The 57,671-nt window shown below is 67.3% G+C and carries 51 protein-coding genes (2 of these 51 running past the window's edge); 14 read left to right on the top strand and 37 right to left on the bottom strand.

Annotation, left to right across the window (positions count from 1 at the left end; genetic code table 11):
* Window positions 1–673, top strand: partial view of a TetR-type transcription factor C-terminal domain-containing protein gene (locus tag K7711_RS12305; protein ID WP_235747020.1) — the 3' portion only. The gene continues 176 nt to the left of window position 1, outside the view; only the last 673 of its 849 coding nucleotides appear in the window; its start codon lies beyond the left edge, outside the window; the stop codon is at window positions 671–673.
* 67 nt (window positions 674–740) lie between these two features.
* On the top strand, window positions 741–1,958 hold the full coding sequence (locus tag K7711_RS12300; RefSeq protein WP_222968693.1) for an acyl-CoA dehydrogenase family protein: 1,218 nt from the start codon (window positions 741–743) through the stop codon (window positions 1,956–1,958).
* 6 nt (window positions 1,959–1,964) lie between these two features.
* Here K7711_RS12300 and K7711_RS12295 read toward each other — a convergent pair whose 3' ends face one another.
* Entirely contained in the window at window positions 1,965–3,014 is a 1,050-nt protein-coding gene (locus K7711_RS12295) for a 2,3-butanediol dehydrogenase (RefSeq protein WP_222968691.1), read from the bottom strand.
* Between the two features lie 87 nt (window positions 3,015–3,101).
* Window positions 3,102–4,688, bottom strand: a complete 1,587-nt coding sequence (locus K7711_RS12290) for a fatty acyl-CoA synthetase (RefSeq protein ID WP_222968689.1) — start codon at window positions 4,686–4,688, stop codon at window positions 3,102–3,104.
* A gap of 60 nt (window positions 4,689–4,748) precedes the next feature.
* Here K7711_RS12290 and K7711_RS12285 point away from each other — a divergent pair, with 60 nt between their 5' ends.
* A complete protein-coding gene (locus K7711_RS12285) occupies window positions 4,749–5,543 on the top strand; it encodes a helix-turn-helix transcriptional regulator (protein ID WP_308014661.1) in 795 nt (264 codons plus the stop codon).
* On the opposite strand, the gene K7711_RS12280 is transcribed toward K7711_RS12285, so the two are convergent.
* The 15 genes from K7711_RS12280 to K7711_RS12210 all read right to left on the bottom strand — a co-directional run bounded on the left by K7711_RS12280 (window position 5,522) and on the right by K7711_RS12210 (window position 20,599).
* Entirely contained in the window at window positions 5,522–5,893 is a 372-nt protein-coding gene (locus K7711_RS12280) for a hypothetical protein (RefSeq protein ID WP_222968687.1), read from the bottom strand. The two genes, K7711_RS12285 and K7711_RS12280, sit on opposite strands and share 22 nt — an antisense overlap.
* Complete coding sequence (gene ribA / locus K7711_RS12275) at window positions 5,890–7,134, bottom strand: GTP cyclohydrolase II (RefSeq protein WP_308014660.1); 1,245 nt, start codon at window positions 7,132–7,134, stop codon at window positions 5,890–5,892. The genes K7711_RS12280 and ribA overlap by 4 nt, the downstream gene beginning before the upstream one ends.
* Entirely contained in the window at window positions 7,131–7,667 is a 537-nt protein-coding gene (locus K7711_RS12270; protein ID WP_308014658.1) for a flavin reductase family protein, read from the bottom strand. Before K7711_RS12270 ends, ribA begins: the two co-directional genes overlap by 4 nt.
* Window positions 7,668–7,755: 88 nt before the next feature.
* On the bottom strand, window positions 7,756–8,169 hold the full coding sequence (locus K7711_RS12265) for an SRPBCC family protein (RefSeq protein ID WP_222968683.1): 414 nt from the start codon (window positions 8,167–8,169) through the stop codon (window positions 7,756–7,758).
* A 6-nt stretch (window positions 8,170–8,175) separates the two neighbouring features.
* Complete coding sequence (locus K7711_RS12260) at window positions 8,176–9,345, bottom strand: LLM class flavin-dependent oxidoreductase (protein WP_222968681.1); 1,170 nt, start codon at window positions 9,343–9,345, stop codon at window positions 8,176–8,178.
* Window positions 9,346–9,477: 132 nt separating this feature from the next.
* Window positions 9,478–10,614 (bottom strand): thiolase family protein, encoded by a 1,137-nt coding sequence (locus K7711_RS12255; RefSeq protein ID WP_222968679.1) that lies wholly within the window; start codon window positions 10,612–10,614, stop codon window positions 9,478–9,480.
* On the bottom strand, window positions 10,611–11,048 hold the full coding sequence (locus K7711_RS12250) for a PhlB family protein (RefSeq protein ID WP_222968677.1): 438 nt from the start codon (window positions 11,046–11,048) through the stop codon (window positions 10,611–10,613). Before K7711_RS12250 ends, K7711_RS12255 begins: the two co-directional genes overlap by 4 nt.
* The gene (locus K7711_RS12245; protein WP_222968675.1) at window positions 11,048–12,547 is read right to left on the bottom strand and encodes a hydroxymethylglutaryl-CoA lyase-like TIM-barrel protein; all 1,500 of its coding nucleotides are present in this window, start codon (window positions 12,545–12,547) and stop codon (window positions 11,048–11,050) included. Before K7711_RS12245 ends, K7711_RS12250 begins: the two co-directional genes overlap by 1 nt.
* On the bottom strand, window positions 12,544–13,983 hold the full coding sequence (locus K7711_RS12240) for an acetyl-CoA carboxylase biotin carboxylase subunit (RefSeq protein WP_222968673.1): 1,440 nt from the start codon (window positions 13,981–13,983) through the stop codon (window positions 12,544–12,546). The genes K7711_RS12245 and K7711_RS12240 overlap by 4 nt, the downstream gene beginning before the upstream one ends.
* On the bottom strand, window positions 13,976–14,527 hold the full coding sequence (locus K7711_RS12235; RefSeq protein ID WP_222968671.1) for an acetyl-CoA carboxylase biotin carboxyl carrier protein: 552 nt from the start codon (window positions 14,525–14,527) through the stop codon (window positions 13,976–13,978). Before K7711_RS12235 ends, K7711_RS12240 begins: the two co-directional genes overlap by 8 nt.
* A complete protein-coding gene (locus K7711_RS12230; RefSeq protein WP_222968669.1) occupies window positions 14,524–16,269 on the bottom strand; it encodes a pyruvate, phosphate dikinase in 1,746 nt (581 codons plus the stop codon). The genes K7711_RS12235 and K7711_RS12230 overlap by 4 nt, the downstream gene beginning before the upstream one ends.
* Window positions 16,266–16,874, bottom strand: coding sequence for a hypothetical protein (locus K7711_RS12225; RefSeq protein WP_222968667.1), 609 nt, complete (start codon window positions 16,872–16,874; stop codon window positions 16,266–16,268). Before K7711_RS12225 ends, K7711_RS12230 begins: the two co-directional genes overlap by 4 nt.
* A complete protein-coding gene (locus K7711_RS12220) occupies window positions 16,867–18,366 on the bottom strand; it encodes a class I adenylate-forming enzyme family protein (RefSeq protein ID WP_222968665.1) in 1,500 nt (499 codons plus the stop codon). The genes K7711_RS12225 and K7711_RS12220 overlap by 8 nt, the downstream gene beginning before the upstream one ends.
* Window positions 18,363–19,874 (bottom strand): hypothetical protein, encoded by a 1,512-nt coding sequence (locus K7711_RS12215; protein WP_222968663.1) that lies wholly within the window; start codon window positions 19,872–19,874, stop codon window positions 18,363–18,365. Before K7711_RS12215 ends, K7711_RS12220 begins: the two co-directional genes overlap by 4 nt.
* Before the next feature lie 14 nt (window positions 19,875–19,888).
* Window positions 19,889–20,599 (bottom strand): PEP-utilizing enzyme, encoded by a 711-nt coding sequence (locus K7711_RS12210; protein ID WP_222968662.1) that lies wholly within the window; start codon window positions 20,597–20,599, stop codon window positions 19,889–19,891.
* A 191-nt stretch (window positions 20,600–20,790) separates the two neighbouring features.
* On the opposite strand from K7711_RS12210, the gene K7711_RS12205 reads away from it, so the two are divergent.
* The 5 genes from K7711_RS12205 to K7711_RS12185 all read left to right on the top strand — a co-directional run bounded on the left by K7711_RS12205 (window position 20,791) and on the right by K7711_RS12185 (window position 26,199).
* Window positions 20,791–21,570 carry a helix-turn-helix transcriptional regulator gene (locus tag K7711_RS12205; protein ID WP_222968660.1) on the top strand — a complete coding sequence of 260 codons (780 nt, stop codon included), beginning with the start codon at window positions 20,791–20,793 and terminating at the stop codon, window positions 21,568–21,570.
* A 117-nt stretch (window positions 21,571–21,687) separates the two neighbouring features.
* Entirely contained in the window at window positions 21,688–22,062 is a 375-nt protein-coding gene (locus K7711_RS12200) for a PEP-utilizing enzyme (protein ID WP_222968658.1), read from the top strand.
* Window positions 22,059–23,258, top strand: a complete 1,200-nt coding sequence (locus K7711_RS12195; RefSeq protein ID WP_222968656.1) for a hypothetical protein — start codon at window positions 22,059–22,061, stop codon at window positions 23,256–23,258. Before K7711_RS12200 ends, K7711_RS12195 begins: the two co-directional genes overlap by 4 nt.
* Window positions 23,255–24,982, top strand: a complete 1,728-nt coding sequence (locus K7711_RS12190) for a PEP-utilizing enzyme (protein ID WP_222968654.1) — start codon at window positions 23,255–23,257, stop codon at window positions 24,980–24,982. The genes K7711_RS12195 and K7711_RS12190 overlap by 4 nt, the downstream gene beginning before the upstream one ends.
* Before the next feature lie 68 nt (window positions 24,983–25,050).
* Entirely contained in the window at window positions 25,051–26,199 is a 1,149-nt protein-coding gene (locus K7711_RS12185; protein ID WP_222968652.1) for an Rv3169 family protein, read from the top strand.
* A 72-nt stretch (window positions 26,200–26,271) separates the two neighbouring features.
* Here the strand turns inward: K7711_RS12185 and K7711_RS12180 are convergent, their stop codons facing one another.
* Genes K7711_RS12180 through K7711_RS12165 form a run of 4 tightly spaced genes read right to left on the bottom strand, consistent with a single transcriptional unit; the run spans window position 26,272 to window position 29,418 of the window.
* Window positions 26,272–27,840 (bottom strand): fatty acyl-CoA synthetase, encoded by a 1,569-nt coding sequence (locus K7711_RS12180; protein ID WP_222968650.1) that lies wholly within the window; start codon window positions 27,838–27,840, stop codon window positions 26,272–26,274.
* A 16-nt stretch (window positions 27,841–27,856) separates the two neighbouring features.
* On the bottom strand, window positions 27,857–28,357 hold the full coding sequence (locus tag K7711_RS12175; protein ID WP_235747019.1) for a flavin reductase family protein: 501 nt from the start codon (window positions 28,355–28,357) through the stop codon (window positions 27,857–27,859).
* A 40-nt stretch (window positions 28,358–28,397) separates the two neighbouring features.
* The gene (locus K7711_RS12170; protein WP_222968648.1) at window positions 28,398–29,009 is read right to left on the bottom strand and encodes a 3,4-dihydroxy-2-butanone-4-phosphate synthase; all 612 of its coding nucleotides are present in this window, start codon (window positions 29,007–29,009) and stop codon (window positions 28,398–28,400) included.
* Between the two features lie 13 nt (window positions 29,010–29,022).
* The gene (locus K7711_RS12165) at window positions 29,023–29,418 is read right to left on the bottom strand and encodes a nuclear transport factor 2-like protein (RefSeq protein WP_222968646.1); all 396 of its coding nucleotides are present in this window, start codon (window positions 29,416–29,418) and stop codon (window positions 29,023–29,025) included.
* A gap of 267 nt (window positions 29,419–29,685) precedes the next feature.
* On the opposite strand from K7711_RS12165, the gene K7711_RS12160 reads away from it, so the two are divergent.
* The gene (locus K7711_RS12160; protein WP_222968644.1) at window positions 29,686–32,325 is read left to right on the top strand and encodes an ATP-binding protein; all 2,640 of its coding nucleotides are present in this window, start codon (window positions 29,686–29,688) and stop codon (window positions 32,323–32,325) included.
* 60 nt (window positions 32,326–32,385) lie between these two features.
* Here the strand turns inward: K7711_RS12160 and K7711_RS12155 are convergent, their stop codons facing one another.
* Window positions 32,386–33,222, bottom strand: a complete 837-nt coding sequence (locus K7711_RS12155; RefSeq protein ID WP_222968642.1) for a mycofactocin-coupled SDR family oxidoreductase — start codon at window positions 33,220–33,222, stop codon at window positions 32,386–32,388.
* Between the two features lie 52 nt (window positions 33,223–33,274).
* The gene (locus K7711_RS12150) at window positions 33,275–34,468 is read right to left on the bottom strand and encodes an acyl-CoA dehydrogenase family protein (protein ID WP_222968640.1); all 1,194 of its coding nucleotides are present in this window, start codon (window positions 34,466–34,468) and stop codon (window positions 33,275–33,277) included.
* Window positions 34,469–34,661: 193 nt separating this feature from the next.
* On the opposite strand from K7711_RS12150, the gene K7711_RS12145 reads away from it, so the two are divergent.
* Window positions 34,662–34,910 (top strand): hypothetical protein, encoded by a 249-nt coding sequence (locus K7711_RS12145; protein ID WP_222968638.1) that lies wholly within the window; start codon window positions 34,662–34,664, stop codon window positions 34,908–34,910.
* A gap of 141 nt (window positions 34,911–35,051) precedes the next feature.
* A complete protein-coding gene (locus tag K7711_RS12140; RefSeq protein WP_222968636.1) occupies window positions 35,052–36,578 on the top strand; it encodes an acyl-CoA synthetase in 1,527 nt (508 codons plus the stop codon).
* Window positions 36,579–36,616: 38 nt separating this feature from the next.
* Here the strand turns inward: K7711_RS12140 and K7711_RS12135 are convergent, their stop codons facing one another.
* From K7711_RS12135 to K7711_RS12115, 5 genes are all read right to left on the bottom strand, one after another.
* Window positions 36,617–37,837 (bottom strand): cytochrome P450, encoded by a 1,221-nt coding sequence (locus K7711_RS12135; RefSeq protein WP_222968634.1) that lies wholly within the window; start codon window positions 37,835–37,837, stop codon window positions 36,617–36,619.
* 97 nt (window positions 37,838–37,934) lie between these two features.
* Complete coding sequence (locus K7711_RS48900) at window positions 37,935–38,558, bottom strand: TetR/AcrR family transcriptional regulator (RefSeq protein ID WP_222968632.1); 624 nt, start codon at window positions 38,556–38,558, stop codon at window positions 37,935–37,937.
* Window positions 38,559–38,631: 73 nt separating this feature from the next.
* Window positions 38,632–40,785, bottom strand: coding sequence for an acyl-CoA dehydrogenase family protein (locus K7711_RS12125; RefSeq protein WP_222968630.1), 2,154 nt, complete (start codon window positions 40,783–40,785; stop codon window positions 38,632–38,634).
* A 177-nt stretch (window positions 40,786–40,962) separates the two neighbouring features.
* Window positions 40,963–41,880 (bottom strand): universal stress protein, encoded by a 918-nt coding sequence (locus tag K7711_RS12120; RefSeq protein ID WP_222968628.1) that lies wholly within the window; start codon window positions 41,878–41,880, stop codon window positions 40,963–40,965.
* Between the two features lie 113 nt (window positions 41,881–41,993).
* A complete protein-coding gene (locus K7711_RS12115; RefSeq protein WP_222968626.1) occupies window positions 41,994–42,938 on the bottom strand; it encodes an endonuclease/exonuclease/phosphatase family protein in 945 nt (314 codons plus the stop codon).
* A 183-nt stretch (window positions 42,939–43,121) separates the two neighbouring features.
* Here K7711_RS12115 and K7711_RS12110 point away from each other — a divergent pair, with 183 nt between their 5' ends.
* From K7711_RS12110 to K7711_RS47535, 3 genes are all read left to right on the top strand, one after another.
* Window positions 43,122–44,033 carry a cutinase family protein gene (locus tag K7711_RS12110; protein WP_222968623.1) on the top strand — a complete coding sequence of 304 codons (912 nt, stop codon included), beginning with the start codon at window positions 43,122–43,124 and terminating at the stop codon, window positions 44,031–44,033.
* 146 nt (window positions 44,034–44,179) lie between these two features.
* Window positions 44,180–45,295, top strand: a complete 1,116-nt coding sequence (locus K7711_RS47540) for an acyltransferase family protein (protein WP_235747018.1) — start codon at window positions 44,180–44,182, stop codon at window positions 45,293–45,295.
* 125 nt (window positions 45,296–45,420) lie between these two features.
* Entirely contained in the window at window positions 45,421–45,942 is a 522-nt protein-coding gene (locus K7711_RS47535; protein WP_308014655.1) for a nucleoside deaminase, read from the top strand.
* A gap of 150 nt (window positions 45,943–46,092) precedes the next feature.
* Here K7711_RS47535 and K7711_RS12100 read toward each other — a convergent pair whose 3' ends face one another.
* The 9 genes from K7711_RS12100 to K7711_RS12060 form a co-directional block, all read right to left on the bottom strand.
* Window positions 46,093–47,694, bottom strand: a complete 1,602-nt coding sequence (locus K7711_RS12100; RefSeq protein WP_222968619.1) for a rhodanese-like domain-containing protein — start codon at window positions 47,692–47,694, stop codon at window positions 46,093–46,095.
* Between the two features lie 268 nt (window positions 47,695–47,962).
* Window positions 47,963–49,570 carry a fatty-acid--CoA ligase FadD5 gene (gene fadD5, locus K7711_RS12095; RefSeq protein ID WP_222968616.1) on the bottom strand — a complete coding sequence of 536 codons (1,608 nt, stop codon included), beginning with the start codon at window positions 49,568–49,570 and terminating at the stop codon, window positions 47,963–47,965.
* 167 nt (window positions 49,571–49,737) lie between these two features.
* Window positions 49,738–50,790: an aminotransferase class I/II-fold pyridoxal phosphate-dependent enzyme gene (locus tag K7711_RS12090; protein WP_308014654.1), complete on the bottom strand. Its 1,053-nt coding sequence runs from the start codon at window positions 50,788–50,790 to the stop codon at window positions 49,738–49,740.
* Between the two features lie 86 nt (window positions 50,791–50,876).
* Entirely contained in the window at window positions 50,877–52,448 is a 1,572-nt protein-coding gene (gene hutH, locus K7711_RS12085) for a histidine ammonia-lyase (RefSeq protein ID WP_222968612.1), read from the bottom strand.
* An 87-nt stretch (window positions 52,449–52,535) separates the two neighbouring features.
* Window positions 52,536–53,753 carry an alpha-hydroxy acid oxidase gene (locus tag K7711_RS12080; protein ID WP_222968610.1) on the bottom strand — a complete coding sequence of 406 codons (1,218 nt, stop codon included), beginning with the start codon at window positions 53,751–53,753 and terminating at the stop codon, window positions 52,536–52,538.
* Window positions 53,750–55,183 carry a purine-cytosine permease family protein gene (locus tag K7711_RS12075; RefSeq protein ID WP_222968608.1) on the bottom strand — a complete coding sequence of 478 codons (1,434 nt, stop codon included), beginning with the start codon at window positions 55,181–55,183 and terminating at the stop codon, window positions 53,750–53,752. Before K7711_RS12075 ends, K7711_RS12080 begins: the two co-directional genes overlap by 4 nt.
* 118 nt (window positions 55,184–55,301) lie before the next feature.
* Window positions 55,302–56,636: a histidinol dehydrogenase gene (gene hisD, locus K7711_RS12070; protein ID WP_222968606.1), complete on the bottom strand. Its 1,335-nt coding sequence runs from the start codon at window positions 56,634–56,636 to the stop codon at window positions 55,302–55,304.
* A gap of 186 nt (window positions 56,637–56,822) precedes the next feature.
* A complete protein-coding gene (locus K7711_RS12065; protein WP_222968604.1) occupies window positions 56,823–57,551 on the bottom strand; it encodes an SDR family NAD(P)-dependent oxidoreductase in 729 nt (242 codons plus the stop codon).
* Window positions 57,548–57,671 carry the final stretch of a zinc-dependent alcohol dehydrogenase gene (locus K7711_RS12060; RefSeq protein WP_222968602.1) on the bottom strand. The gene runs 857 nt beyond the window's last position, so 124 of the gene's 981 nt are visible here — the last part of the coding sequence; the start codon falls outside the window, past its right edge; the stop codon is at window positions 57,548–57,550. The genes K7711_RS12065 and K7711_RS12060 overlap by 4 nt, the downstream gene beginning before the upstream one ends.

Genomic DNA, 57,671 nt, shown 5'->3' with positions numbered 1-57,671 from the left:
GGACCGGCTCACCGGCGCGGCGCGCCTGTTCGACACCGATCCCGCCGACCTGCGCGGAGCGCCGCTGCCGGACGAGAGCGATCGCCGGTGGCGGGATTTCCCGCCACTACAGCTTCCCGCCCCCATCACCGGCGCGCTGAACGCCTTCGTCGAACTCGGCTACCACGGCGCGACGATCCGCGAAATCGCCAACCGGGCAGAGCTTTCGGTCGCCGGGGTGTATCACCACTGGCCGACCAAACAGCATCTGCTCGTCGCACTCCTGGACCTGACGATGGACGATCTGCGCGAACGATGCCGCGCGGCGCGCGCCGAGGGCGACGGTCCGGTCGAGCGGCTCGAGCGACTGGTCGAATGCCTCGCCCTGTTCCACACCCATCGACGCGAACTCGGCTTCATCGGCGCCAGCGAGATGCGCAGCCTGGACGAGCCGCATCGCACCCGAATCGCGACGGCCCGGCGGGACGTGCAGCAGATGGTCGAGGACGAGGTCGTCGAAGGTTGCCGCCGGGGCGCGATGCTCACCCCACTGCCGCGCGAGGCCGCCCGCGCGGTGGTGACCCTGTGCACCGCACTGCCGCAGTGGTGGTCGCCCGCGGGCGAGCTCACTCCCGACGCGGTCGCCCGGCAGTACATCGAGTTCGCCCGCGATATCGTCCGCGTTCCTCGTTGACGCCCTGCCCTGAGCCACCCTATAGTTCAGTACCGATCATTTGATCGGTCTTGTTCAGGAGGTGTTCATGACCGGATACGAACTCCCCGCGCCCTCGCCGCGGGCGTCGGAACTGCACGAGCGCATGGCTCGATTCATGCGTGAGCGCGTGTTGCCGGCCGAAGCCGACTACCTGACGTGGCGTCGCGCGGCCGGACCGGACGACCACGTCGTGCCGCCGATCGTCGAAGAGTTGAAGCAGTACGCCAAGACCGAGGGTCTGTGGAACCTGTTCCTGCCCGCGGCTTCCGGCCTGACCCAGCTCGAGTACGCACCGATCGCCGAACTGTCCGGGTGGAGCCTGGAGATCGCGCCGGAAGCGATCAACGGACAGGCCCCCGACACCGGCAATATGGAACTGCTGCACCTGCTGGGTAGTGAACAGCAGAAGCAGGATTGGCTCGAGCCGCTGCTCGCGGGCGATATCCGATCCGCGTTCGCCATGACCGAGCCCGATGTCGCCAGCAGCGACGCGACGAATATCGCGACTCGGATCGAACGCGACGGCGACGACTACGTGATCAACGGACGCAAATGGTGGACCAGTGGCGCGATGGACCCACGCTGCGCCTTCTTCATCCTGATGGGCAAGACCGACCCCACCGCACCGGTCCACCGGCAGCAGACGATGGTGCTGATACCGCGAAACACCAAGGGCGTGCAGGTGATTCGCGACTACCCCGTGATGGGCCACCACGACCAGCACGGCCACGCGGAAGTCCTGTTCACCGATGTGCGCGTCCCGGTCGAGAACGTCATCGGCGAGGAGGGTGGCGGTTTCGCCGCCGCACAGGCCCGGCTCGGGCCGGGCCGCATCCACCACTGCATGCGCGCCCTCGGCGCGGCGGAACGCGCGCTCTCGTTGCTCGTGGCACGTGCGAAAGAGCGTGTCGCCTTTGGTAAGTCGCTGGCGGAGCAGGGTGTCGTGCGTGAGCAGATCGCCGAATCGCGCATCGAGATCGACCAGGCGAGGCTGCTGTGCCATCACACGGCCCATGTCATCGACACCAGCGGCAACAAGGCGGCCAAGGATCTGGTCGCCATGGCGAAGGTCGCGGTTCCGCGCACCGCGCTGCGCGTCATCGACCGGGCCATCCAGGTACACGGCGGCGCCGGAGTCACCGATACGACTCCGCTCGCCGCCATGTATGCCTGGCATCGCGCGATGCGCCTGTTCGACGGCCCGGACGAGGTGCACATCCAGGCGATCGCGAAGAGCGAACTCCGGCGCGATCCGCTGCTCTGAGGCGGATCAGACCCGGATCAGCACCTTCGTGCCCGCACCCTCGTGCAACCGATGGAACGTAGCCACCACATCGTCCATGGCGGCTTCCTCGACCCAGCCCGCCGGGTCGTAGGAGCCCGCCGCCATGGCCGCGATCACCGCATCGAAATCGGCGGGCAGGTAGGCCAGCGAGCCGGTGATCGACCGTTCGGAGAACACCAGCCGCGTCGTGTCGAAGTCGAGATCCTTCCCGTGCACCGCGACCACGACCAGACGGCCGCCGGGCCCGAGCGCATCCAGGGCCTGGGTGAGCGCACTCCCGGTTCCGGCCGCGTCGAACGCGACATCGGCACCGGCCCCCGCGGTCAGCTCGGCGCACACCGCGACGAGGTCGGTCGCGGTCGGGTCGATCACATGCGGGACGCCCAGCTGTTCGGCGACCTGTCGCCGACCCGTATTCGGATCGGACACAACGATATTCGTAATTCCCCGAGCACGCAGCGCGAACCACAGTCCGAGGCCGATCGCGCCCGCCCCGGCGATCACGGCCGCCTGTCCCTGCTGCACACCGCTGTGCTCGACGGCGTGCCACGCGACCGCCATCGGCTCGACGAGCGCGCCGAGTTTCAGATCGACGGTCTCGGGCAGGCGGTGCACCATCGACCGCGCGACCGTCGTGTATTCCGCCAGCCCGCCGCCGTGGCTGGTGAGCCCGTGAAATCCGAAGGATCGGCAGATGTTCACCATTCCCGCGCGGCACGCCGCGCAGTCGCCGCAGTAGTAGACCGGCCAGACCGCGACGCGGTCGCCGACCGCGATATCGTCCACCCCGTCACCCAGTTCGACCACGGTGCCGGAGAATTCGTGCCCCAGGATCTGCGGAGGCATCGACCCGGTCACCGGATGCGGTTTCGAGAAATCCAGGCCGCAGTGCTCGGGATCGAAGTACACGTGCAGATCCGAACCGCAGATCCCCACGTAGGCGTTTCGGATCTTCACCTCGCCCGCTGCGGGGGCGGGTTCCTCGATCTCATCGATGCGAAGATCGCACCGGCCGTGGAAACGTGCTGCTTTCATATTCGACTTCTTCTCCTCGGCGAAGCATCCGCTTCGATTCCGCGCGGAAGCGGTGACGACCGGCTTCCGCGGCTTTCCCATCCGACATCAATCGGCTGTGGCGATATCCCGGTATCGTTCGCGCAGATCGCGTTTCAGGATCTTGCCGCTGGGATTCTTCGGCAGTTCCTCGATCATCAGGACGTATTTGGGGACCTTGTAGCCCGCCAGGCGATTACGGCAATGCGACAGCACCGCCTCGGCGTCGACGGATGCGCCCGGGACCGGCACGACGACCGCGACCACCGCCTCGATCCATCGCGGATGCGGGACGCCGACGACCGCCGCTTCCGCGACGCCGTCGATTTCGAACAGCACTTCCTCGACTTCGCGACCGGCCACGTTCTCGCCGCCGGTCTTGATCATGTCCTTACTGCGGTCGACCACCCACAGGTAGCCGTCACTGTCCAGATAGCCCAGGTCACCGGAGTGAAACCAGCCGCCGCGGAACGCTTCCGCGGTTTTGTCCGGCTGGTTGAGGTAGCCGATCGTGGCCTGCGGACTGCGGTGCACGATCTCCCCGACCTCGCCCACCGGGACGGGCGCACCCGTTTCGTCGACGATCCGGGTCTGCACGTTCAATGCCGCACGTCCCGCCGAGCCCGGCCGGGAGGTCTGATCCTCGGGCGCGAGTGCGGTTGCCAGCGAAGCCATTTCGGTCTGGCCGTAGAAATTCCACAGACGCAGATCCGGCATGTGCTTCGCTATCCGGCTCAATACCTCCGTCGGCAGTGCCGAGGCACCGTAATAGCCTTTGCGCAGACTGCTCATCGTCTCGGCGGAGAAATCCGGGTGCCCCAGCAACGAAATCCACACCGTCGGCGGGCAGAAGAGTTTGGTGGCCCGCACGGTGCGCACCGCGCGCACGATCGCCCCCGGATCGGGCCGGTCCAAGATGACGCTCGTCGCGCCGAGCAGAATGTCCGTGCTCAGGAAGTTGTCCAGCTGTGCGCAGTGGTACAGCGGCAGCGAATGAATTTCGATGTCGTCGGCCGACATTCCGCCGGTGACGATGCAGCTCATGTACTGCCACATCAACGTTCTACTCGAATGCATCGCACCCTTCGGACGCGATTCGGTACCCGAGGTGTACATGATGCGGATCAGGTCGTCGTCGGCGAGGACGATGGTCGGCGGGGCCGGGTGATCGGCGGCCGTCCATTCGGCGGTCGAGGGCCAGCCGTCACATTCCCTCTGGGACAACGGAATCGAGGCACGAACCCGCACACTGGTGTCCGCGAGCGCCAGGGCCTTGTCCGCGGTATCGACGAGTTCGTCTTCCACGACGAATGCGGCCGCGCGGCAATCGTCGAGAATATAGGCGACCTCGTGCGCGGTCAGCATGAAATTGACCGGAACGAATACCACCCCGATCCGCGCGGTCGCGAAGGCCAGCACCGGGTATTGCCAGCAATTGTGCGACAGGATCGCCAGGGTGTCCCCTTTGCGGAGCCCGCGGGCATACAACGCGGACGCCGTTCGATCGATCATCTCGTCGAATTCGCGGAATGTCAGGCGCACATCCCGGTGTACGATGGCAATCTTCTCCGGGTCACGCGCCGCCGACCGTCGGGGGATTTCCCCGAACGACTGGGTGCGCGCGAGATCGATATCGGCGGAGCGGGTTGTCGTCACGAGATGCCTTTCGAGGCCGGAATAGTGGACGCGGCGTGGTACGAGATGAGGTGGTGAGGCGTGTCTGTGCAGAACTGGCAGCAACTGCTGTCTCGAAAACAGTTGCTCGGCGTACTTTCGGTGCTGGAGTCCTGCGCGGACTCGGAAACCGGCGGCGACAGATTCAAGGAAACTCTCACCGAATCGCTCGCGACGCACTTCGGGATTCGCGACGTGACGTTCTTCCACGGCCGGACCTACCCGGAGATCTTCGCCGATCCCGAGCCGCTGCTCGCGGGAGCCACCGCGGATCTGCTGCCCGCCTACCGCGAACAGTGGAGCGACAAGGACATTTTCGCGCTTCCGCAGGCGCGCCGCCGCCTGACCGCCGACGGCTTCGTCACGCTCGACGAACTCGCCCGCCTGCCTCGGCCGCAACGCTCGTACGTGGTCGACTACCTCAGGCCCAACGACATGCACACCGCGTCGGCCATGCATCTGCGGCTCGCGGACGGGGAGGCGCTGATCGGCATGTTCGATCTGATCCGCCCGTGGGAGGACGGCGATCGGCTCGCGATCCGGCTGCTGGCCCGGCAGTTGCGCGCCCGCACCGTCACGATCAGCGCGGGAGCCACCGCCTCCGCAGCCGATCCGCTCGCGGGCTTGTCGCCGCGACAGGTGGAGGTCGCCGAACTGGTCAGCGACGGGCTGAGCAATCACGAGATCGCCACTGCGCTGTGCCTGTCCGAGCTGTCCATCAAGAAGTACATCAGCCGCATCTTCGAGGTCACCGGCCACCGCAATCGCGCCGAACTCGCGACCGCGGTGTTGCGGCGCGGGCGGCCGAGCAGCGATCATCGACGCACCGGCGTGTAGGCGATGACGATCAGGCCCGAGGGCGCGGTCAGCGTGACTCGGGCCTCGTGGCCGCCCATCGTGGAAGCTGAAGCAGCCCAACCCAACTCGTTCGCGCGAATGCGTATCTGCTCCAGGTCGGTGACACGGGCGAGCAGGCACCACTCGGCGAGCTCCGCCTCGTCCCCGAGGCTGAGCGGCGCGAAGGCGGCCCATGCGCTGCCGTCGGTGAACGACGGCTCGCCGAGCAGGGCCGTCAGATCGCGATAGGACGCCGACCAGTGAATGATGTTGTGCAACACGGTAACTCGCTCGACGAGTTCGCCGAATCCCGCCACAGCTTCCGCGTCGGTCGTGTGTTCGTGTGTCATCGTGTCACCATCTCTGCTGGGGCGGCCGTGGTGCTGATGATGCGATGCCCCATCCGGTCACGCTTGGCCGCCAAATAGGCGCTGTTCTCGGGCGTGGGCTCGGCATGCAGACCTACCACCTCGGCGATCTGTATCCCGGCTGCGGTGAGCCCGGCCACCTTGTCCGGATTGTTCGTGAGCAGCCGGACGCTGCCGACCCCGAGATCGCCCAGAATGGCTGCGGCACAGCGATAGTCGCGACTGTCCGTCGGCAGCCCCAACCGCAGGTTCGCATCGACGGTGTCCAGGCCCAGGGTGTCCTGCAATCGGTAGGCGGCCACCTTCGCCGCCAGCCCGATCCCCCGGCCCTCGTGGCCGCCGAGGTAAACTACTACGCCGCAGCCCGATTCGGCCACCTCGCGCAGCGCGACGCGCAATTGCTCCCCGCAATCACAACGCCGCGAGCCGAAGGTGTCGCCGGTCAGGCACTCGCTGTGGACCCGAACCAGCGGCTGGGACGCGGTGGCGAGATCCCCACGGACCAACGCGACGTGTTCGACGCCGGTTTCCACCGACTCGTACACGATCAGATCGAATACCCCATTGTCCGTGGGTAATTCGGCCTGTGAACGCCGCACGACCGACGCTTCCCGACGATGGGTCACGAGATCGTCGATGGTCAGCACGGCGAGCTGATGCCGTTCGGCGAACTCGTACGCCGCGTCCCGGGACATCATCGCCCGACGGTCCGGAGCGACGAGTTCGCAGATCAGTCCGGCCGGATTCAGGCCCGCCGCGCGACACAGGTCCACGGCCGCCTCGGTGTGGCCTCGGCGCTCGAGCACGCCGCCGGGGCGAGCCCGCAGCGGCATCATGTGCCCGGGGCGGGTGAACGCGCCGGGTTCGGCGCCGGGCGAGGCGAGCAGACGTGTGGTGCGCGCCCGGTCGGCGGCGCTGATCCCGGTGGTGACGCCCTCCGCGGCATCGACGCTCACCGTGAAGGCGGTCCGCAGCGGATCGGTCGGATCGGGCACCATCAGCGGTAATTCGAGCTCGCGGAGCCGGGAATCGGTCATCGCCACGCAGAGGAATCCGGAGGTGTGCTCGAGGAAGAACGCGACGTTGTCGACGGTCGCGTATTCCGCGGCCAGCACCAGATCGGCTTCGTTCTCGCGAGTCCGGTCATCGATGACGACGACCGGCCGACCCGCCTGCAACTGCCGGATGCACTGTGCGACAGCGTTGTCCGCCACGGTGTTCACGAGTGGTCCCCCAGACGGCGGAAGATCGAACGATGGAATACCAGCGGATCGCTGTCACCGGCGACCGCGAGCGCCTCGACCTGACCGACCAGCAGATCGTGGTCGCCGATCGGCCGGCGCATCGTGATCGTGCAATCGATCCAGGCGTGCGCTCCGGTCAGACGGGGCGCACCGCCCGGACCCGGAGTCCAGCCGACGCCCGCGAATTTCTCGGTCCGGCTCGCGGCGAACGCTCGGGCGAGGTCGTGTTGATCCTCGGCCAGCACGTTGGCGCAGAATCGCCCGTCGGCGGCGATATGCGGCAACGTCGTCGAGGAGCGGCCCGCGTAGAAGCCGACCAGCGGCGGGTCGAGGGATATGGAGGTGAACGACCCCACGGTCATCCCGACCGGAGCCGCCGCGGCGTCCGAGGACGTCACGATGACGACGCCGGAGCAGAAGTGCGCCAGCACCTCACGGAACGAGGCACTCACGGCGTCCGGATCGGCGGCGGAGATGGACTGGATTTCGGGCGAGGCGCTGTTGTGCGGCACGTCGGCTCCTGTTCTTTCCGGTGCTGTTCCGTTGTCCGAGGCGGTGCCACGGCGTGCGTGGCACCTGCTCTCGGACAACGGTTTTCGATCAGCGAGCGGCCAACTGCGCGGCCAGCTCATCGAGGGCCTGGGCGTAGATCCCCTCGATGGCGGCGGCCAGTTCGGCCTCGACCGCTGCGGAGGCGGCGGTGAATTCGGCCTGCCAGTGAATCGCCGATCCGCCGTCGGCGGTGGCGACGACCATCAGGGTCGACTGGTAGTACTCCAGCGCCAGCGGACCGTCGATGTACTGGTAGGTGTAATTGCGCTCGTCGTCGTGGTGCTCGACGATGCGTTCGCGGGCCGGATTGCCGTCGGTGAACACGACGTGGCGGATATCGCCCTCGACGCGCGAGGAGTTGATCGCCGGAATCCAGTCGCTGATGGTGGCCGGGTCACCGGCACGAGCCCACACCACCTCCGGCGCGGCGGAAAAGCTTTTCTCGACCTTGATTTCAGCCATCGGTGATCACACCCTGCCCAGCTCGGCCTCGTACTTCTTGGTCATATGCTCGACCGCCTTGCGGTGTTCGTCGGCCTGGCCTTCGCGAACCGCCTTCGCCCGCGCGGCCGCGTCGATCATCGGCTCGGCCTGGCCCTGGAACCACGGCATCACGTCCTGCGCGAACAGTTCGAAGGAACGCTTGGTGGCCTGCGGATTCGCCCAGTCGTGCCCCTGCACCAGCAGGGTGCCGAAGCCGCCGGACTGATCGACCAGGCGCTGCACCTGAGCGCGCGCCTCTTCCGCGGTGCCGATCACCCCGATACCCGAGGTGTTGATGAAGTCGATCATCTCGCGCTTGTTGTCGCCGCGCACATCCATCTGAGGGAAGGCCGCGACGTGCTGCAGGTAGTCGAACCAGTGCTCGATGCCGTGCTCGACGTCCCGGTAGGCCTGCTCCTTGGTCTCCGCGATGTGGAACGGACCGACCAGCCGCCACGTGGAGCGGTCCACCTCGTCCGAACGACCGGCCTGCGCGGCGAACTCCTCGAGCATTCCCCAGTGATGTTGCAGCGCACTGAATCCGTCGGCCGTGAGGGTGGCCGCAATGGACAGCAGGCCGATCCCGTGCTTACCGGCGAGGCGAGCGCCGGTCGGCGATGCGATGGCGGCGACGACCACATCGAACAGCGGATCCGAGTACGGGGCCATCTGGATCTTCGCATCGATCAGGGTGTGCGTGCGGGTCTTGGCCGACACGGTCTCCCCGCGCAGCAGCCGCATGATGATATCGGCGTTCTCCGCCAACAACTCTCGGGTGTCGACCTGGGACAGTCCCAGCATCGCCGCATCGGTGGGCAGCGAACCGGGACCCAGGCCGAACAGCGCCCGGCCGCGGGTCAGGTGATCCAGCATCACCATCCGCTCGGCCGCCCACAGCGGGTTGTGATACGAGACCGAGGTGACTCCGGTCCCGAGTTCGATGCGGCTGGTCCGCTCACCGGCCGCGGCGATCATGATCTCCGGCGACGCATAGATTTCCGAGCCCGCGGAATGGTGCTCACCGAACCACGCCTCGTCGTAACCGAGCGCCTCCAGGTACTCGACCAGCTCGAGATCCCGTTGCAGCAGCAGCGTCGGATTCTGGCCGGGTTGGTGGATCGGCGCCAGGAAAATGCCGAACTTCAGGCGGCTCATCGGACCACTCCTTTGTGTGATGGAGGCAACAACTCCTGTCACGTTATGAGCGGTCACACACCCGCGAACAGTCCGCAAAAGTAGACACTTCCCGGCGCCGCACTCATGCCCGCACTTCCCGCCGATGTCTGGTCAAGCGGACAGAACCGTTACGACACAGGCATTTCCGTCCATTCCGGCCGCACCGCCGCCCATGGTTTCGACCATGCCCACCCCGTGCCGGCGCACCTGGCGACGCCCGGCATCGCCGCGGAGCTGCCAGACGATCTCGGCCAGCTGGGCGGTGCCCGTCGCGCCGAGCGGGTGGCCGCGGGACAGCAGGCCGCCGCTGGGATTCACCGGCTGGGCTCCCGAGCGCGCGGAGTGCCCCGACACGGCGAGTTCGCCGCCGCCGCCCACTTCGGCCAGGCCGAGCGCTTCGAGAGTCGTGATCTCACCGATGGTGAAGGCGTCGTGCACCTCGAAGACGTTGACCTCCTCGATATTTCGGCCCGCTTCGGCAAGGGCCTGCGCTCCGGCCCGGTGTACGCAGGAGAATCCCCACACGTCGTCGTTGCGGTGGTCCCACGGACGTCCGGACACCATCGCGCAGGACTCGACGAGGATGTCGCGGGAGGTGCGCCGGCCCGCTCCCACGACGATCGCGCCGGCGCCGTCGGTCGTGGGGCAGCACTGCAACATGGTCAGCGGATCGGCGATCGGCCGGGACGACAGGACCGTCTCGATGGTCGGCGGCGCGGCGCGCAGGTGTGCTCGCGGATTGTCCAGGCCGTTGGTCTTGTTCTTCACCGCGACCGCCGCCAACTGCTCACGAGTCAGGCCGTGCACGTCCATGTAGCGGGCCGCGGTCAACGCGTAGAGGCCGGGCAGCGGCAGTCCGGTCGCGCCTTCGGGATCGGTCGCCTCGGGCACGATCGCACCGGTGAACAAGGTCGACATCTGCTCGACCCCGATCACCAGGACACAGCCGAAGCGGCCCAGCCGAACCGCCGTGACCGCCTCGTGGTAGGCACTCGTCCCACTCGCGCAGGCATTTTCGATGGTCCACAGGGGCACCGCGCCGATGCCCAGACCCCGCTGGATTCGAGTCGCCACACCGGGCGGACCGAAGACCGAACCGACGATGATCGCGTCGATGTCCGTCGGCTCGACGGCGGCATCGGCAACCGCCTCGGCCACGGCCCGCCAGGCGAGACTTTCAACACGTTGCTCGGCGAACACGCCGAAACTGGAGGTGCCGACTCCCCAGATGGCGGCTTCGGTGGTCACGACGCGACCTCCTGCTCCAGGTCGATCTGCACGAGATCCCCACTCTCCGAGAGGTCGAACGCGATCTTGTCCCCCGCCGACGGCGTGGGCTCGCAGCGCACGTGGACCAGCACGCGCGGACCGTCGAGAACGTCGACGTAGGCGAGCCCGAACGGAGCGCGCCACCGCCCCACCGGAATTCGCACGGTGGTCGCCGCCCACACCGTCCCGACCGGCGCGAATCCGCACTGCTCGACGCGACCGAAACATACTGGGCACCAAGGCACTTCGAGCTGCGAGAGCGGATGGCGGCAGTCGGTGCAGCGGGCGCCGATCAGGAACCCGCCGATCACCCGGGGACGCGAGTCGGCCACGGCCAGGCCGCCGGCGTCCGCACCGGCGCGTCGCTTGTTCGGCCGGTCGGTCAGCCGAGACTTCTCGGCCGCGCCGGTCATCAGTGATCCCCGTGCAGGGTCAGTTCGAATCCACCGGATTCCACGTGCAGATAGGCACCGACCGAGGTGGAGATCAGTTTGCGAATATTGGCCATCTCGCGACTGGTCAGCCCATAGTCGACGGTGCGTGGCGGCGTCGAGCGCATCAGGTCGATATCGTGCTCGGGCACCAACAGACGCAGGATCAGTTCGTCGTCGGAGATGTTGCCGCCGAACTTCTTCCGGAGTTCGGGCAGTTCCGGCTGCGGCGGCTCCCACTCGGCGTAGGTCTTCGCCTTGGGCCCGGTCATGATCTTGTCCAGGACGTTCTGGTCCAGTGGCGCGACGGGATCGCCGTAGAAGCCGTTCACGTACAACAGGACCTCGTCCGGGACCACCGAGTACCGGTCGCCGGTCACCACGTTCAGCACGGCCTGGGTACCGACGAGCTGGGAGAACGGCGTCGCCATCACCGGATATCCGAGCTCCTTGCGGATGATCGACATTTCGTCGAGCACTTCCTCGAAGCGCTCCTCCATGCCGCGATCCTTCAGCTGTGCCTTGAAGGTCCCGGCCATACCGCCTGGCAACTGATGGCGATACTGGAACAGCGAGAATTCGGCGGGCTTGCCCACGGGCAGGTCATCGATCCCGGCCACCCGCAGCAGGTGCTCCTCCACCGCCGCGAGCCGGGAGTCGTCGACATCGACGTCGAAACCGGCGTAGCGGAGGTTGGCGATCGTGTTCTCCGTCGACGGCAGCGAAACACCCGCCGCGAGTGGACGACTCGCGGTGTGCACGCGATCGGCTCCAGCGAGCACGGCCTCGAGGTAGTTCATCGGCGAGAGCGCGTTGTTGGAATGGAAATGCGCCTCGACCGGGAGATCACCGGCTTCTGCCTTGATCGCGGCGATGAGGCTGCGCGCCCGTTCGGGCGTCAACAGACCCGCGGCGTCCTCCAGTTCGATGCCGTCCGCCCCGAGCGCTACCAGCTCACGGGTCCGGTCGGCGTAGTACTGATCGGTGTGATACGGGGTGTCGGCGTAGAGGATGCACGGAAGTGCCTGTACGCCACAGGATTGCGCGACCTTGACCAGCCGGCCGATCTTCTCGGTGTTGAACAGCCCGTCGTAGATCCAGAAGCTCCCGATGCCGTGCGCGCACAGCCGTTCCACCCACAGATCCATCACGCTGTTCGCCGTCAGGCCGAAGGTGACGATTCCGTTGCTGCGGGTGCCCGCGCGAACGGTGGTGTGCGGCATGGCCTTCGACAGCGAGATCAGCTGGTCCCAGGGGTCCTCCTTGCAGTGCCGGACCAGGACCTCGAAGATCGAACTGCCGACCAGGTCGATGGTGTGGAACCCGGTGCGATCGAGTTCACCGGCGATCGGCAGGCCCATCGCCTTGGTCATCCGCATGCCCCACCAGCTCTGCGGCCCGTCCCGCAGTGTCTGATCGACCACGTCGATCGTGCGCCGCCCGCCGATGGCTCGGCCGGCGCAGTCGAGGTATGTACTCATCTCGTCTCCTCGAGAGTGCTGCGGTACTCTTCGGCGCCCACCTGGTCGATCCACCGGGTGGTCACCTCGAAGTCCCGGAATGCCTTGTGCTGCAAGAGAAATATGTCGAACGGAACGGTCGTCGGCACGCCCTGCACACCGAGTTCGCGCAGGGCCGCGATCAACCGATCCGCCGCCGCGTCGCGGGTGGGCGCGTGCGCGATGACCTTGGCGATCATCGAGTCGTAGTAGGGACTCACCACCGTGCCCGCACGACAGTGCGAGTCGACCCGCACGCCGATCCCCGAGGGCGGCTGCCACGTGGTGACGGTGCCCGGTACGGGAACGAAGCCGCGCTCAGGCGATTCGGCCATCACGCGGGCCTCGATCGCGTGCCCGCGGGGAACCACGTCGTCCTGGGTGAACGACAGCGGAAGCCCTGCGGCCGTGCGGATCTGCTCGGCGACCAGGTCGATACCCGACACCATCTCCGAGACCGGGTGCTCGACCTGGATGCGCGCGTTGAACTCGAGAAAGGCGAATTCGGTGGTGTCGGCGTCGTACACGAATTCCACGGTGCCCGCGCTGTCGAGTTCGATCGCCTCAGCGAATCGCAGTGCCGCACGGTGGATCTCGCCGCGAGTCTGCGTGCTCAGTCCGGGAGCCGGCGATTCCTCGATGACCTTCTGATGCCGACGCTGTGCGCTGCAGTCGCGTTCGCCGACGTGCACGACCGAGCCGTGTTTGTCGCCGATCACCTGTACTTCGATGTGGCGGGCACGGGCGATGAACTTCTCCACGTAGATGCGCCCGTCGCCGAAGGCCGCCGTGGCCTCCGCGATCGCGGTGGGCAGTCGCCGCCGCAGTTCGGCTTCGTCGGCGACCACGGACATACCCCGGCCACCACCTCCGGCGACGGCCTTGATCAGCACCGGGTACCCGATCTGCCCCGCCGCGGCCACCGCGGCATCGGGACTGTCGGTCACATCGGACCCGGAAAGTACCGGCACGCCCGCGTTCCGCGCTATCTCGCGCGCCACCGCCTTGTCCCCGGTTCCGGCCACGATCTGTGGTTTCGGTCCGATGAACCGCAATCCTTCGGCCACGCAGCGACGCGCGAACTCCGGATTCTCGGAAAGGAATCCGTAGCCGGGATGCACAGCGTCACAACCTGTTCCGAGAGCCGCGGCCAGCACGGCGTCGGCATTGAGATAACTCGCCGAGGCGCTGGGCCCGCCGATGCAGATCGCGCGATCCGCGAGCACGGCGGCGAGTCCGTCGCGATCGGCCGCCGAGGTGACGACCACGGTTTCCAGGCCGAGTGCGCGGCACGCCTTCACGACTCGGACCGCGATTTCGCCGCGGTTCGCGATCAGCACCCGTTCGATGAGTGCACCGACGGGGGTTCCGGGCTGCGCGAGGGCCTGCTCCGGCACCGCGGCTCGAGCGCTACTCATCGGGCCGGATCAGGAACAGCGGCTGACCGAACTCGACCATCTCGGCGTTCCGCGCGCGGATGGCGACGATCTGTCCGGACACGTCGCTGACGACCGGGTTCATCAGCTTCATCACCTCTACGATCGCCAGTTGGTCGCCGGGCTCGACATGCGTTCCCACCTCGACGAACGGTGGGGAGCCGGGGTCCGGTGCGGTCCAGAACGCGCCGACCGTCGGAGCGGTCACCGGTACCAGTCCGCTTTCGTCGATTTCGGCGGTGGTCGGCGCGGACGTGGTACGCGCGGCGGGAGCAGGGGGCGGCGCGCTCACCGCTCGTGCGGGAGCCTGCTCGACAGTGGGCACAGGCGCAGCAGGGGCCGCCGATGCGCTCGCGAGCGCGGGAGGCGGCGCGTCCTTACCCACCGACACCGTCACATCGCCGATCTTCACATGCATTCCGGTCCAACCGGATCCCGCGAAGGTGCGCAGCAGTTCGCCGATCTCCTCCGGGCCGATGCGCGGTGCGCCGTCACCGGAGCTTTCTTGATGTGTCGAGGTACTCATCGTGTCCTCTTTCCGTGCGCAATCGCCGCCAGCAGAACCGGCAGCGGATTGGTCGAGACGATCACCGAGACACCGGCGTCCACGGCTGCTTCGACGCCCGCATCGGTGTCGAAGTACGCGCCACGCACCGCGGCAGTCCCTGCCGGGATCTCGGGTGCTTCGGTTCTGGACCGCGCCACGGCGCCGTCCCCGTCGAACACTTCCCCGTCGACCTCGTCGGCTGCAGCGACGACTCGAACGGGTGCCAGCTCGCGGGCCCAGCCGATCAGCGCGATCAGGTCCGCATCGGCATCGACGGACGGGATGCGACCACCGATCTCACCGTCGAAAACCCGTGCGCCCGTGGCATCCACGGTCACCACACGCCCGACGAGACCGGACACCGTGCCCGGCCCACACCCGACCACACAGGGCGTGTCGAGTGCACGGCTGACCACGGCGGCATGCGAAGTCGCGCCGCCGTTCTCGGTGACGACGGCCGATGCGGCGATCATGCCGTGCACGTCCTCCGGACTGGTCGATTCGCGGACCAGGACCGCCCCGGGATGCTCCTGGGCCTCCTCGGCGGTCGCGACCGCCAGTCCGACCGCATATCCCGGGCTGGCGGACACACCGGTGGCCAGCGGCGCGGCGTCACGCACCTGCTCGGGATCGATACCGGGCCGCAGCAGGTGCCGGATCTGCTCCGCCGTCACGCGCGCACACGCGGTCGCCGGATCGATCGCGGACTCTGCGACCAAGGCCGCGGCGATCCGAACCGCCGCTTGCGCAGTGCGTTTGGCCGGACGCGACTGCAGCAGATAGAGCATGCCGTGTTGCACGGTGAACTCGATGTCCTGCGCATCCTTGCCCTCACGGTCGAGCAGGTCCGCAGCAGAGGTCAGCTCGTTGTGAAGTTCGGGACGGTTCTGCGCCAGCCACGACAACGGCTGCGGGGTGACCCGTCCCGACACGACGTCCTCGCCCTGCCCGCGCGGCAGGTACTCACCGTACGGTTCGCGATTGCCGGACAACGGATTCCGGGTGAACAGCACACCGGTGCCCGAGTCGTCGTCGAGGTTGCCGAACACCATGGCCTGCACCGTCACCGCGGTTCCGATGTCATCGGGAATCCCGTAGTGCGCCCGATAGGCTTTCGCGCGCCGGGACCGGCTCGAATCGAACACCGCCGCAACGGCATTGCGCAACGCCTCGATCGGATCCTGCGGTACCGCCTCGCCCGTCTCCGCGTCGATGGCGCCGAGCACCGCGGCGGTGTCGGGCAGATCCTCCAGGTCCTCCAGACAACCGGCGACGAGCTTGCCGTACAGCGCGCAGTACCGCCGGTGCACATCGGCGGCGAACTCCGGACTCCCGGATTCGGTCGCCAACGCGGCCTCGCTGGTCTCGTTGATGCCCAGATTCAGGATCGTATCCATCATCCCCGGCATGGAGACGGCCGCACCCGAACGCACAGACACCAGAAGCGGTTTGGCTCCGGCCCCGAAAGTGCGCCCGGTCTCGCGTTCGAGATACTCTATGCCACTGCGGATCTCGTCGAACAGCTCGTCCGAGATCACTCCGCCCCGCTCGAAGTACTCCGCGCAGGACCGTGTGGTGATCACGATCGCCGGCGGCACCCGAAGGCCCAGCCGGCTCATCCGCCACAAACTCCACGCCTTACCGCCGACCAGTTCGCGAGGCGGCTCGTCTTCGAGGTCGGTGATCCGCAGGACCGCCGAATCGATCACTCCCACGGTCATTCGTCCCTCGCCTCCCCCATCGTGCGCAGCAGATGTTCGTGCATCTGGTACCAGACGGTGTGGTAGCTGTCGATGCGCACGCTGCTCACGTAGTCGTGCTCACCCCGGTCCACACGCTCGAGCGCCGCATCCAGACGACTGATGAAGCGTTTGGCCAGCGGATCGGCGTCGGCGAAGGGGGCCAGCAGCGCCCCGGCGCGATCGTGCAGCCGGGCCAGCTTGTCGATGACCTTCCCGTCGTAACCGGCGTCGGAATGATCGTTGGGCTGGTCGTTCCCGTCGATGGCGATCGTCTGCCACGACGTCATCAGAGCCAGCATCTGCTTGTTGATGCCCTGCTCGAAATCGGCCAGCACGCTGACCAATTCGTCGTTCGACCGGTACTCGGCGAAGTCCGCCGGATAGCGGGAGTCCAGGTGCGCACGCCCGGCCGGTGTGATCATGAACGCGCCCCGGCCCGCGATGGCGCGGCCGTCGGCCACGGCCTGTTCGAGGCGAGCGCTGGTCGTTTCGGCGTCCAGGTCGAGGATCTCGGCGAGTTGGTCCACGGTGGCGAGCTGACGCAGGGTCAGGCCGTGCAGGACGAAGTCCGCTGTATCAAGCATTTTCACTGATCTCCTGAGTAATGTGCATCGACTCGCGAACGGTGCGACGCAGCGACTTGCCGACCGAGCTCTTGGGCAGCTCGTCCCAGACCTCGATGTGCTTGGGGCGCTTGAAACCGGCCAGCTGTCGGGCGCAGTGCTCGAGCAGGGTGTCGTGATCCACCGGCTCGCGCAGAACGACTGCGGCACAGACTCGTTGGCCCCATGTGGCGTCGTCGATACCGACGACCGCAGCCTCCCGCACCGCCGGATGCGCGACGAGAACGTCCTCGACCTCACGGGGGTAGACGTTGAACCCGCCGCTGATGATGACGTCGTGCCGCCGGTCCAGCAGATAGAGGTAGCCGTCCTGGTCGACCTGCCCGATGTCGCCGGTCCGCAGCCACCCGTCCGCACCGAGGGTTTCCGCCGTGGCGTCCGGGCGCTGCCAATATCCGCTCATCGTCTGCGGCCCGCGGGTGACCACCTCCCCCGCCGTACCCGGCGGCACGGCATTGCCCTGGGCATCGCGGATCTCCATCTCCACGAACGTGTACGGCTTACCGGCCGAGGCCAGCCGCTGCGGGGTGTGCTCCCACGGCTGCAGGCAGGTGATCGCCAACGGCGACTCCGCCTGCCCGTACAACTGGGCGAAGACGGGACCGAGGGTATCGATCGCGCGGGCGAGCAGTGCGGGCGCGATCGGCGCTCCCCCGTAGCAGATTCTGCTGAGCCGCAATCGTTCTCGGTCGATCGCCGCATCCTCGAGCAGCATCGAGATCATCGTCGGCACCATGAACGTGGCAGTCGCGCCGTGTTCGACCGCGGCGTCGATGAACGTCTGCGGGCTGAACTTCCGCAGGATGACGTTGCGCGCCCCCTTGACCAGATGCGGCAGGAAGAACGCCCCGCTGCCGTGGGTGATCGGCGCCGCGTGCAGCATCACCGATTCCGGGCTCAGATCCGGCAGCAGATCGACCAGGAAGTTCGCGACCTCGGCGAGTTCGCTGCGGGTGGTGAGTACCACCGCCTTCGGCTTGCCGGTCGTGCCGCCGGTGTACGCCAGGCGCAGCGGCGCTTCGGGATCCCGTTCGATCCGACACGGCGCGCTGTCCGCCGCCTCGGCCATCGACGCGAGTTCGGTTGTGCCGATGACGAATTCGGTCGGGGCCGGAACGCGGCCGTCTGTGATCAGCGCGCGAGCGGCCGAGTCCTCGATCTTGTACGCCAGTTCGACATCGGTCTCCCGGGCGTTCAACGGGACGCGCACGAGCCCCGCCTTGGCGAGCGCGTAATAGGTGACGACGCCGTCGATTCCGTTGGGCACCAACACCGCTACGTGATCGCCGGGGGCCAGGCCGTGGGCCAGCAGCGCGTTGCCCAGCCTATCGGTCAAGTGGTCGAATTCGGTGAAGCTGACCGTACGCGTCCCGTCGACCAGGGCGGGCGCATCGCCGTAGGCGCGGGCGGCGCGGGTGATCAGGTCACCGATCTGCAGATGCTGGGTGGTCACCGCTTCTCCTGACCCGGATTCCCCGGACGACCGAGCCGGTACAGCTCGGACGCCAGGTCGGACGAGTGATTCCACTTGACCCATTCGTCGTCGAGGTAGCGGTACTTCGGGTCGTGCATCGTCGGGGTGAATTCGCTTGCGCGCGTGTTGTATTCGTCGATCTCGATGCGGCCCGCGCTGGTGGTCCACAGCGCGGACTTGGGATCCAGGCTCGACCAGCCCTTCAATTCGCTGCCCACGGTCGGCGCGTAGTCGTGGTCCGCGAGCACCGAATACGGGATGGAGCTGATCATGTTCTGGTTCAGCCCGGAATAGCGAGCCATCGTGTACGGATTCGCCTTCTGCTGCGGCAGACCGAGCAGCCCGACCATCTCCGCGAGATAGTCGCGGGCGAACTCGTCGTTCATCAGCACCTTGAACCGCTGCGCCCGCTCGTCGAGTTCGAACCAGTCCGACTGCCGATAGGTGCCCGCGAGATGGGCGAAGTCCTTGCCGACCGAGGAGTACACCAGCGCGCCGGCGTCGATCATCTGCTCGCGCGACCAGGACGAAATCCGCTTCCACAGGTTGGCGGTCGCCTCGACGAGGATCTCGCGATAATCCTCCATCGTCTCGGCGAGCACCTCGGCGTTGTCCATCCCGACCGGGACGTAACCGTCGGTCAGGGCGTCGGAGGTGTACATGCCGACGGCCGCGATGTTGTCCGGGTCGTAGCTCGGGTCCGCCTCGAACGAGGCCCAGTCGTCCACGAGCCGGAAGTTCGTGTCCTTGAACACGATCGGGATGGTCAGATTGTTGTGCGGCAGTCCGACCGCGATCCCGTCCAGCCACGGGAAATCGCCCTCGGCCAGGTCGAAGAAGTCCCGGACCAGCAGCTGGCGGTTGCCGCCCCAGTTGTACGGGCCGCTGTTGTGGATGCCGATCCGGCATTCGCAGTGCGCGAGGAAGGCGTACTGCGACAGCTGCGCCAGCAGTTTCACCGTCGCGGTGTGCAATCGGTCGCCGCCCGCCACACCGATGAGCTGATCGCGGAACCCGTCCAGGGTCCGCTCCGGCAGGAACTGCGAACGGTCGCCGAACTCCTTGTTGCTGATGTGCCCGTCGTTGCGGTGGTACGCGAGGTTGAACCGCCGACTGAAATCCAGGACGTCGACGACGTCCTCCACCGCGTCCTGCGGACGGATCAGCCCCCAGCCGAGCAGCATTTCCCGGCCGAGCAGATAGAACGTCGGCATGCCCCAGGCCGCGTTGACGGTGTCGACCTTGAAGCTGGTTTCGCGAGCGCGGTCACCGAGTTCCTGTGCGGGGGTCACCGCGTCGATCTCGCGCAGCAGCGTCGGCAGGCGATAGAAGCTGTTCAGATAGGACAGCAGCATGTACGGATTCATCGGGAACAGCTTGGATTCCTGCACCGTACGGGTGATGCACAGCCAGTACGTGGTGTCACTCAGATTGCGCAGGAAGCTGTTCGATTCGAGCAGGTCGGGGTAGGTCAGTTCGCGTGCCATGATGTGTCCTCAGCTCAGCTCTGCAGTTTCCAGATTCGGGCGTGACCGGTATCGCCGGTCTCGTAGGCGTCGGCCGCCGGGGGCGCCGCGGTGGTCTCCAGTTCGACTCGATCGCCGTCGGCGAGACCGTCGATCCGGCAGTTCATCAGCGTCGGCACGCCGTATTCGCGAGCAAGAATGCCCAGGTGGGAACGGACGGTGCCGCCGAGGCAGATCACGCCGTGAAATCCCTCCAGGATCGGCGCGGTCAGCGTGCCGCCGGAATCGTCGATCACGGCGATCACGTTGTCGGGCACGCCCTCGGTGAGCAGTTCCATCACGTGCTCGACGCGCGAGATGCGCAGAACCGTGCCGGTCGTGTTCTCGGCGGTGCTCAGCACGTTGTCGCCGCGGCCGCTCAACGCCTCATCGCTACCGCCCTCGCCCGCGACGAAGTTCTTGGTGGCGGCCTCGGGGCGTCGGTACTTGTCCGGCTCGGCGTCCAGCGACGCGGTCGCGGAGAACTCGAAGCGGTAGCCGCTGTCGAGTACGGCCTGCTCGATCGACGTCGCGTCCTGCGCGTCGAAGAGTTCGCTGGAGCGCTCGAATACGTCCTCGGCCCAACGAATGCCGAGTTCAGCGGACCGCCGCGCGACCAATTCTCGGATTGCCGAGTTGTATCGGTTCGGCAGGGGTAGGGTCTCGGCCACCCCCCATTTGGCGACGATGGACGACGACTCCGCCATTGCTGCACTCCTTCTGTCGACTACACCGGATCGACACCGCCACACGGCCCCTCGGAGGAAGGTTTTTCCCGAATCACGAGGTCGTGGTGGCATCCGCACCGGCTGGTGAGGTAAAACCTAGGAGCCGGGTTTGCTGTGACGTAGTCCACATTGGGGGACACTTTGGCCAGGCCCGTCACGAGGAGTGCGAGATGACAACCACGAGGCATTGGGAGCCCGCCGCGATCCTGGACGCGAGGGACTACCGTCGCGCGTTCGACATCATCTCCGGATGCCACGACGCATCCACGCTCCCGGAATTTCGTGAGGGCCTGGTGGAGTCGCTGCGACGGCACCTGGATCTGACGAACGTGTCGTTCTTCTCGGGAGCCACGTTCAACATGGTCTTCGAGGACACCTCGCCGCTGACCGAGGGCGCGACGATGAAGATGCTGCCCGAGTACCAGGACCGTTGGGCCGCCCACGACGTGTTCGGTTGTCCGGCCGCGGCAAGGCAATTGCTGAACACGTCGGTGGCCTCACTCGACGAACTGCTCACCGAAGGACGGCTGCCCGCGTCGTCACTCGCTTACGTCCACCATTTCCTGCACGGCCGCTGGCAGATGGGCTCCGCGGCCGCGATGCGACTTCCCCTGGACGGCGGCCGAACCGCGCTGATCGGCTTGTTCTCCCGGGTGCCGACCGAGCTGGGGCCGCACGAGATCGGCCTGCTCCGCCTGGTCGGGCAACAGCTCGCACCGGTCACCAAGCGGCTTCCGATCGGTCCGGAAGTGCAGGCGATCGCTCGATTGACGGGCCGTCAGCGTGAGGTCGTCAGACTCGTCGCCGACGGGCAGAGCAATGCGCGGATCGCCGAGATCCTGTGCATCGCAGAGGATTCGGTGAAGAAGTACGTCACCAGAATCCTCCAGCAGACGGGATGTCAATCGCGACTCGAGCTCGCCCTGATGGCGCGCGGCGCGGGCATCTGAACAGGCGGCGCACCCCGCTGCGAACGCGATCTGTCCCCCTAAGAGGACTGCCCCAAGTTGTGATCCAGTTCATATTCTGCGAACGGCCTCATAGCCCGCGGAAAGGATCCACAGCTCATGACAAGTTCGGCTGCCCACGCTGGGACCGGCGTGAATCTCTTTGCTACAGAAGATATTTCCGGCATCGCACGCTGGTTCGAAGATACCTCGGACGTGCTGTCCATCGATGACGACGACCTCGAGGACACCATCGCGTTCGTACACAAGGGCGGGATGACGTTTCTGTCCCCCATCCTGCCCGACCTCAAGGCGATCGTGTGCACCGCCGGGAGCCGCGAATCGCATCTGGCGATCCTCTCGCGCGAATCCGCGGTGCCGTGCGTCCTGGCCGCCACCATCGAGGTGGACATCCCCGATGGCGCACAGGTACGTCTCGGTCTGTCCGATCCGGAGAAGGCCACCATCGATATCGCGGGATCGGTGACCGAATGAGCAGCAGCATCGAATCCGCACTGAACCCGCGCGTGCTCACCGATCCGGATTACGAACCGACGCTGGCGGAATGGAATCAGCTCGTGCTCGAGGGCGGCCGGGCCTACAAGTCCGAACTCGTCCGGCGCACGGTGTTCGAATCCGAACTGTTCGGTATGAACACCTACATCATCATGTCGATGATGGAGGACTATCTGAAAGTCCCCGAGCGCCTTCGGATCATCACCCGGCACGCGTCGCCGGAGCAGTTGGTCCGCAGTGGACTGCCGATCGGCTCCAAGCGCAGCTTCATCAATCTCGCCGCGATGCCCCTGCACTACCTGACCGGGCGCGAACTCTACGTCGATCTCGGTGCGAACAGCCTCGAACAGGGTCTGGAAGACCAGCTCACCGTGCTGCGATTCTGGCGGCGCGCGACGATCGCCATGCGCACCGACGGCGTGCTCTACAACATGGATGCCCGGCCGACGAACAGCTCGCATGTGGCGACCGACGCGCTGATCGACCAGGTCCGCGCCCAGTTGGAGCCGAACGACGCCACGACCACCGCGAACATCCGCAAATTCGCCGCGCGCCTGACCGCGTACGCGTTCCTGGAGAACTGCGACGCGCGAACCGCGGTGTGCGACACCGGGCCCTACGACCTCGGCGACGGCACCTTCCTGGCGCTTCGCGAGCTGTGCTGCGACGGCGACGGGGATTTCCCCTGGCTCGACGGGATCCGCGAGACGCTGCCCGAACACCACTTCGTGATCGCGTACCGGCTGCCCGACAGCGTCGATATGGACAACAACGTCTGGGGCACCGCGTGGTTCACACCCAGCGACTATCTCGGCCACGTGCTCGAGGCACGGGTCTTCGCGTCCAAGGGCGGCGAGCTGCGGGCTCTGTCGCAGCAGGAGGTCACCGATATGACCGGCCACATCCGCAAGGCGCATCGCGCGTTGTACGCACGCCTGGCGGAAACCGATCCGCAGGAACGCAACCTCTACGCGACCCAGATGTACAGCTGGAAGTTGAAGGCGTGGGCGCGAATTGCCGGATGTTACGACGAGATCGACTGGTCGATCAGTCCGTCGATCGTCTCGTCCTATCAGCGGTTCGGTGATCCCGAGGTCGCTCTCGGACTGATCGGCGGGGTTTTCGTGCCCGCCGATCGCGAAGGGTGTTTCCGGCCGATCGGAGGTTCGGCGTGACCACATCGGAACTGGGCCGCCACACCGGCGTGAGCGCCTATCATTTCGGCATCGCCCGCGGTCGAATTCGCGTATTCCACGCGCCCGAGGACGTGATCGACGTCTTCGGCGATGATCTCGACGATGTCATCGCGCTCGTGGAATCCGGTGGCACCACCTTTCTTTCGCCAATCCTGGGACGGCTCGGCGGCATCGTGTGCACCAACGGAACCACTCGATCACACCTGGCCATCGTCTCGCGCGAATACGAGGTGCCGTGTCTGCTGGGCGTGGACCTCGACGGCTGGCAGCCGCAGGACGGCACACCGGTCGTGCTCGGATCCGCGCCGTCGGGCGGCGGCTGGCTCGGCTCGGGGGACGATGCGACCGCCCCGGCACCGGCCGCGCCCGAGCAGCAGACCTCTCCCGCTGTCCCGGAGCCCGGCACGGGCGAGATCTCGCCGGTGCGCCGATTCACCTCCGCCACATCGGGATCCGCTGTCACGGACTGGTGGGACTACGTCAAAACGACCGGTGACGAGATCGGGTGCAAACCGTTTCCGTCCTCGGTCGGTGCGGAGACCGTGGCCGAGCTGTGCGCGCAGCCGCTGTCCGACGAGCAGCTCGAGGCGTTGATCCTGCACATGGGCCGGTCGTTCAAACCGGAGATGACCCGCAGGTCGGGCTTCACCTCGGAGATCTTCCCGATGATGCCGTACATGGCGATGTCGGTGATCGAGGACTTCCACAGCTACCCCGCCCGGATTCGCGCGATCGATACGGCGATGCCCGCGCAGGAGATCGGCGCACGGCTGCGACAGGACGCCGGACTCGTCAGCCCGCTGTGGATCTGGATGGCCGGATATCACTACCTGTGTGGTCGCGAATTGCTGATCCACATGGGAAAATTGGGGCCAAGCGATGATCTGGACGACGTTCGCACCGTGGTCGACTTCTGGCGACGCCTCACCCTCGGCCACCGCGGCGACGGAACACTCGACTACAAGGATGCCGGGTTCACCAACCGGTACCTGCCCGACGAGATAGTCGCCGATCTGCGCGAAACGTGCCGGAAATTGGACGATTCGGCGAGCAAGGAGCTCAAACAGCTCAATGCCGCCCTGTCCGCGTACTGCTTCATGTACTTCACCGATTCGCGAGTGGGCATCTGCGACAACGGTCCCTATGTCGACGAGGACGGCAACGCCACGCTGGTGCGGGACTTCCTGAGCCTGGATTCGGGTCCGTTCGACTACCCGTGGGCGCAGCTGTGCGACCCCGGCGTGTCCGGGGTGACCATCACCATGAAGTACCCGGCGAACGCCTTCCGCTACTTCGAGATCAACGACTGGGGAACCACTTTCACCGAGCCCGAACATTTCCTGTCGGCCGTCACGAGTGCCTCGGTCATCGCCCGCTACGCGGACGGTTCCAGCACCGTGCCGCCGGCCGAGCAGTGGCCCGAGCTGGCCAAGCGAGTCGGCGCCGAACATCTGAAGCTGTATCGGACGTTCAGCGAACTCGGCCGTGAAGACCGCATTCTCGCGGCCACCCGGATGTACACCTGGGGTCTGCGGCCGTTCGCCCGCGTGGCCGGAGTCCAGGACGAGATCGATTGGTCGTTCGCGGATCGCACCATGGCGCTGTTCCCGGAACCGCTCGGCGACGACGACCAGGCCGCGGCCATCTTCGGCGGCGCGCTCGTCGCACACGACCGCCCGAGCGCGTTCACCGGCCTGCGCTGAACAACTCGCACCACCACAACCACGACGGCCGACGGTAGCGATTCCGTCGGCCCGGAAAGGCACCCATCATGCGCCAGCCCATGCAGTTGATCACGCCCGCCGACGAATACCTCATCCATCAGACCGCCGACACCTTCGCCACGGTCTCCCACGCGGACATCTCCTGGACCGAGAAGGTGTGGTGCTCGCTGTTCGCGCGGGACGGATCACTCCAGATCGATTTCGGTCTCGGCAAATACCACAACCGCAACGTCATCGACGGCTTCGCCGGAATATCGCGCGGAGTCGAGCAGATCACCGTCCGCGCGAGTACCGAATTGGACCTCGCCCCCGAACGCACCGGGGTGGGTCCGATCGGTTACGAGATCATCGAGCCGATGCGCCGGGTACGGTGCACGCTGGCCGAGAACGACGTGCAGCCACTGAGTTTCGATGTCACCCTGACCGCGATCCTGCCGCCGTTCCTCGAGCGCAAGGATGCCCAGCGCGGCTCGGACGGCTTCCGCATCGCCTCGGATCTGCGGCGCTTCCACCAGATCTGCACGGTCGCGGGTTGGGTCGACATCGACGGTGTCCGAACGGAAATCACCGACGAGACCTGGCTCGGCTACCGGGACAGGTCGTGGGGCGTGCGCATGGACGTCGGCGAACCCGCACCGGATGTGAAGGCGCCGAACCGGATGGAACAGGACTTCATCCTGACGTGGAGCCCGATGTACTTCCAGCCCAAGGACGGCAGCGACCCCTACGAGATCCACCACTACCTGCAGTGGGTGGACGGGGAGGTGCACTACTTCTCCGGGTTCGTCAACTACGCCGACGGACACCAGGAGCCGTTGCACGGCGCGGTCGACGACCTGAAATACGACCCCGCGACCAGGCGCCTGCTCGGCGGCACCATGACCTTCGACGCGGGCTGGGGCAAGACCCGCACCGTGGAGATCGCCCCGGCGGCCGATACCGGTTTCCACCTCGGCACCGCGCACTATTTCGGGTTCAAGGGCGAGCGGCACGGACAGTGGCACGGGGTCGACCACACCTCGGGTGAGCGGTACGCGGATATGACCAGTCGCGAAACGATCATGGAAGCACACCAGTTGCGCGACTGCGTCATTCGCACTCAGGAGGGCGACGCGACGGGCTTCGGCATCTTCGAGTCGGTCGTCCTGGGCGATCACCCCCGCTACGGCCTGAGCGGCTCGGACTCCTTCTTGTGAGTCCGCTGAACCCTCGGGGCCCGGCGGCGAGATCCATCGCCGCCGGGCCCCGGGTTCGCCCGCCCCGTCGCGTTACTCGGCCGAATGATCTTCCCGCAGAATACGTTTGAGCACTTTTCCGCTGGGGTTCTTCGGGAGCTCCGCGACGAATCTGATCGACTTGGGCACCTTGTACGGTGCGAGACGGCTCCGGCAGTGCTCGGTGATGTCCTGCGTCGTCAGTGCGGCGTCGTCGGCGAGCACGACCGTCGCGGCCACCGCCTCGATCCACCGGCTGTCGGGAATCCCGTAGACGGCCGCTTCGCAGACCTGCGGGATTTCGTAGAGGACTTCCTCCACTTCGCGGCTGGCCACGTTCTCGCCGCCGGATTTGACCATGTCCTTCTTGCGGTCGACCACCCACAGGTAGCCGTCGCGGTCGAAATAGCCGAGGTCACCCGAATGGAACCAGCCGTCCGCGAATGCCTCCCGGGTCTTCTCCGGCAGGTTGTAGTAACCGAGCGTCACCTGTGGGCTCCGGTGCACGATCTCCCCCACTTCGCCGACACCCGCCGGCTTGCCCGCATCGTCGAGGATCAGCGTCGAGACGTTCAGCGCGGCACGTCCGGCCGAACCGCCGCGCGATTCCTGGTCGTCGGGCGGAAGTACCGTCGCGAGCGAGCCCATTTCGGTCTGGCCGTAGAAGTTCCACAGCTGTAGACCCGGAAGTGCTTCTCGCAGTTCGTTCAGGACTTCCCTGGGCAAGGCGGAAGCGCCGTAGTAGCCCTTGCGCAACGTCATCGGAGCCCGGTCGCCCGAAACCAGTTCGCGCAGAAGCGATATCCACACCGTGGGCGGGCAGAACAGATTCGTGACACCGTGCTGTTCGATCGCGTCGAGAATGGCGACCGGGTCCGGACGATCGAGGATGACGCTGGTCGCACCGAGATACAGATCCGGGATCAGAAAGTTGTCGAGTTGCGCGCAGTGATAGAACGGCAGTGCGTGAACCTCGATGTCACTGTCCTGTTTCCCGCCGGAGACGATGCAGCTCAGGTACTGCCACATCAGCGTCCGGCTGGAGTGCATGACACCTTTCGGGCGGGATTCGGTGCCCGAGGTGTACATGATTCTGATCAGTGCGTCGTCGTCGACCTGGATGTCCGGCGCGGCGGAAGCGACGTTCGCCAGTGCCGCGTCCAGGTCCGGCCAGTCCGCGGCACGCGATTCGCCCACGGATATGCCGAATCGGACCGGAATGCCAACGGCCGCTTTCTCGATCGCCTCGTCGACGACCGGGCACAGCGCGTCCTCGGCGACGAAGCCCGAGGGTCGGCAGTCGTCGATGAGATAGCCGACCTCCCCGGAGGTCAGCATGAAGTTGATCGGAACTGCCACGACGCCGATGCGCGCCGCACCGAAGACGACGATCGGGAACTGCCGGCAATTGTGCGACATGATCGCGAGACGGTCACCGGGACGCAGCCCGTGCTCCCAGAAACAGGCCGCAGCGGAATCCACCAGACGATCGAACTCCGCGAAGGTAATTCGCGTATCCCGGTGCACGAGGGCGATCTTGTCCGGTGAACGCAGCGCGCCGCGCCGCGGTATGTCGCCGAGTGACTGCGAGCGGGCCTGCGGAATCATCGAATTGTCGGCCATCGAAAGTTCCACGGACTCACGCGATGTCACTGGGCACGTGAGTGCCGAACCGGCGACGATGATAGGTCAGCGGGTCAGCCCCCGGCGAGGTGTCCACTTCCAGGACCTGCCCGACGATTATCTCGTGGTCCCCGCCGTCGACGAATTCGAGTGCCGTACACGCGACCCAGATCGCGGTACCGGCCAAGCGCGGCAGCCCCGCCGATTCCCGCCAGTCGATGCCGTCGAATTTCGCGGCGCCCTTTCCGGCCAACTGGCGCGCCATTGCATGCTGGTGCGAGGACAGGACATTGACCCCGAAGCTGTTCGTCTCCGCGATGTATCCGAGGCAGTCCGAGCTCTTGGCCAGGGCTACGGAAATCAGACAGGGCTGCATGGACAGTGACATGACAGCGCTCACGGTGGTGCCGTGCGGTCGTTCACCGGCCATGACGGACACCACGGTCACCGGCGCAGCCAAATGCGCCATCGCGTCACGGAATCCGGACTCCAGCGATACCTGAGTCAGATTGGTCATTCGTAGCTCTTTCGTACAGATAGTCGGACCGGGGAGCGCACTACCGGACTCGGCCGTCGGCCGCCGACTCGGCAGCCCGCACCACGTCGGAATAATTGAAGGAGGGAGTACCCGACAACGCAGTGTCGTCGACCACCGCGCAAAAAGCCATCGATGTGCCTGCGCGCCCACACAATTCGGCGGTCGCCGCGAGTATCGAGGGACGGTTCGACGGGCGATGCTCGGCCAGCACCGGAATCACGTGCCCCGGCCGCCGCAACGCGCCCGGCGTCGCGAACGGATCGGCAAGCACACGCAGAGTAGTGGCCCGGTCGCGAGCCGAGATCCCGGTGGTGATGCCGAAGGTCGAATCGACCGAGACCCGCATCGAACCCACGTACCAGCGGTCGGAATCATCACGCCAACAGGCGGGCGGTAATTCGAGACGGCGGCACGCCCGCTCGTCGACCGTGGCACAGATGAATCCTGATCCGTACCGCACCAGCGAGACAGCGGCCGGCACCGTCACCGAATCCGCCAGCGCGACCATATCGCATCCGGTGCCCATGATGTCATCGACGGCGAGGGCCACATGCCCGGTGCGCAAGGCGGCGACGGCCTGGTCGAGGCGGCCCACGGCGCGCCTGCTCGCCGGTGCGGTCGGAACAGTCATCGTTGCGACCTCGTCAGACCGTGAGTCCGGTTGCGGCCCAGAACCGTTCGAACGAGGACGGCACGATGTCCGCGCCGTGGGTGACCTTCCCGTCGACGAACCGATGGGTCATCACCATCGTGATGTCGAGTTCGTGCTCGCCCAGACGCCGATACGCGCGCACATCGGCCACGACGATCTCGTCGCCGATCACCGACACGTCGGTCACCTCGTTGCGGGACTCGTCGAGCTTGGCCAGGATTCCGAAGGCTTCGAGGAACTCGGCCTTGGTGTAGAGCCGCTGGGTGCCGTCCAGCGTGAAGCCGGCCCAGATCATCTCATCGTCGTACAGGTTGACCAGTGGCACCGGATCGCCCTTGTCCGCAGCGGCGAAAGCGGCCTTCAGCGCCTCGGCGTTCTGGATCGTCATATGTTCTCCTCGGGGTGACGTCTGTGGTCGTCATCACTGTCGCCGACGGCCGACCCCCGTCGTAACCGTCCAACTACGTGATCCGGCGCATCCACCCCACCTCCCCCGACGTCGACGCATCCGCCCAGTTCAGGACGATCTTTCGGCTCGAATACGGATGCGTCGCCGGCCCCCCGGTTCGCTCGGTGACACAACCTGACCCCATCGCTTGCGAACCGACGCCATACATTGGACAGTGATCCACGTCTCAGTAGTTGGTGGAGGATTATGAACGTCGACGAGTGGTCCGAGATCCGCCGGTGTCATGGCGATGGCGAATCGATCAAAGGGATCGCGTTGCGGCTCGGGATGTCGCGCAATACGGTGCGGCGGGCGCTGTCCCTGGACAGCCCGCCCGAGGACCACCGCCGCCGGAGCGGCAGCGTCACCGACGATGTCGAGGCGCAACTGCGCGAGCTGATCGTCGCGGACCCGGAGATCTCGATCGCGGAGCTGTCCCGCCGCGTGCACTGGCAGCGATCGCGAACCCTGCTCGCCCGCAAGGTGAAACAGATCCGCGGCGAACTCGAAGCCGCGCGGCAATCCTCGCATCGGGTGGCCGCGGGCGTCCCCGCTCCGGCCACCACGTTCGTCGGCCGACGGGTCGAGTTGCGCGAATTGCGCCGGCTGCTCGGCGAACACCGGCTCGTCAGCGTCGTCGGTCCCGGCGGCATCGGAAAGACCCGCCTCTCGATCCAGGCAGCGTACGAATTCCGTCGCGCCTTCCCGGACGGCGTGCGATTCGTCGACTTCACCGCCGTGCGGACTCCGGGCATGCTGGCTCAGGTCGTCTGTGACGGATTGGCCCTGGAGAATCGCGACGCACACGACCGGCTTCCCGAGGAGACTCTGGTCGAATACCTGCGCAATCGCCGGATGCTGCTGGTGCTCGACAACTGCGAACACGTCATCGACGCGGCCGCACGATTGGTCACCCGGCTGCTCGAGTCGACATCCGTGCTGCGCGTCGTCACCACCACCCGGGAGTATCTGTCGATACCCGGCGAATACGTCTTCAACCTGTCGCCGTTGCCCACCCGCGGCCAAACCGGCGGCGCGGTAGAGCTTTTCACCGCACGCGCGGCCGCGGTGCTGTCCGGCTTCGAAGTGCGCGACGGCGACATCGCCACGATCGAACGAATCTGTGATCGCCTCGACGGCCTGCCGCTGGCGATCGAACTCGCCTGCGCGCGCCTGACGGTCTTCTCGATCGACGACCTGTCCGAACTGCTGGACCACCGGGTGTCGGTGCTGGCCGTCGGCTCCCGGACACGAAGTCCGCGTCATCGGAGCCTGCACGCCACCATGGACTGGAGCTACGAGCTGTGCACACCGCAGGAGCGGCGGCTGTGGGCACGGCTGTCGGTGTTCACCGACGGTTTCGATCTGTCGATGGCCGTGCAGGTGTGCGCGGACGAGGAGCTGCCGACCGAGGTCATCATCGATTCGATCGCCGCATTGGTGGCCAAATCCGTTGTGCGCCGGGAGGAATGCGATCGGCACGTCCGTTTCCAGATGCTCGAATCGGTGCGTGAGTACGGACAGGACCGGCTGACGCCGCAGGAGCGCAACGAGCTGAACGCGAGACTGCTGCGGTGGTGCGTGAGCGCGATCCGCGCGACGACGTCGGGATGGTACAGCGCGGATCAGGTACGTCACGTGATGGCGATCGACCGCAATCGCGGCAATATTCGCGCCGCCCTCGAGGCGGTCATCTCCGACCCACACGACCACTCGGCGGTGCAGGATGTAGCCGAGGCGCTGGGTTCGGCGATGTTCCTGTGGGCGTGCGGCATCTCGGTGCGAGAGCACCGGATGTGGCTCACCCGAATCATCGATCTACCGGCGGTACGCGTCGCGACGAAAGGCCACCTGCTCGCGGTTCTCGCCTTGGTTCAGGTCCTGCAGGGCGACCGGGAATCGGCGAGGTACTCGCTGCATCGGGCGCGCAGCATCGCCACCGCCGAGAGCGATGACGCACTGACCACGCTGCTCACCCATCTCGACGGCCTGCGCGCGCTGTTCGCCGGTGACTTCGACACCGCGCGGGCGAGTATGGCTCAGGCGGCGTCGGGGTACATCCGGCACGGCTCGCCGGACGACCGGATCGCCATGCTCCGGATCCACCAGGGAATGTTGTTCAGCGCCACCGCCGAGATCGACGAGGCGCGGACGTTGTTCCGGACGGTGCACGAAGATACCGCGGCCGTGGGCGAGCAGTGGTTCCACTCCTATGCCACCTACGGTCTGGGTCTGGTGGCACTGCGTGAAGGAGACTTCGCGCAGGCGCGAGCCTTCGCGCTGTCCGGAATCCGGATCCAGCAGCAGTTCGGCGACGCCGTCGGGACGACGCTGCTCACCGAACTCCTCGGCTGGTCCCTGGCCGAACTCGGCTCCGCGGCCCACGCCGCGGTACTCCTCGGTGCGGCCTCGTCGATGTGGGGCGCGATCGGTCAGCAGCTATACGGCTCGGAAGGGTGGATCGCGCTGCGGGAGAAGGCGATCCACACCGCGCGAACGCACTGCGAGCGCCGGACCTTCGATCGGAACTGGGAGAAGGGCCAGTCGATGTCGATGTCGGATCTGCTCGACTTCGTCTCGGCGGAATCCTCGTCCGAGAGTTCCGCTCGCCCGGACCAGCCCCGCTCCGAGCAACGCCTGCGCACCGCGCACGCCCAGGACGAACTGCTGAGCCCGAGGGAGCGCGAAGTCGCCGAATGGCTGGCCCAGGGCATGACGAACAAGCAGATCGCCGAAAAACTCGTGCTGTCCACCCGAACGGTCGAAGGCCACGTCGAACACGTGCTGCGCAAACTCGGCCTGGAACGTCGAGGTGAACTCACCGCACACGGCATCGACCGGCTGTAGTTGTTTCCGGGCCTCGTCCAACCGAAGGCCCGGAACAACCAGCGGCGCACCGGGTGTCGGCTACACCTTGGACATCGCTCCGGCATCGACCGGCAGCGCGACGCCCGTGACGTAGCGCGACGCATCCGATGCCAGCCAGACGACCGCGTTGGAGATGTCGACCGGCTCCAGCCACGGGATCGGCAGCAGGTTCATCCCCGCCTGGCAGGCATCCCGGAAGTCCTCGTGCGTCGGCTTGTCCAGATCCGGCCGGAAGAGTCGATACATCGCCTCGTGATCGATCATGTCCGTGAGCACCGACGAGGGGTGCACCGAGTTACACCGGATCTTGTGCGGCGCAAGCTCGTTCGCGGCGGTGCGGGCCAGGCCCGTCACCCCGTGCTTGGCCGCGACATAGTGCGCGAAATTGGGGAAACCCTGTAGCCCACCGGTCGAGCTGATCAGGACGATCGACCCGCCTCGGCCCTGCTCGATCAGACGCGGCACGGTGACGCGCATGGTCTTCCACACGCCGGTCAGGTTGATGTCGACCATCTCCTGCCACTGGTCTTCGGTCAACTCGTGCAACGGCGCCGAGGAGAAGATCCCGGCGTTGGCCACGACGGTGTCCAGGCGGCCGAATTCGTCGATGCCCGCGGCGACCGCACGCTCCAGGGCCGAAAGATCGCGCACATCGGCGACTTCGGTGCGCACCCGGCGTCCGGCCTTCTCCACCGCACGCGCCGTCTCGTCCAGGTCCTCGACCGTGGACCCGTGGTACGCGGTGCTGGCGATATCGCCGCAGATGTCGAGCGCGATGATGTCCGCACCCTCCTCCGCGAGCCGGATCGCGTGCGAACGTCCCTGTCCGCGTGCGGCTCCGGTCACCAGGGCGACTTTGCCCTCCAACTGACCCATGATGGATTCCTTTCTGCCCGCCGTCCGAGACGGCGGGTGGGGTTCGAAAATGTCAGCGCTGGTAGGCCGGGACGATGGCGCGAGCGGCCTCGACCAGCGTCATCCGGTCGACCAGCGCGTGCTGGGTAGCGACCGCCGCGTCCCGGACGCACCGGCCCAGGGCGCTGGGGTTGCGCACGGTGGCGCTGCCTGCCCAGCGATGCGCGAAGGTCACCACCTCACCGGCGACCTCCTGTGCCCAGGTGGCCGTCTGCCGCATGCGCGCACGCTGTTCGTCGGTGATCGTCCCGCCCGCCGCGGCGGTCGCCTCCGCGTCGCCGTACGCCTCGTAGACGTAGGCCCGCGCGGCGCGATACAGCGCCTCGTGCCGAGCGAAATCCAGCTGGAACAGCTCGGAATCGCCGACCACCGTGGCATACCCGGGCCGCTGCTTGGCCGCGACGATTCCGGCGATCTCCTGCAGCGCGCGTTCCGCGAGACCCAGCGCGACCGGCGCGTGACCGCCGACGCCGATGCCCAGCAACCCGAGTTCGTAGACCGACTCGGGACGGGTCGGGACTGTCGAGAACGTCTCCATGGTGAACTTGTCCGGAATGAAACGGTCCTCGACCTTGTAGTCGTAGGAACCGGTGCCCACCATGCCCATCACATTCCAGTTGCCGAGGAATTCGACCTCGCCGCGCGGGAGGAAGCCGATCCGGCAGTCGGGTGTGCCGGTCGCGTCGACGATCGGGTTCCCCTCGGCGTCATGCACGACGAATCCCGCGCCGATCCAGGACGCATGCGCCGATCCACTGGCGAACTGGTACTTGCCCGTGACGCGGTAGCCGCCCTCGACGCGGACCGCGGAGCCCGTCGGCATGATCATGCCCGCGGTGATGCCCCGGTCCGGACCCTCGAACATTTCCCGCGCACCGACCTGGTTCATGAATCCCACGGCCACGCCGGTGCTGCACGCGTTGGCCATGAACGCCCAGCCGGTGGAGCCGTCGGCGCGAGAGATCTCCTGGACCACCTTGAACGCGCTCACGATGTCGAGTCCGGCGCCGCCGTACTCCTGCGGAACCAGGATCCAGAACAGGCCCGCCTCGGCGAGCGCACGGAACACGGCATCGGTGATCGTCGCCTGTTCCTCGATCGCGTCGGCCTCGGCTTCGACCAGCTCCGCGACCTTGCGGGCACGTTCGAGATAGACGGCGCCACGATCGGTGGCGGGGGCGTCCGGCTCTGCTGTCGCAATTGTCATGGAAATCCTTTCGATCGCCCCGCTGTGTGCAGGATCACGTCTCCAGGACAGATTGCCGGGCAACAGTTTCCGGCGGCACCGTGACTACTACGTGGTCCACTACGTGGTTCGGCCGAGCGCGGTACGCGCACATCGGTGCGCGGATATTTCGATCATGGTCATGGTGGGGGCGTTCGCGCCCTAGCATGTGAGCGTGAACACACTCATCCCGATCAGCGGGCGCAAGCGGGCACGAGGCATTCGCGGGCGAGGCGACCGGGAGCCCGAGACATGGCAGCGCCGCCAGGATGGCGCACTACTGGAAGCGTTGCACGACAGGCGGATTCGACAGCTGGCCCGGAACCTCGACGGTCTGTCCGAATCGTCGCTGACGATATTGGTCGACTTCACCGACGTGCTGCGCGCGGTCGAGGGCCTGCACACCGAGACCGCCGAGGTGTAGCCGATCCCGCGCTGCCGCGCCGCCAGTCATGCGAGCTGGGTATCGCACCCGGAGCGGGCCCGGGTGGCGTTGCGAGCAGGTAACCTCGCGATCGACGCGACCCGATCGATCGGTCGCTGTCCGGTGAGTTCAGGAGGTCGTATGTACCCGGGTGCCCATGCCGCACAGTTTCCGGAGAAGCCCGCCGTCATCGTCGCGGGCACTACGGAGGTGGTGACCTACCGCGAACTGGAGGAGCAATCCGCGCGCCTGGCGCGCTACCTGCACGCCGCCGGGCTGCGTCGCGGCGACCATATCGCCCTGCTGACCGACAATGACCCCAGGACCTTCGAAGTCTATTGGGCGGCAATGCGAACCGGGCTCTACTTCACGGCCGTCAACAGTCATCTGTCCCCGGCCGAGATCGCGTACATCGTGAACGACTGCGGCGCGAAAGCACTGGTCGTCTCGGCGCATCTGGCGGATGCGGCGGCGAAGATCCTGCCCGACACCCCGGCGGTGACCATCCGCCTGTCCTACCGGGGCCCGGTCGAGGGCTACGACTCCTACGAGGACGCACTCGCGGGCAGCTCTCCCGAACCGCTGGCCGCACAGCCCGCGGGCATGGACATGCTGTACTCCTCGGGGACGACGGGCCGGCCCAAGGGCATCAAACCGCCGCTGCGCGATCACGAGGTCGATCAGCCGACCGATGTCACGCAGGTCTTCGGGCCGATGTACGGCTTCGACACCGAGACCGTCTACCTGTCCCCCGCACCCCTGTATCACGCTGCGCCGCTGCGGTTCTGCGCGACGGTCCAGGCACTCGGCGGCACCGTGGTGATGATGGAGAAGTTCGACGCCCGCGAGGCGCTGGCCGCGATCGAACGCCACCGCGTGACGCACAGCCAGTGGGTGCCGACGATGTTCGTGCGGATGCTCAAACTCGACGACGCCGTGCGCTCGAAGTACGACGTGTCCAGCCTGCGAGTGGCCATACACGCTGCCGCGCCCTGCCCGGTCGAGGTGAAACAGGCCATGATCCAGTGGTGGGGCCCGGTCCTGTACGAGTACTACGCCGCGACCGAAAGTATCGGCGTCACCATGATCGATAGCGAACAGTGGCTGCTCAGACCGGGTTCGGTCGGGAAGGCCGCGCTGGGCGTCATCCACATCTGCGGGGAGGACGGCCGCGATCTCCCCTTCGGCGAGGTCGGCACCATCTACTTCGAACGCGACGAGATGCCCTTCGCCTATCACAACGACCCGGGCAAGACCGCGGAGGCGACGCACCCGCAGCACCCGGCCTGGTCGACCACCGGCGACGTCGGTTACATCGACGACGAGGGATTCCTGTTCCTCACCGACCGCAAGGCGTTCATGATCATCTCCGGCGGGGTGAACATCTACCCGCAGGAGATCGAGGACGCACTCGCGTTGCACCCCAAGGTATTCGACTCGGCGGTGATCGGTATCCCGGATGCCGAGATGGGCGAATCGGTGCAGGCGGTGGTCCAACCGGCGCCCGGCATCACCGCCTCCCCCGAACTCGCCGAGGAACTGCGCACCTTCCTGCGGGACCGGATCGCGCACTACAAGGTGCCCCGCGGTGTCGACTTCGTCGACGAGCTTCCCCGCACCCCCACGGGGAAACTCGTCAAGCGAAAGCTGCAGGATCGCTATCGGTGATCAGGTGGCGGCGCTGGTCGGGACGAGAAGCGCCGCACTCACCACAGCACGGGAACCCGGTCCACACCGCCGGTGACGCGCTGTGACTGGAGTTCGAGCTCGTCCAGACCGGCGGCCAGGCGCAGGCCGGGGAACCGGTGGAACAGCGCGGGGAAGACGATCCGCAGCTCGGTCCGCGCCAGGTTGGCGCCGATGCACACGTGCATGCCGTGCCCGAAGGTCAAGTGGGCGTTGGGCTTTCGATCGGTGCGGAATTCCCACGGATCGGCGTAGACCGACTCGTCGCGGTTGGCGGAGTCGGTGTTGAGCAGCACCAGCTCGCCCGCGGCGATGGTGACCCCGCCGATCTCGACGTCCTCCCGCGCATACCGCAGCAGCCCCGGACCGGCCGAGGGCGCGGCCAACCGCAGAATCTCCTCCACCGTGGGCTGAACCCGCCCGTCCGGATCGGCCGCGAACGCCGCCCGCCGGCTCGCATCGGACAGCAGCCACAGCACGCCGAAACTGATTCGGCCGGAAGTGGTTTCGTGCCCGGCGAACAACAGTCCCGCGGCCAGCTCGGCCACGTCGGTGTCGGTGAAAGTGGGATCTTCCTGCTGCATGGCGACCACGTCGGAGATCACGTCCGGGCCCGGATTCGTACGTTTGGCCGCGGCCAGCCCGGCGGTGTACTCCTCGAGCTCCGCCCGTGCCGCCCACGCGTCCGCGCCGTCGTACATCGCGGTCATCCGCTTGGACAGCTCACCGAACAACCCCCGATCCTCCGGCGGCACCCCGAGCAATTCACTGATCACCAAGGCGGGCAACGGAAATGCCAGCACCTTGTCCAGATCCACCGGCGTGTTCGGATCGGCGTCCCGCAACGCCTGCATATCGTCCAGGCAGCGGGCGGTCAGCTCCTGGATCCGCTCGGTGAGCCGGGCCATCCGCCGCGCGGAGAAGGCGGGCACCAGCATCTTGCGCATGCGCTGGTGATCACGCGTCTCGGTGTTGTAATCCCCTCGAGGCCCACCCGCGATGGCCGCCTGCGATACCTTGGCCGCCGTCTCCGGCGTGGGATGTCGGCGACCGAACCGCGCGTCGCCCAGAATCTGTCTGACCTCGGCGTATCCCATCGCCAGCCAGGCCGGATCCCCCGCCGGACTCAGCACCCGGGTCACCGGCGCCTGCCGGCGCAACTCCGCATACCGCGGCGCGACTTCCAACGCGTTGGGGCGATCGAACGGCAGCTGTGGGGCGGAGTGGACGGTACTGGTCATCGATCTTCCTCACTATCAGCGATTACTCATATCGATCAGTGCACGAACGAGCCCGCGCGGCACCGGAAGTCCGGTCCGCCCCACGGGGGTAGAGGAGTCAGCCGGTCATCGCGACGCCGCCCTGCGGAACACCGGCGCGCAACTGCGCGAGACCGGCCCGGACCACATCGGACAGCTCGGTCGAACCATCGCCCGCGGACCACACCTCCAGCGAGGTGCGCACCGTCACCCCGGCCGCGGCGGCCAGCAGCCGGGTGGGCAGGTCCTGCTCGGGATCGGTGCCCATGCGGTCGGCGACGGCCTGGGTCAACTCCCGCGCGATCCGGTCGATCGAGGTCAGATGAGCGGCCAGGATCGATGGATTATCCCTCCCGGCCCGCAGCAGCATCGCCACGTCGGCGCGGCTGCTGACCATGGTCGCGACCAGGTCGGGCAGTACCGCGGCGAGTGCGTCCCAAGCCGACTCGTGCGTCGGCCGGGCGCGCAACGCGTCGGCCATCGATCCGACGTGCCGCACCGAGGCCTCGACGATGGCCTCTCCCACCGAGAAGAAGTAATTGCGGAAGGTGCGCCCGGAGACGCCGACGATCTCGGCGACGCTCTCCGGGCTCACCGCCTCGAGACCCTGCTCCAGCATCAGCGACCATGCGGCCTGACTCAATGCCGCACGGGTCGCCTGCTTCTTGCGCTCACGCAATCCCGGTGGCCCCTGCGACGTCACGTCTCCATGGTCGAGGAAAATTTCCAATCTCGCAATATTTCCGAACTGGAAATTTTAGATGACGCGTCCCGGGCTATTTCAGCAGCGGGTCACGGGGCAGACCGAGGATGCGCTCACCGATCTGATTGCGCTTGATCTCCGAAGTGCCGCCCGCGATCGACATCGCGCGATGCATGAGCACCATCACGTTCCCCGTCGCCGCGAAACCGTCCATGAACAACCCGTCCTCGCCGAGCAATTCGCTCACGATGGCGGCCGACTCGTGGCCCAGCTCCGACACGATGAGCTTGGCCATCGCCCCTTCGGGACCGGGTCCGGCGCCCGTGACGGCGCGCTCGGCCGCGCGCAGATTGAGCAGGTCGACCGCCTGCTGCTCGGCGATGTACCGGCCGATGCGCACAGCGCCGCCGGTGAGGCGATCGGGGGCGGCATCGAACAGCGGAACCAAGGCGCTGCCCGGAAAACTCAGCACCCCGGAGCCACCGCTGCCGATGCTCACACTCTCGTTGCCGAGCGTGGCGCGCGCGACCGTCCAGCCGCCGCCGACCGGGCCGACGACATCGGCATCGGGCACGAACACATCGGTCAGGAAGACCTCGTTGAATTCCGAATTCCCCGTGGTCATCTTCAGCGGACGCACCTGCACGCCCGGCGCGTGCATATCGATCGCCATCATCGTGATGCCCTGATGTTTGGGCACGTCGGGATCGGTGCGCACGGTGGCGAAACCCATTCCGGCCAGGTGCGCCCCGGAGGTCCACACCTTCTGGCCGTTGACCAGCCAGCCGCCGTCGACCCGGGTCGCGCGGGTCTTGATGCCCGCGGCATCCGAACCCGCCTCCGGCTCACTGAACAGCTGACACCACACCACCTCCTGATCGAGCGCGGGCCGCACCCAGCGCTCGAGCTGATCCGGATTACCGTGCTGGATGATGGTCAGCACATTCCACGCGGTGATGCCGTAGGACGGACGCGTCACCCCGGCCGCGGCGAACTCCTGCTCGATCACCAACTGCTCGATCGCCCCCGCGCCACGGCCGAAGGGTTCGGGCCAGTGCGGCATCACGTAGCCGGACTCGATCAGCTTCGTGCGCTGTTCTTCCGCGGGCAGATCGGCTGTCTCGCGGGCGAATTCACGCACCCGCGCACGCACGGGCTCGGCCTCGGGCGGCAGCTCGAACGCCTTCGCCCGGGAAATGCCACGGCGGGTCAGGTCGACAAGATCGGCGCTCGCGCGGGACGGGGCCACCACGTGATTCAGCGCTGTGGCGCGCCGCATGAACAGGTGCGCGTCGTGCTCCCAGGTGATGGCGATGCCGCCGTGCACCTGGGTCATGTGATTGGCGCAGAAATCGGCTGCGGGAGCGGCGATCACGGCCGCGACCGCCGCGGCGTAGGACAGCTGATCGCCACCGGTGCGGGCCGCGCGCGCGGCATCCCAGACCGCCGAGGCCGCCATCTCGCTGACCACGGCCATATTGGCGCAGTGGTGCTTGACCGCCTGGTACATCGCGATCGGACGGCCGAATTGGATACGGCTCTGGGCGTATTCGGCGGCCAGCCGTGTCGCCTCGGCGGCCACACCCGCCGCCTCCGCCGACAGGATCACGCGTTGCAGGTCCAGGAGCGTGCGCGCCGCACCCGGCACCACGATCGCGGGTGCGCGGTCGAGGGTGACGCGCGCCGAGCGGCGGGTCGGATCGAGATTCTGCGGCGTCGTCACCTGCACGCCGTCACCGAGTTCGACGATCGCGACGTCGTCCCCGGCCGTCAGCACCAGCAATCGCGCCAGCCCGCCGCCGAGCACCACCACCGAACCGCTCAACGCACCGTCGTCGAGGCTCAATCCCGCCGTCGTGGCCACGGCTGCGGTCGTCGAACCGTCGGCCAGGCCGGGCAGCAACTTGCCGCGCGTATCCTGTTCTGCCGCAACGGCGATGAACGCGCTCGCGATCACGGTCGGCACGAACGGACCCGGCGCGATCGCGGTGCCCAGTTCCGCCACGACGAGCACCAACTCCTCGAGCGTGTACCCGGACCCGCCGTACTCCTCGGGCAGGTGCAGACCCAGCCAGCCCAGGCCGGGCACCTCGTCCCAGAACCGCGGCAGCGCCTCGTCCTCGGCCTCCAGCAACGCCCGCCCGGCACCACGCGCCTCCCGCCTGCGCAGGAACTTCGCGGCCGTATCGGCAAGCGCGACATGGTCTTCGGTGATGGCGATCGACATCGAACTGCTCCCTCCCGGGTGCCGACAGCCCTGTCGGCCCCGCGGACCTACCTCCGGTGAACTACCGGTCGGGCCGGCGCCCGACCGATTCCGCGCCGCCCGCGGCGGGCAACCACCGCGGGAGACACCGACCATCATGCCCGTCCGCGGCGATCCGGCCCGTCGTTCCACCCAGAGCTATTCGTCCGCGGTCGCGACCCCCGGCTCTCGCACGACGACGATCGGGCACTCCACCGACTGCACCAGGGCCCGGCTGGTCGATCCGAGCAGCATCCCGGCAAATCCGCCTCGGCCGCGGCTGCCGACGACGACCAACTGCGCGCTGTCGGATTCGGCCAGCAGCGCACGCGCGGGCTGATCGCGGACGACCACGCCGTGCACCGGAACTTCCGGATGACGTTCGCGGTGCACCGCGAGATCTTCCAGGAGCAGCGCGAATTCCTTCTCCCGCACCGGTTCCCACGCCGCGAGGGGAGGTTCGATATCGGTCGAGTCGCTCCAGCACCGCAATGCGGTCAGGCCCACGCCTCGCAGCGCCGCCTCCCGGAAGGCGAGGGCGACGGCCGGCACGTTGTTCACGCTCCCGTCGACACCGACCAGAACCGGTTTGCGCGCGGAGACCGGATCGGTGCCCGCGCTCGAACTCACCACCACGACGGGGCAGTGCGCGTGGTGAATCATGGCCCAGCTCACCGAACCGAGCAGCGCGCGCTGAATCGTGCCCCGGCCGCGGCTGCCGACCACCAGGGCGCGTGCGGTGCGCGAGTGGGTGATCAGCGTGGCGATGATGGGATCGAACGTCACCTCCGAGCGGATCTCGACGGAGTCCGCGGCGGTCACCTCCGACGCGATCCGCACCGCCTCGGCCATGATCTGCGCACCGCTCTCGCGCATCTGCTCGATCGCCTCGGCGGTCAGATACGGCACCGGGCCGTAAGCCCCCTGAAATCCCACCGACGCGACCGCATCCAGTGGGCAATCGTGTAGCGCCGCAGCGGCAGCCGCCCAGGCCACCGCCTGGTAGGACACTGCCGAACCGTCCGTCGCCGTGACGATCGGGGCACGAGTTCCGGTTTGGCGCACTTCCTCCGTCATGAGCTGCTCCCCTTTTCACCGATCGGCTGATGTCCAGGCTTGTCCCGCCCCCAGTGTGGCGTCCGGACCTGGACGGATCCCGATGCCACACCGCACGCCGGTCCGGAATCCGCTCAGCGGTGCAGGGTGATCGCCGCCCAGATGCCGCGGTGGTCGGAGCCTGGGAGGGCAACGGTGTGCACCTCGTCCGGCTCGGCGTCGCGCAGCAGGATGTGGTCGATCGCGATGACCGGCGGATACCAGCGGTCGGCCGCGTAGGTGGGCAGGAAGCCCGATCCGGTCGACACCGCGGCGTCGCGGTAGGGCCCGTCGAACAGCGCGCGGTAGGGACGGTGATCGGCGGTGGCGTTGAAATCCCCGGCCACCACCACCGGTCCGGCGTCGGCCGGGACCTTGGCCAGCAACTGCCGCAACAGTTCCAGCTCCCGCAGCCAATCGGCGGGATCGCGAGGCCACGGCGGCACGGGGTGCACGGCGAATACCAGGACGGACCCGCCGTCGGGCAGATCGACTGCGGCGGAAAGCAGTTCGGTGACGAAGCCGTCGTGCCGACGGGTGTCCGACAGCGGGTAGCGGCTCCAGATTCCGGTGCCGTCACCGACTTCGCCGGTACTGCAGTAGTGATAGGGCAGCAGTTCCGGCAGACGGGAGGCCATGATCCGGTCCAGCCCCTGCGGCGTGACCTCGCAGATCGTCAGAATCTCGATTCCCAGCCGATCGACGGTCGCCGCGATCGAATCCGGATCCGCCTGGCCGATGAGGATATTGGCCTGCATCACGCGCAACGCGGGCCCTGTCGCAGGCGGTCGCCGACGCCACCGTTCCCGGTACAACGGCCATTGCGTGGCCGCGGCTACGCCGAGCACGACCACGCTCACAAGGACTGCGATCCACTCCTGCGCCACCGCGGCCAGCACCGCCGCGGGCGCGGCCGCGGCCATCAGCCATGGCGCAAATGCGCCAGCGACGATCACCGGCTGCCGCCGCGAGTTCACCGAACGCGCGAGGACCCCGGCGAGAGCGACCAGTAGCAGGAGCATCGAGACCGAAATGAGCACGACCTCGATCGTGCCGAGGAACCCTGTGCGGCAGCTGAGCCGCACCTGCGAGCCCGCCGACGATCCCCCCGGCACACGAATAGCAATCGGCAAATCCTGCGCTATTTTCCCCGGCCTCTTACACTCTCACAGTAGCTGCACATCGGTCCGACGGGACGTCGGCCGTGACCCCCGGAGTATCCGATGCATTCTCGTTGGAAGGCCACGGTCGCCAGCGCCGCGGCCGTAGTGACCGCCGCTCTGCCCGTCGGCGTGAGATCCACCGCGCAGGCTGCCCCGCCGGCCTGCCCCAGCCTGTACGTCGTCGCGGTCCCCGGAACCTGGGAGACCTCGGACAAGGATCCGGGCAAGGGGATGCTCGCGTCCGTGACGAACAATCTGCCCGGCAACGTCCGGACCGATTACGTCAACTACGCGGCCACCGCGTTCCCCTGGGAAGGGGACGTCTACGGCCGCTCCAAGCAGGAAGCCGTCAACCGCACCCGCGGCATGATCGGCGCGATGGCGCAACGCTGTGGCGCAACGCGATTCGCGCTACTGGGGTACAGCCAGGGCGCGGACGCCGCCGGTGACGTGGCCGCCTCGATCGGCACCGGCCTCGGTGTCGTACCGGCGAATCGGGTGTCGCTGGTCGGACTGATCGCCGATCCCCGCCGGTCCCCGACCGACCAGCTGATCGGGCCGCCCGTCCCGGGCGCGGGCGCCAGTGGTCCGCGAGTCGGCGGCTTCGGCTGGGTCGGCCCCAGGACCTACACCTTCTGCGCCGCGGGTGATCTGTACTGCTCGATGCCCAACGGCGACTTCGCCGGTCGGATCGGCGGGCTGCTGGTGCAGCTGTCGAATCCGGACCCGGCCCAGCTCGGGACCTATCAGCAGGAGGTCTCCACCCTGCTCAACGACGCGCTGGCCGCCGGCGGTGTGGGCCTGCTGAACAATCAGATCACCAACGCCGAGTACAACCAGCGCAAGAAGCAGATCGACGACTTCCTGAAGTCCGGAATCCACCAGAGCTACCCCCGATACGGGGTCGACCCCAGCGGCGCCACCGCTCTGACCTGGCTGCACCAGCGGTTGATCGCCGCAGCCCAGGGCTGAGGCCGCACCTGCCTGCGCGGGTTCGGTGTGGCAGTGTGCCCACCGAACCGCGATGTTGCCGAATCGGTATCGGATCGGGCATCGTGACACATCAACGCCACGGCCGAATCCGGTCGACGACGATGACGCGACGAGGTGAGAAACGGATGCGACGGCGGCCGGTGACCGACACGGCCTCGGCGCTGCATGCCGTGACGCCGCCCGCATCCGACACCGGTTCCCCCGCCTCCTCCGGACGGCGGGTCAGCTGGGACGTGATTCGCGTGCTGGCCCTGATCGAGATCGTGCTGTTCCACGACACGTACCTGGGGCCCACGACCGAACCCGGGATCCCGGAACTGCCGCACGCGTGGACCCACACCTGCGGCGCATCGATCCTGATCATGGTTTCCGGATACTTCGCCGCCGTCACGCTCCGGCGCAACACACCGGGGCGCTGGCTGGCTCGGCGGTTCGCGCGGCTGCTGCCCGCCTATCTGGTGGCCGTGGTCGTGGTGTTCGCGGTCGTCAAACTGTTGAGCCCCGCCGAGTTCAGCCTGCACCAGCTGCGGTGGACCGATCTGGTGGGCAATCTGTTCCTGATGCAGCAGCTGCTGCCGAACGTGGCGTACATCGACCTGTCCTGGTGGACGCTGCCGGTGCAGGTCGCCGGGTTCACGGCCATGGCGCTGCTGGCCTATCGGCGGGTGGGCGGTCGCGCGGTGATGCCGATCCTGTGGGCCGTGGTGCTGGTTCCGGTGGTGATCCGGGAGATCTGGATGGGCGATCATCCGTCGGTGTGGCTGGTGGTCGCGCTGGAGGGCAGCGGGCTGTGCATGGCCCATCTGCTCGTCGCGGGCGTCGCCCTGCAGCGCTGGGCGAGCCGCCGCCTGGGCACGGTCCACCTGGCGCTGTTACTGGCCGCGGTACTGGTCGCCGAGAAGGTGCATCCGCCGGTGACTTCCGTCGCACTCGTCGGCGTCGGCCTGGCACTGATGTGCCTGGCCGCGCGCGGCCCCGACTGGCCCCTCCCGGCCGTGCTGGTGACCCCGGTGCGTTGGATCGCGGCCCGTTCCTACGGCATCTATCTGATGCACCAGAGCATCGGGTACCTGCTCGAGGATCGCCTCGCCCGGCTCGGCTGCCCCTCCTGGATATGGGTCACCGGCGCGGTCCTGGCCGCCGGTCTGCTCGGCTGGGGTCTGACCGCCTGGGTCGAACGTCCCGCCTACAACACGTTGCTACGCGTCATCACCAGGTCCCGGACCCTCGCCCCCGGATAGTTTCGCCCGCCGCGGACGGGCGGCAGCCGCGCCGCCTCGGACGCGGTGTGCTCGTATCGGGGCGCGCCGACTGCTACCGTCGGCCTCTCCCGCTGTGCTCGTCAGCCGCTCTGAAAGGAGTCTCCGTGTCCGTGCCAGCCGGATCACCGCCACCCTCCGAGACCCCCACGGCCGCCCGCGATCTCGAACACCTGCGCCACGCCATCCGCTTGTCCGCGGAGGCGGTCGGGGACGGCAACCACCCCTTCGGCGCCGTGCTCGCCGGCCCCGACGGGACGGTGCTGTCGGAGGCGAAAAACACGGTGGTCACCGACCACGACTGCACCGGTCACGCCGAGACGAATCTGGTGCGGCTGGCCGGGCACGCCTACACACCGGAATTCCTGCGCGGCACAACTCTGTACGCCAGCACCGAGCCGTGCGCGATGTGCGCCGGGGCGATCTACTGGTGCGGCATCGGCCGGGTGGTGTTCGGCCTCGCAGAACAGGACCTGTTGCGGCTCACCGGATCCCATCCCGACAACCTCACCATGGCGTTGCCGTGCCGCGAAGTGTTCGCGCGTGGGCAACGGCAGATCGAGGTGGTCGGCCCGCTGCTCGTGGAGGAGGCCGCCCGCGCTCACGGCGGGTTCTGGGCGGCAGAATGACCACCGTCGTGCGGTCGCCACAGCACGATCAGCAACACCGGAACCGTCACCCGCGATGCGGACCGGGTTCGACACTTCGGCTGGAATCCCCTGTGTAGGAAGGTATTCGGGTCCGGACGGCGGGAAGGCCGACCGGCGCTTCGACGACGGTCACGAGCTTTTCGCCTCGAAGTCGAAGTCGTGATCGCCCTCGGAGTTCCCCAGCAGGGCGTATTCCCAATCGAAGTAGTCGCGGTACCAGGCATCGCGTTCGGGTCCGAAGGGCGGCGGGCCCACGCGATCCGCGATGTCCCCGGCGTAGTGCGGGTCGTCACTGGTCGGCTCCACCGGTACGCTGCTCGGTCCGCCCAGGACGACGCGCACGTCATGCCCGGCGTCGAGCAGGTCGCGGGCCGCGAAATGGGGCCGGTACGCCACCGGTCCGCCACCGGACTGGAGATCGGTACCCACGTCGGCCGTGTTGTCGTTCAGCTCGTCGCCGACCAGGACGATCCGGCCTCTCCCCCGCGCTGCGGACCGTAGGTGTTCCCGGCGCGCGTGGATGGAGCCGGGCAGATGCCCGCGCTCATAGTCGCGCGAAGAACGAAGATCGAATACTGTTGGTGCAGAATCGGATTCGAGTTCATCCGCGAGTTCTTTCCCGGAGATCTCCGGAACCTCGGGCACCGCGGGCGATTCCGGCCGGGGTGAGGTCAGAATCTCCGGGCGAGCCACGATCACCTCGATCGGCCCGCGGTGCAGGTAGTGCAACCACTGCACCGTACTGGCGGCGCGGACCAGGTCGGGAGTATCGACCAGCACGACGCGGGCATCGAGCACGGCCAGATGCTCATCGCTCGCCTGCACCAGCTGCCCGCCCTGAACATGTCGCGCGCCCGCGACCGAACCGGCGGCGAATTCCTCCGGGGTGCGGATATCGATCGAATAGGTGGTGTGCGAGCCGTCGCCGACCGACGACGCGTCCACGACCCGCACCCCGAGCCGCTCGAGAGTCGTTGCGGCCCAGTCGATCAGGTGTGCCGGAACATCCGCCGGTGCGCCGAGCGGAGTTCCCGGACCACTCTCGATCCGCCCGCCTGCCCACCCCCAGGCCGGTGTGCCGTTGTGCAGCGAATACACCCGATTGGGAATACCGGTATTGATCAGCGATTGCGCCCCGACGATGCCGCGGGTGCGGCCCGCGCAGTTGACCACGATCGTGGTCTCGGGACCGGTGATCCGTTGCAGCCCACGGTAAGCCAGCTCCGAACCGCCGCCGGTGTCCAGTCCACCCGGAATGTGGTGGTGCAGGTACTCCGCGTGCGGGCGGCTGTCCAGCACGACGACATCCGCGCCCTCGGCACGCCAGCGCGCGACCGTGTCCGCATCGACGGTCGCTGTGCCGAAATGCTTTTCGATCCACTCGCCCAGCGTCTTGCTCCGCACGTTCGTGCCGGTGTAGAGCCGACCCCCGGCCGCGGTCCAGCCCGCCAGACCGTGGGGCACGATCGCGACATCGGTGTACCCGAGATCGGTCAGAATGTGCGCCGCCTGCTCGTCTAGTTCGGGCTCGGAGGCCAGCACGACGGTCGTCCCGGTGCGCGGAACCGCCTGTCGGATGCGGTGTTCCAGGTCGTGCAGCGGCAACCCGCTGCTCACGGCGATATGACCGGCCGCACGAGCAGCGGGTGCGCGAACGTCCAGCAGGGCCACCTCGCGGTCCCGGTCGTCGAGTAGTGCGCGCAGTTCGGCGCCGCTGATCGTCGCGGTCATCAATACTTCCTCGTCTCACGAACGTGTCGACGCCGGGCACACTCCGCGGATATCCGAAAGCCGTCCGACGGCAATGGAATATCAGCGTGTGACTACCTCACGCCTACTGCCCGCGGCACCGATGCGACATGCCGAGGGCACAACACACACGGCCCCACGGACCCGGACCATGACAGCCATTCTGCGAAGTCGAGGACCGCGCCGGAAGTATTGGACTCGCGCTGACGGAAAGTTTGCTCCCCGCGCGACGGGTCCGGATCCGCCCCGCTCAGTCGGCCAAACCGGCGTCCTTGCTGCCGTACGCGTTGCGCAGTTCCGGCTTGACGACCTTGCCGCTCGCGTTGCGCGGCAGCTCTCCGATGATCACGAGATCCTTGGGATGTTTGAACCGAGCGAGATTCTCGTCGAGGTGCGGCCCCAGTTCGGCGAGGGTCAGCTCACCGGCCCCGTCCGCGAGGACGACCACGGCCACCGGCACCTCGCCCCACTTCTCGTGTGCGCGACCGATCACCGCGGCCTCGGCGATCTTCGGATGCCCGTACAGGACGTTCTCGACCTCGGCACAGTAGATGTTCTCGCCGCCGGAGATGATCATGTCCTTGGCGCGGTCCACGACGTAGAGGAAGCCCTCCTCGTCCTGGCGAACCAGATCCCCGGAATGGAACCAGCCGCCGCGGAACGCCTCGGCGGTGCCCTGCGGGTTCTGCCAGTAGCCCTTCATCAGATTCGGTCCGCGATAGACGATCTCGCCGACCTCCCCGGGCTTGACGTCGTTCATCATCGGGTCGACGATGCGGGCGGTCACCGCGGGCACCACCTTGCCGATCGAACCGATCTTGCGCAGTGCGTCCTTGCCCTGCAGGACGCAGGTGACCGGAGACATCTCGGTCTGGCCGAACGCGGTCATGTTGAGCGCCTGCGGGAAGCTCTCGTTCATCGCCGTGAGCACGGTGTCCGATGCCGGGGCGGCTCCCCAGCTGATCGTGCGCAGCGCCAGATCGCGTGGTCTGGCGCGCTGCGCCGCGCACACCGCCTGCCATTGCGCGGGGACCATGAACACCGAGGTCGTGCCCTCGCGTTCCAGGGTGTCGAGCATGGTGTCGGCGTCGAACGCGCCCAGCGGATGAATCACCGCCCGGATCCCTCGGTAGAAGACCGGCGCGAACCCCGCGAGACCGGCGATGTGGAAGATGGGCGGTACGACCGAGGCGACGTCGTCGTCCGAACTCCCGACCGCCGCGTTGATGGTGGTCACCGCCTGCGCCTGCAGATTGGTGTGAGTGAGCATGGCGCCCTTGGGTTTTCCGGTGGTGCCCGAGGTGTACATGATCACCGCGACGGTGTCCTCGGGGACATCGATCCCGGGCAGATCCGACGGATCCTCGGCCACGAGCGCCTCGTAGTCCAGATGCGCCGGATCCCCGGCGCCGTCGACCACGATCATCGCGTCGATCGCGCCGGTGGCCGCGCGCACCGCATCCAGCAGCGGCGCCAGCACTTTCTCGGTGACGACGACCTTCGCGCCGCTGTCGGTGACGAGGTAGGAGACCTCGGCCGGGCTCATCCGGATGTTGACCGGCACCGGGATCGCGCCGATCAGGTTGGCCCCCAGCACCGCCTCGATGTACTCGGTGCGATTCAGCAGCGCCATCAGCACGCGATCGCCGAACCGGACGCCACGACGATGCAGTGCGGCGGCGAACGCCCGGGATCGTTCGTCGAGCGCGCGCCAGGTGGTCGCGGAGTCCAGGTATTTGATCGCGATCCGATCCGGCGTCATCAGCGCATGGCGATGTACCTGGTTGTTCCAGTGGTTACGTCGCGAGCGCAACGGCTCGGTGATCGATTCGTTCGTCGATTCCGTGGTGGCGGTCATGCTCACTCCTGTCGCCGCGGCCCGATGGACCCGGAGCTACTGCGGACTCCGTGGACTCTGTGCCCTGAGTCACACAGTAGCGAGACGGCGATCTCCCCGTGCCGGGATGAATCATGCGGGGGCGACATCGCATCCGCAGGATGTCGCCCCCGCCCCCTCATCCGGATTCAGGCCGTGAGTCCGTCCTGCCAGGTCCCGGCGGCGAGGTCGTCGACCGCGGCGAGCACGGCGTCCTGCGCCGCGCGCTCCCCGACCGTGACCCGCACACCTTCCCCGTCGAACGCGCGCACGGACACCCCGCGCGCGACACAGGCCGCCTCGAGTTCACCGGTGCGTTCGCCGACCGGCAGCCACACGAAGTTGGCCCCGCTGTGCGGGACGTGAATTCCGCGGCGGCGCAGGCCGTCCACCAGATGGGCGCGGCCTTCGCGGACCACCTCGACGATGTGGTCGGTGTGCGCGCGATCCGACAAGACGGCGCGGGCGGCAGCCTCGGCCACTCGGCTCAGACCGAACGGCGGCGAGGCCGCGCGAACGTCGTCGGCGATGTCGGGATGTGCCAGCAGATATCCCGCGCGCAGACCGGCCAGACCGTACGCCTTCGAAAAGGTCCGCAGCACAACCAGATTCGGGAATCGCGCCCGCAGCCTCGACGTGCGCGAGGGGTAGCGGGAGAACTCCTGGTACGCCTCGTCCAGGATCACCAGCACGTGCTCAGGCACTCCGGCGATCAGATCCTCGAGCTGCTGCGGCGACAGCTCGGTTCCGGTCGGGTTGTTCGGGTTGCACAGGATGATCGCGCGGGTGTCGTCATCGATGGCCGCGAGCATGGCCGCGGGGTCGTGCCCGAAGTTCTCGTCCAGCGGCACCGGGACGGCCGTGGCTCCCACCACGCCGATCAGGATCGGATACGCCTCGTAGCTGCGCCAGGCGTGCACGACCGTGGTGCCGTGGCCGGTGTATGCGGCAAGCACGTTCTGCAGCAGGGCAATCGAACCGCCGCCCACAACGATCTGCGCTGGATCGACCTCGAGACGCGCACCGATATCGGCGACCAAGTCCTCGCCGATCAACGACGGGTACAGGTTGCCGCGCTCGGCCGCGTCGCGGATCGCGGCCAGGATGTGCGGCGAGGGCGGGACCGTCGATTCGTTCGAAGACGCTCGCCACCGCACATCACTGAGCCCGGCCGCGCGCGTGTACCGGGGCAAAGCCGCCACGACCGAACGCGCTCGGACGGTAGGGCTCGGACGCGACATCCCGGGGCGCTCCTGTTCATCGATGATGGCGGGCTCGGACGGCCGACTCACGACAGCGGACCCAGGACGCGCTCGACGGCTTCGAGCAGCCGATCCGAGCGGATCGCGGCGACGACGGCCTCGATTTCGGGTGCGAGGAACCGATCCGGACCCGGCCCTTCGACGGTCTCGCGGACAGCGGCGACGACCGCCGCGGTGCCGGGCGCGGACGCGAGCGGGGCGCGCATCTCGATCGCGCGGGCCGCAGTGAGGATCTCGATCGCCAGCACCCGGGTCAGGCCGTCCACGGACCTGCGCAGTTTGCGCGCGGCCGACCAGCCCATCGATACGTGGTCCTCCTGCATGGCCGAGGACGGGATGGAGTCGGTGCTGGCCGGGTTCGCCAGCCGTTTCAGCTCCGAGACGATCGCGGCCTGGGTGTACTGGGCGATCATGTGGCCGCTGTCGACGCCTGGATCCTCGGCCAGGAAGGGATTGAGGCCGCGGTTGCGGGCGACGTCCAGGAACCGGTCGGTGCGGCGTTCGCTGATACTCGCGACGTCGGCGGTCACGATGGCCAGGAAGTCCAGCACGTAGGCGATCGGAGCGCCGTGGAAGTTGCCGTTGGATTCCACCCGGCCGTCACGGGTCACGACCGGATTGTCCACGGCGCTGTCGAGTTCTCGTTCGGCCACCGTGCGCGCGTGTTCGACAGTGTCGCGCGCGGCCCCGGCAACCTGCGGCGCACAACGCAGCGAGTAGGCGTCCTGCACCCGCGTGCACTCCGGACCGCGATGGCTGGCCACGATCGCCGAATCGGCCAGTACGCGACGCATATTCGCCGCCGCGAGCGCCTGTCCGGGGTGCGGGCGCAACTGCTGGAGATCCTCGGCGAAGACCCGGTCGGTGCCGAGCTGACCTTCGACGCTCATCGCCGCGGCGACGTCGGCGATCTGCAACAGCCGCCGCAGATCGTGCAGGGCCAGGACCAGCTGGCCGAGCATGCCGTCGGTACCGTTGATCAGCGCCAACCCCTCCTTCTCGGCGAGCACCACCGGGGTCAGGCCGTGCGCGCTCAACGCCTCGGCCGCGGGCATCTCGATACCCGCCGAAGTCCGCACCGTGCCTTCCCCGATGAGCGCCAGTGCCACATGGGACAGCGGCGCCAGATCGCCCGAGCAGCCCAGGCTCCCGTACTCGTACACCACCGGGGTCAGACCGGCGGACAGCATCGCGGCGTAGGCCTCGACGGTCTCGACGCGCACACCGGTGCGCCCTGTGGCCAACGTCGACAGGCGCAGCAGCATCAGCGCCCGCACGACCTCGCGTTCGACCTCGGCCCCGGTGCCCGCGGCGTGCGAGCGAATCAGGCTGCGCTGCAGGTCTGCTCGCATCTCGGGCGGAATGTGCCGGGTGGCCAGCGCACCGAACCCGGTCGAGACCCCGTACACCGGCGTCGGGTCCTGGGCCAGCTCCTCGATGCGTTTGCGGCTCTCGGCGATGGCGACCAACGCCTCCTCGGACACCACGACCGCTGCGTCGTCGCGGGCGACGCGGACGACGTCCTCGATGCTGACGGGCCCGATGCCGACCACGACCGCGTCGGCCGTGGCACTGCGCCGGGATGGCTCGGTGGACATATTGCTGCCTCCAGTCTGATATTCGAGACTTTAGTCTCGGATCATGGGTATGCGCGGACGCACGCCGTACGCTGCGGCGCGGTCCGGTCAGTGCGCGGCGGTGATCAGTTCGGGACCCCGTTTGCGCAGTTCGTCGACACTCGCGACACCGATGAGCTGCATCGTCCGGCGCAACTGCTCGGTCAGCAGCCGGGCGACGCGGTCCACACCGGGCTCCCCGGCCGCGGTCAGGCCCCAGAGGTAGGGGCGGCCGACGAACGCGGCATCGGCTCCCAGCGCGAGTGCAGTGGCGATATCGGCGCCGTGCCGCACGCCGGAATCGACGACGATCCCGAAATCCGCACCGACCGCCCGGCGCACCGGCTGCACGAGATCGATCGGAACGATGCACCGATCCAGTTGGCGCCCACCGTGATTGGACAGGTGCACGCCGTCGAGTCCGATCTCTTTCGCACGCTGCGCATCCTGCGGACCGACCGGGCCCTTGAGCACCAACCGGCCCGGCCACTGCTCCCGGATACGACGTACGTCGGCCCAGTCGACCGACGGATCGAATTGCGCGGTGATGTTCTCGATGGTGTACCCGCCGCCCCCGGCGCTCGAGACATTCGCGAACTCGATCTTCGGACTGGCGAGCATTCTGGTCCAATAACCGGGCCGCACACCGAGATCGATCATGCCCTTGAGCGTCAGCTGCGGCGGGATGGTGAGTCCGTTGCGCACATCGCGAACCCGATAGCCCGACACCGCGGTGTCCACGGCGATCTCGAGCACCCGATAACCGGCCGCGTCGGCCCGGCGAACCAGTTCGTCGGTCAGGTCGCGGTCCTTCCAGATGTAGAGCTGGAACCAGCGGTCGGCGTCGTGTGCCGCGGGATGGTCGGCCAGGTCTTCCAACGAGGTCGAGGCCATCGTGGACAGGACGTACGGGATACCGGCCCGAGCCGCGGCCGCCGCGACGGCCGGTTCGCCCAGCGGCGAGAGCATCCGCGTGTAACCGGTGGGCGCGAAGCCCATCGGCGCCGCGCTGGTCCGACCGAACAGGCTGGTGGACAGATGCGCACTGCTCACGTCGGCCAGCACCGAGGGGGTGAAGCGCCACTTGCGGAACGCTTCGGCGTTGGCGCGCAACGTGATCTCCTCGTCGGCGCCTCCGGCGATGTAGTCGTAGACCGGCCGAGGCAACCGGCGGCGGGACAGCCGCCGGAAGTCCTCGATGGTCTTGCACCGATCCAGCAGCCGGGTGTCGCGATGCCACGCCGGTGGTTTGAGCTTGATCAGCTCGCGAACTTCATGAGGTCTCACGCGGGTACGGACTCCTGATTCGGGGCGTGCGGGTCGTCGCCGGGTTCGCCGATCCCCGCCTCGGCGGCCGGGTACTTGCGGCGGACCGGGAACTTACGCATGAGCGCCACATACAAACCGCCCGCGACGAAGATCCCGAGAATCCACGAGATGTCCGCGCCGCCGAGGGCCTTGGCGATCGGTCCGGTGTAGAAATCGCCGGCGATGAAGGGGATCTCGATGACGATACCGACCAGGTACGCGGTCATCGCACGCCAGTCCACGCCGCCGTACTCGCCCGCGGGCTCGAACATCGCCGACACGCTGTACTTCTCCTTCCTGATCAGATAGAAGTCCGCCAGATTGATTGCGGTCCACGGGATCAGGAAGTACGCGATCAGCAGGATGAAGTTGCTGAAGTTGGTCAGGAAGTTGTTCCTGCCGACGACGCCGATACTGGTGGCGATCGCGGCGACGACCACGATCAGCACGCTCCGGGTGATCGGGCTGACGCGCAGTTTGAACAGGGAATTCAAGGTGGTCGTGGTCGACATGAACATGCCGTACAGATTGAGCGCGTTCACCCCGATCACACCGGCGAGGATGATCAGGAAGAACAGCGGGTGCGCCACGGCGGCCTGGTTGACGATGAAATCCACCGAACCGCCGTCGAACGCGTCCGAGGCGACGGCGGTCGCGGTGGCGCCGAAGGCGAACATCCACATCGACGCGAGCACGGTGCCCAGGTACGTGTACCAGAACGAGGTGCGAACCGAGGTGTTCGCGGGCAGATACCGCGAGTAGTCGGCCACGTACGGGGCGTAGGTCAACTGCCAGGTCGCCGCGATGGCGACCGCGGCCAGGAACAACGGCCAGGTGAAGTGGCTGGTGTTCCACGCCGTACCGAAGTGGTTACCGGTCACCAGCCGGTAGCTCAGGTACAGGAACGTCAGCCCGCTCAGGACCGAGAGCCATTTCTCGGCGGCGTGCATGAGCCGATATCCGACGATGGTGAGCAGCACGGTGATCGCGACGACGATGACGATCGACCAGTTCGCCTGCATCCCGGTCAGGCTGGCGAAGGCCGCCCCGCCCTGCACCGCGGTGGTCGCGAAATAGCCCATGTACATCAGCACGACCAGCAGCAGCGGTAGCACCGCACCGTAGAAGCCGAACTGCGCGCGGCTCTGGATCATCTGCGGGATGCCCAGCAGCGGCCCCTGGGCCGAGTGCAGGGCCATGAACACCGCGCCGATCAGCATGCCGATCAGGCTGGCCAGCAACGCCCACGGCAAGGACAGGCCGATGGCCACCGAGATCGCGCCGGCGGCGATGGCGGTCACCTGGAGGTTCGCACCGAACCACAGGGTGAAGAGGTTGCGTGCGCGACCGTGCCGTTCGGAAAGCGGAACGAATTCGATCGAGCGTTGCTCTGGATTGATCACGGACATGGGCCGTTTCCCTCGATAATGGCCGAATACTGCTGGCCTGAAAAGCTTTTGGTGATGTAGGCGGGGTCGTGAGCGGATATGGGCGGCATTGGTCGGGCCCGGCGTCCGGACCCGGCGGTCACCGGTCGAGTCGGCGCGTCACCGCGAACTCGTGAGCGGGGAAGCCCTCGTGGCGAGTGAAGGCGATGACCGTGTCGGACATCCGCGCCAGCGCCTCGCGAGTGGACTTGGCCACGGCCGTGCGCTTGCGGAACGCGTCCGCGGTCACCCCACTGCTGACCTTGGCGTACCCGCTGGTGGGCAGCGCCGCAGGGCAGCCGATGATGAAGTTGGCCATCGAGACCGTGGTGTTCTGGCCGAGCAGAATCTCTCCGGCGTCGACCAGCAGATCCAGCACGTGCTGCTCGTCGCGCACGGCGACCTGCATGTGTTCGGGAGCGAAGGCGTTGGCGACCTCGGCCGCCTCGTCGATGGTAGCGGTGAGCACCGCGCCGCCGTTCCTGCCCAGGGCGCTGCGCGCGTATTCGGCGCGCTGCTCGGGCAGATCGAGCAGCTGCTTGGCGACTTCGGTCTGGACCGCGTCGAGCAGAGCGCGGCTGTCGGTGACGAAAACGCTGGTCGAGTCGGCACCGTGCTCGGCCTCGTTGAGCAGATCCGCCGCGAGCAGGTAGGGATCGGCCGAATCGTCGGCCAGGATCAGCGATTCGCTGGGGCCCAGCAGCATGACACTCACGGTGCCGTAGCGCTGCACCTCGATCTGCGCGCAGGTGACCGGCGGGCTACCCGGCCCGCACACCTTGCGCACCCGCGGCACGGTCTCGGTGCCGAAGGCCAGGGCGGCGATCCCGGCCGGACCGTTCGCGCGGAAGACGTCGTGGATGCCGAGTTCGTCGGCCACCACCAGTACCGCCGGGTCGACCTCGCCGTCGCCGCCGGGAATCGGCGGAACCACCACCGCGATCTGCGGCACACCGGCGACGACGGCCGGGGCGCCGAGTTGCGCCATCACCGACGGGTAGGAACCCTTCCCGCTCGGCACGAACAGTCCCGCGCTCGCGATCGGGGTGACCTTCTCCCCGACCATCAGGCCCGGCTCGCTCTCGAAACTCCAGTCGCCGTGCCGGGTCAGCTGCTCGTTGAACGCGCGCAGATGGTCCAGCAGGTCGCGGATCGCGGTGAGCAGCTCGGGTGAGATCTTCTTGCGAGCGGCCGCGAACTCCTCGGGCGAGACCCGGATCCGGTCGGGCGTCAGCGAGATCCGGTCGAACTTCTCCATGGCCCGGATCAGACCCGCGTCACCGTTGCGCCGTACGTCCTCGATGATCTCGAGCACGCCCGCGCGCAGCTGGGGATCGAAGATCTTGTCGCGGCCGCGCTCGAGCAGATCAGCGCGTTCGGCGGCGGACATCTGCTGCCAACTACCGCGTTCTCGGATTGGCTGGTCGTTCGACATTCGGTGCTCCAGATCGGTGTCGTCGTGGGCGGGTGGAGAGACGGGTGTCACATCCGCCGCTGTCTTGTATACGAGACTTCAATCTCGAATGCAAGACATGTTCAGATTGTGCCTGGTTACGGAACCAGGGGAAGGTGCCCGGCGAAGACGCAACACGACGGTTACGCCACATCCGGCCGGATCGGGTCAGATATTGCTCGCGCCCGCGAGCGGAATGAGCGCGCCGGTCAGAAATTCGGCCCGGCCCGACAGCAGGAACGAGACGGTGGCGCCCACGTCGGCCTCGCGCCCGAACCGGCCGGCGGGAATGCGGGCCAGCAACTCGACGGAGACCTGCGGATCGTCGAGATACTGCTCGGTCATCCTGGTGCGGAAGTAGCCCGGACACAGCGCGATGACCGTCAACCGCTGATCACTCCAGTCCAGCGCCAGCGACTGTGCCAACGACGCCACCGCGGCCTTGCCCGCGTTGTAGTCGGCGAAATGACGTTCCGGACGTATCGCGTTGACCGAGGAGTTGATCAGGATCACCCCCGGTCGGTCCAGCCTTCGATAGGCGGCCTGAGCACAGTGCAGCGCGCCCACGACGTTGACCTGGAGAACGCGTTGGAACGTCTCGGCCGACAACTGCTCGGCGGGCAGCCCTTCCCCGTCGATCCCGGCGTTGAGGAAGACCCCGTCCAGTCCGCCCAGCGCGTGCACCGCCTCGTCGAATGCGGCTTCGACCGTGGCAGCGTCGGCGACATCGCACACCGAACCGCCCACGGCGTCCCCGGCCTGCACCGCGGCTCGCACCGACGAATCCCGGGTGCCGGTCACCCAGACCTTGTGGCCTTCACCGGTCAGATGGCGGGCGCACATCGCGCCGATACCACTCGTGCCGCCGGTGATCAGGTATCGCCGTTGCTCGGTCATCGCGCACATCCGATCAGTACCTTCACCGCGTCGCGGTGCCGCTCGCCGGCCAAGAACTGCGGGACCTCGTCCAGCGGAACCTTGTGCGTGACAATCGGATTGAACGCACCGGGATCCGCG

This window comes from Nocardia coffeae, assembly GCF_019890715.1.
Lineage (GTDB): Bacteria > Actinomycetota > Actinomycetes > Mycobacteriales > Mycobacteriaceae > Nocardia > Nocardia jiangxiensis.
Note: the sequence above shows the minus strand (reverse complement) of the source record. Positions and strands in the feature narration are given on the sequence as shown.

Bases quoted from the DNA above. Each gene is read 5' to 3' on its own strand.
- K7711_RS12300 (WP_222968693.1), top strand. From the start codon at position 741: ATGACCGGATACGAACTCCCCGCGCCCTCGCCGCGGGCGTCGGAACTG.
- K7711_RS12295 (WP_222968691.1), bottom strand. From the start codon at position 3,014: ATGAAAGCAGCACGTTTCCACGGCCGGTGCGATCTTCGCATCGATGAG.
- K7711_RS12280 (WP_222968687.1), bottom strand. From the start codon at position 5,893: ATGACACACGAACACACGACCGACGCGGAAGCTGTGGCGGGATTCGGC.
- K7711_RS12265 (WP_222968683.1), bottom strand. From the start codon at position 8,169: ATGGCTGAAATCAAGGTCGAGAAAAGCTTTTCCGCCGCGCCGGAGGTG.
- K7711_RS12260 (WP_222968681.1), bottom strand. From the start codon at position 9,345: ATGAGCCGCCTGAAGTTCGGCATTTTCCTGGCGCCGATCCACCAACCC.
- K7711_RS12250 (WP_222968677.1), bottom strand. From the start codon at position 11,048: ATGACCGGCGCGGCCGAGAAGTCTCGGCTGACCGACCGGCCGAACAAG.
- K7711_RS12245 (WP_222968675.1), bottom strand. From the start codon at position 12,547: ATGAGTACATACCTCGACTGCGCCGGCCGAGCCATCGGCGGGCGGCGC.
- K7711_RS12240 (WP_222968673.1), bottom strand. From the start codon at position 13,983: ATGAGTAGCGCTCGAGCCGCGGTGCCGGAGCAGGCCCTCGCGCAGCCC.
- K7711_RS12235 (WP_222968671.1), bottom strand. From the start codon at position 14,527: ATGAGTACCTCGACACATCAAGAAAGCTCCGGTGACGGCGCACCGCGC.
- K7711_RS12230 (WP_222968669.1), bottom strand. From the start codon at position 16,269: ATGACCGTGGGAGTGATCGATTCGGCGGTCCTGCGGATCACCGACCTC.
- K7711_RS12225 (WP_222968667.1), bottom strand. From the start codon at position 16,874: ATGCTTGATACAGCGGACTTCGTCCTGCACGGCCTGACCCTGCGTCAG.
- K7711_RS12215 (WP_222968663.1), bottom strand. From the start codon at position 19,874: ATGGCACGCGAACTGACCTACCCCGACCTGCTCGAATCGAACAGCTTC.
- K7711_RS12210 (WP_222968662.1), bottom strand. From the start codon at position 20,599: ATGGCGGAGTCGTCGTCCATCGTCGCCAAATGGGGGGTGGCCGAGACC.
- K7711_RS12205 (WP_222968660.1), top strand. From the start codon at position 20,791: ATGACAACCACGAGGCATTGGGAGCCCGCCGCGATCCTGGACGCGAGG.
- K7711_RS12200 (WP_222968658.1), top strand. From the start codon at position 21,688: ATGACAAGTTCGGCTGCCCACGCTGGGACCGGCGTGAATCTCTTTGCT.
- K7711_RS12195 (WP_222968656.1), top strand. From the start codon at position 22,059: ATGAGCAGCAGCATCGAATCCGCACTGAACCCGCGCGTGCTCACCGAT.
- K7711_RS12185 (WP_222968652.1), top strand. From the start codon at position 25,051: ATGCGCCAGCCCATGCAGTTGATCACGCCCGCCGACGAATACCTCATC.
- K7711_RS12180 (WP_222968650.1), bottom strand. From the start codon at position 27,840: ATGGCCGACAATTCGATGATTCCGCAGGCCCGCTCGCAGTCACTCGGC.
- K7711_RS12175 (WP_235747019.1), bottom strand. From the start codon at position 28,357: ATGACCAATCTGACTCAGGTATCGCTGGAGTCCGGATTCCGTGACGCG.
- K7711_RS12170 (WP_222968648.1), bottom strand. From the start codon at position 29,009: ATGACTGTTCCGACCGCACCGGCGAGCAGGCGCGCCGTGGGCCGCCTC.
- K7711_RS12165 (WP_222968646.1), bottom strand. From the start codon at position 29,418: ATGACGATCCAGAACGCCGAGGCGCTGAAGGCCGCTTTCGCCGCTGCG.
- K7711_RS12160 (WP_222968644.1), top strand. From the start codon at position 29,686: ATGAACGTCGACGAGTGGTCCGAGATCCGCCGGTGTCATGGCGATGGC.
- K7711_RS12155 (WP_222968642.1), bottom strand. From the start codon at position 33,222: ATGGGTCAGTTGGAGGGCAAAGTCGCCCTGGTGACCGGAGCCGCACGC.
- K7711_RS12150 (WP_222968640.1), bottom strand. From the start codon at position 34,468: ATGACAATTGCGACAGCAGAGCCGGACGCCCCCGCCACCGATCGTGGC.
- K7711_RS12140 (WP_222968636.1), top strand. From the start codon at position 35,052: ATGTACCCGGGTGCCCATGCCGCACAGTTTCCGGAGAAGCCCGCCGTC.
- K7711_RS12135 (WP_222968634.1), bottom strand. From the start codon at position 37,837: ATGACCAGTACCGTCCACTCCGCCCCACAGCTGCCGTTCGATCGCCCC.
- K7711_RS12125 (WP_222968630.1), bottom strand. From the start codon at position 40,785: ATGTCGATCGCCATCACCGAAGACCATGTCGCGCTTGCCGATACGGCC.
- K7711_RS12120 (WP_222968628.1), bottom strand. From the start codon at position 41,880: ATGACGGAGGAAGTGCGCCAAACCGGAACTCGTGCCCCGATCGTCACG.
- K7711_RS12110 (WP_222968623.1), top strand. From the start codon at position 43,122: ATGCATTCTCGTTGGAAGGCCACGGTCGCCAGCGCCGCGGCCGTAGTG.
- K7711_RS47540 (WP_235747018.1), top strand. From the start codon at position 44,180: ATGCGACGGCGGCCGGTGACCGACACGGCCTCGGCGCTGCATGCCGTG.
- K7711_RS12100 (WP_222968619.1), bottom strand. From the start codon at position 47,694: ATGACCGCGACGATCAGCGGCGCCGAACTGCGCGCACTACTCGACGAC.
- fadD5 (WP_222968616.1), bottom strand. From the start codon at position 49,570: ATGACCGCCACCACGGAATCGACGAACGAATCGATCACCGAGCCGTTG.
- hutH (WP_222968612.1), bottom strand. From the start codon at position 52,448: ATGTCCACCGAGCCATCCCGGCGCAGTGCCACGGCCGACGCGGTCGTG.
- K7711_RS12075 (WP_222968608.1), bottom strand. From the start codon at position 55,183: ATGTCCGTGATCAATCCAGAGCAACGCTCGATCGAATTCGTTCCGCTT.
- hisD (WP_222968606.1), bottom strand. From the start codon at position 56,636: ATGTCGAACGACCAGCCAATCCGAGAACGCGGTAGTTGGCAGCAGATG.
- K7711_RS12065 (WP_222968604.1), bottom strand. From the start codon at position 57,551: ATGACCGAGCAACGGCGATACCTGATCACCGGCGGCACGAGTGGTATC.